Raw genomic sequence first — 54166 nt, forward strand, 5'->3', positions numbered from 1 at the left:
CCTTGGCCAGTGCCTCCTTCGCCGCGAACCTCGCCGCCAACGAGGCCACGCCCCGCCGCTCCCCCGACGGCAACCGCAACTCACCCGGCGTGAACAGCCGCTCCGCCATCCCCGGCGTGCGCTCCAGCGCGGCCCCGAACCGGTCGATGGCGGCCACGTCGATCCCGACTCCGATGATCACCAGCTGTTCCTCCGGCTTTGCGGGACACTTCCGAGTGACAACCACTTCGATCCCCCACCGGTATCGGTCCGTACGCCTGCCGTGTCGCTCGCGAAGGTCGGCACGAGCAAGGACCAGCAGGAGGGAGAAGGGCATGGTCGCCATGCCGGCAGTCGCGGGCCCCCTGGGCCGGGACGGCATCCTCCAGGCGTTCCTGGAGCTGGACACGCCGCCGGGCTTCAAGGCTGAACTGATCGAAGGGGAGATCATCGCGACCCCACCGCCGGACGGTGACCCCACCGCCGGGCGGTGACCACGAAGACGCGGTCGCCAGGTTCGGCCGCGCCGTTGCGCACCGGGCGGCCGGGGAGATCTGCGTCAGCGGGGCCAAGGGGCTGATCACGCCGAAGGGACGGTTCGTCCCGGACGCCACCGTTGCTCCCGTGGGCCATTTCCGTGCGCAGGACTCGTGGTCGTCCACGACCGGCATCGTGCTCGTCCTGGAAGTCCCGTCGACCGGTCCTGTCACGGACCGCGAGGTCAAGCGGCTGGGCTACGCCGCGGCCGGTGTCCCCTGCTACCTCCTGGTCGACCGCAGCGAGAGCAAGGTGACGCTGTTCACCGAACCCGAGGACGGCGACTGCACCGCCCTCACCCAGGTCGACTTCGGCAAGCTCATCGACCTCCCGCCCCCTTCTCCTTCACACTCGACACGGTGCCCCTGCGGTAGGCCGCAGCCACCGCAGGGGCACCGTGGCGGGGTACTACTCGACGGTGACCGACTTCGCCAGGTTGCGCGGCTGGTCGACCTCGTGGCCCTTGGCCGTGGCCAGCTCGCAGGCGAAGACCTGCAGCGGCACGGTGGAGACCAGCGGCTGGAGCAGCGTGGGCGTCACCGGGATGCGGATCAGGTGGTCCGCGTACGGGACGACGGCCTCGTCGCCCTCCTCCGCGATGACGATCGTGCGGGCGCCACGGGCCCGGATCTCCTGGATGTTGGAGACGATCTTGTCGTGCAGGATCGAGCGGCCGCGCGGCGAGGGGACGACCACCACGACCGGCAGCCCCTCCTCGATCAGCGCGATCGGCCCGTGCTTGAGCTCGCCCGCCGCGAAGCCCTCGGCGTGCATGTACGCCAGCTCCTTGAGCTTGAGCGCACCCTCCAGCGCGACCGGGAAGCCGACGTGCCGGCCCAGGAACAGCACCGACCGGGCGTCCGCCAGGGAGCGGGCCAGCTCGCGCACCGGCTCCATGGTCTCCAGCACCTGCTCCACCTGCTTCGGCGCGTCGCCGAGCTCGCGGATGATGGTGAAGATCTCGTCGCCCCACTTGGTGCCGCGCACCTGGCCGAGGTAGAGCGCGACCAGGTAGCAGGCCACCAGCTGGGTCAGGAACGCCTTGGTGGAGGCGACGGCGACCTCGGGCCCGGCGTGCGTGTACAGCACCGCGTCCGACTCGCGCGGGATGGTGGAGCCGTTGGTGTTGCAGATCGCCAGCACCTTGGCGCCCTGCTCGCGCGCGTGCCGCAGCGCCATCAGGGTGTCCATGGTCTCGCCGGACTGCGAGATCGCGATGACCAGCGTGCCCGGGCCCATGATCGGGTCGCGGTAGCGGAACTCGGAGGCGACCTCGACCTCGCAGGGGATGCGGGTCCAGTGCTCGATCGCGTACTTGGCGATCATGCCGGCGTGGAACGCGGTGCCACAGGCGACGATGACGACCTTGTCGACCGAGCGCAGGTCGGCGTCGGAGATCCGCAGCTCGTCCAGGGTGAGCCGGCCGTCGGTGCCGATCCGGCCGAGCAGGGTGTCGGCGACGGCCTTCGGCTGCTCGGCGATCTCCTTGAGCATGAAGTAGTCGTAGCCGCCCTTCTCGGCGGCCGAGGCGTCCCAGTCCACGTGGTACTCGCGGACGTCGGCCGGGGTGCCGTCGAAGTTGGTCACCGTGACGCCCTCGCGGCGCAGCTCGACGACCTGGTCCTGGCCGAGCTCGATCGCCTCGCGGGTGTGCGCGATGAACGCGGCGACGTCGGAGGCGAGGAAGTTCTCGCCCTCGCCGCGCCCGACCACCAGCGGCGAGTTGCGGCGGGCACCGACCACCACGTCCGGCGCGTCGGCGTGCACGGCGACGAGGGTGAAGGCGCCGTCCAGACGGCGGCAGACCACCCGCATGGCCTCCGCCAGGTCGCCCTCGTACACCTCGCCCAGCAGGTGCGCGACGACCTCGGTGTCGGTCTCGGAGCGCAGCGTGTGGCCCCGCTCGGCCAGCTCCGCCCGCAGCTGGGCGAAGTTCTCGATGATGCCGTTGTGCACCACGGCGACCCGGGCGGCGTCGTCCAGGTGGGGGTGGGCATTGGCGTCCGTCGGGCCGCCGTGGGTGGCCCAGCGGGTGTGACCGATGCCGGTGGTGCCGCCGGGAAGAGGCGTCTCGGCGAGCGACTTCTCCAGGTTGGCGAGCTTGCCGGCCCGCTTGTCGGTGGCCAGGCTCCACTGCCCGTCGGAGCCCTTCACCTGCACCGCGACACCGGCCGAGTCGTAGCCCCGGTACTCCAGTCGCTGCAGGCCTGCGATTACTACATCAAGAGCGGGCTGAGCGCCCACGTATCCAACGATTCCGCACATGCGTGCCAGCATAAGGGCGGCCAGGATGCCCTTTTCGCACGCTTCACCCCGTGCGCGTGACCGACACCACAGCCACCGTGAACGCCGCTACGGCCCACAATGGAGCATGTGCTGACCGAACTCTGTACGCGGGGCGCCGCCACGCCCGGCCCGTCCCCGTCCCCCTACGTGGACCTCAGCCGGGCCGAGTGGAGCGCGCTGCGCGAGCGTACGCCGCTGCCGCTGACCGCCGAGGAGGTGGAACGGCTGCGCGGTCTGGGCACCGCCCTCGACCTGGACGAGGTCCGCGACGTCTATCTGCCGTTGTCCCGGCTGCTGAACCTCTACATCCACGCCACGCACGAGCTGCGCGGCGCGGTGGGCACCTTCCTGGACACCCCGGACACCGAGCGCACCCGGACCCCGTTCATCATCGGCGTGGCCGGTTCGGTCGCCGTCGGCAAGTCCACCACCGCCCGTCTGCTCCAGGCGCTGCTGGCCCGCTGGCCCGAGCACCCCCGGGTCGAGCTGGTCACCACCGACGGCTTCCTGCTGCCCAACGCCGAGCTGCGCCGACGCGGTCTGATGGCGCGCAAGGGGTTCCCCGAGTCGTACGACCGGCGCGCGCTGATGCGCTTCGTGGCGGACGTGAAGGCCGGCAAGGAGCGGGTGACCGCCCCGGTCTACTCGCACCTGGTGTACGACATCGTGCAGGGCGAGCGGCTCACCGTGGAGCGCCCGGACATCCTGATCGTCGAGGGCCTGAACGTCCTCCAGCCGGCCCTGCCCGGCACCGACGGCCGGACCAGGCTCGCGGTGGCCGACTACTTCGACTTCTCGATCTACGTCGACGCCCGCACCGACGACATCGAGAGCTGGTACCTCTCCCGCTTCAAGAAGCTGCGGGACACCGCCTTCCAGGACCCGAACTCCTACTTCCGCCGCTTCACCGAAGTGCCGGAGGAGGAGGCGATGGAGTACGGCCGACAGGTCTGGCGCACCATCAACAAGCCCAACCTGCTGGAGAACGTGCTGCCCACCCGCGGCCGCGCCACCCTGATCCTGCAGAAGGGCGCGGACCACAAGGTCCGCCGCGCCCTGCTGCGCAAGCTCTGACCGCAGCCCCAGCCCCGCCCCCGCAATCCGCAATCCGGAGCCCCGCGGCCTGACGGCCCGAAGGATCGACGGCCCGACAGCCTCGGCCCCGGACAAGCCGGAAAGGCCCCCGCCGTACGAACCGGCGGGGGCCTTCGTCACGAACGGGCCGTCAGCCCAGGTGCGTCCGGACCGCCTCGGCCAGCCGCTCGGCGACGGCCTTGGCCTGCACCTGGTCGGCGGCCTCGACCATCACCCGGACCAGCGGCTCGGTGCCGGACGGGCGCAGCAGCACCCGGCCGGTGGTGCCCAGCTCGGCCTCCGCCTCGGCGACCGCGGCCGCCAGCTCCTCGCTGGTCTTGACCCGGCTCTTGTCGACACCCTTGACGTTGATCAGCAGCTGCGGCAGCCGGGTCATCACGGTGGCCAGGTCGGCCAGCGGCTGCTTGGTCGCGGCCAGCCGGGCGCCCAGCATCAGGCCGGTGAGGGTGCCGTCGCCGGTGGTGGCGTGGTCGAGCAGGATGACGTGGCCGGACTGCTCGCCGCCCAGCGCGAAGCCGTGCTCCTTCATGGCCTCCAGCACGTAGCGATCGCCGACGGCGGTCTGCACCAGCTCGATGCCCTCGCGCTCCATCGCCAGCTTGAAGCCCAGGTTGGACATCACGGTGGCGACGGCGGTGTTGCGCCGCAGCGTGCCGGCCTCCTTCATGGCGACGGCCAGGATCGCGATGATCTGGTCGCCGTCGACCTCGTTGCCGTCCGCGTCGGCGGCCAGGCAGCGGTCGGCGTCGCCGTCGAGCGCGATGCCGAGGTCGGCCCGGTACTCCTTCATGGTGGCGCGCAGCCGGTCCAGGTGGGTGGAGCCGACGCCGTCGTTGATGTTGAGGCCCGTGGGCTCCGCCCCCAGGGTGTGGACGACTTCGGCGCCGGCCCGGGCGAACGCCTCGGGGGCGACGTAGGCGGCCGCGCCGTGGGCGCCGTCGATGACGACCCGGACGCCGTCCAGGCGGTTCGGCAGCACGCCGATCAGGTGGGCGACGTACTTGTCGAAGCCCTCGGTGTACTCGCGGACCCGGCCGACGGCGGCGCCGGTCGGGCGCTTCCACTCGTCGCTGCCGACGGAGTACGTCCGGTAGTGGGTCTCGATGGCGTCCTCGATGCGGTCGTCCAGCTTGTGGCCGCCGCGGGCGAGGAACTTGATGCCGTTGTCCGGCATGGCGTTGTGGCTCGCGGAGAGCATCACGCCGAAGTCGGCGCCGAGCGCGCCGGTGAGGTACGCCACCGCCGGGGTGGGCAGCACGCCGACCCGCAGTACGTCGACGCCCGCGCTGGCCAGGCCGGCGATGACCGCGGCCTCCAGGAACTCGCCCGAGGCGCGCGGGTCACGGCCCACCACCGCGACCGGCCGGTGGCCGTCGAAGGCCCCCGCCTCACCGAGTACGTGCGCCGCCGCGACCGACAGCCCGAGCGCCAGCTCGGCCGTCAGCCCCTCGTTGGCGACACCGCGTACGCCGTCCGTACCGAAGAGTCGTCCCACAGTCCCGTCCTCCATCGCCGCTGCCGGCAGTGATCCGGCAGTAAATCCGATCGAACCCCGGCCTTCGCACCGTGGCAGGGGAGCACGACGCCCCGGAGTACACGGGGTACTCCGGGGCGTGAGAGCGCAACCAGGGGTGTGCACCACCAGGGCGGCACACACCCCTCGGGCGCGACTAGCGCTTGCTGTACTGCGGCGCCTTGCGGGCCTTCTTGAGACCGGCCTTCTTGCGCTCGACGGCACGCGCGTCACGCATCAGGAAACCGGCCTTCTTGAGGGCGGCGCGGTTGTTGTCCACGTCGGCCTCGTTCAGGGCACGGGCGACGCCGAGGCGCAGCGCGTAGGCCTGACCGGAGGTGCCGCCACCCGAGATGCGGGCGACGACGTCGTAACGACCGTCGAGCTCCAGCAGCTTGAAGGGCTCGTTCACGGTCTGCTGGTGCACCTTGTTGGGGAAGTAGTTCTCCAGGGTGCGACCGTTGATCTTCCAGACGCCGGTGCCGGGAACGATGCGCACGCGGGCGATCGCCTCCTTGCGACGGCCAAGGCCGGCGCCGGGGACGGCCTCGCCGAAGCGACCGGCCAGCGACTCGGAGGTGTAGCTCTCCTCGGAGGTGTACTCGCCCTCGACGACGGTCTCGTCGAAGTCGACCTCAAGGGTTTCAGTGGTCTCGGCCACGGTGTTCCTCAGCTCTTTTCAGTGTTGGGGGGCTAGGTGGCCGGAGTTACTGCGCGACCTGGGTGATCTCGAACGGCACCGGCTGCTGGGCAGCGTGCGGGTGCTGGTCGCCCGAGTAGACCTTCAGCTTCGAGAGCATCTGGCGGCCCAGGGAGTTCTTGGGGACCATGCCCTTGATGGCCTTCTCGACGGCCTTCTCCGGGTTGTTCGCCAGGAGGTCGTCGTAACGGACCGAGCGGAGACCGCCCGGGAAACCGCTGTGGCGGTACGCCAGCTTCTGGGTCTTCTTGTTACCCGACAGGTGCACCTTGTCCGCGTTGATGATGATGACGAAGTCACCGGTGTCAACGTGCGGCGCGTAGATCGCCTTGTGCTTACCCCGGAGGAGGTTGGCGGCCTGGGAGGCCAGGCGGCCGAGCACGACGTCGGTCGCGTCGATGACGTGCCACTGACGCTGGACGTCGCCGGGCTTGGGGCTGTACGTACGCACGGTCGTAGCCTCTGCTTTTCAGTGAGTGAGTCCTGACAGGAGCACCTGGTCGAGCGCATCAGCCTGGCCGCCTTGGACGCAATTCAAGGGGGGCCGCTGGGTGGTCGACCTGGTATCTCCGGCGTACCGACCTCTCACGTGAGATAGAGCGAGCCAATACGCACAACAAGCACCCAGCCTACCGGGCCGCCCCGGGTGGGTCAAAAACGGTCAGCGATCGCGCTCGACCCGGGTGACGTCCCACACCGGCTCGGAGGACTCGTAGACCCGGCCGTCGGCGCCGAACACCAGGAATCGGTCGAAGGTCCTGGCGAACCAGCGGTCGTGCGTGACGCAGAGCACCGTGCCGTCGAAGGCCTCCAGCCCGGCCTGCAGCGCCTCGGCGCTCTCCAGGTCCAGGTTGTCGGTCGGCTCGTCGAGCAGGAGGGCCGTCACACCGGAGAGTTCGAGCTTGAGGATCATCAGCCGGGCCTGCTGCCCGCCGGACAGCGACTCGAACTTCTGCTCCTCCTGCCGGTCCAGCTCGTAACGGCGCAGCGCGCCCATGGCGGCACCGCGGCTGAGCGCGTGCTCCTCCTCGACGATCGAGCGGACCGTCCGGCCGAACAGCTCGGGATGGGCGTGGGTCTGCCGGAAGTGGCCCGGCACGACCCGGGCGCCGGTCTTCCACGTACCGGTGTGCGCGACCGTCTCGTCCCCGGCGAGCAGCCGCAGGAAGTGCGACTTGCCGGAGCCGTTGGAGCCCAGCACGCCGACCCGCTCGCCGTAGAAGACCTCCAGGTCGAACGGCTTCATCAGCCCGGTGAGCTCCAGCTGCTCCATGGTGAAGGAGCGCACGCCCGTGCGCCCGCCCTTGAGCCGCATGGTGATGCTCTGCTCGCGCGGGGGCTCCTCCGGGCGGCCGGCCTCCTCGAACTTCTTCAGCCGCGTCTGGGCGGCGGCGTAGCGGGTGGCGAGCGCGTGGCTGACGGAGGCCGCCTGGCGCAGCGTGACGACCAGCTTCTTGAGCTTGGCGTGCTCCTCGTCCCAGCGCCGGCCGAGCTCCTCGAACCGCGCGAAGCGGTCCTTGCGGGCCTCGTGGAAGGAGTCGAACCCGCCGCCGTGCACCCAGACGCTGCTGCCGGCCGCGCCGGACTCGACGCTGATGATCTTCTCGGCGGTGTGCGAGAGCAGCTCGCGGTCGTGCGAGATGTAGAGCACGGTCTTCGAGGTGGCCTTGATGGCCTCCTCCAGCCAGCGCTTGCCCGGCACGTCCAGGTAGTTGTCCGGCTCGTCCAGCAGCAGCACCTCTTCGGGGCCGCGCAACAGCGCCTCCAGGACCAGGCGCTTCTGCTCCCCGCCGGAGAGGGTGTTCAGGCCGCGCCACTGGGCCTTGTCGAAGGGCATGCCGAGGGCCGCCATGGTGCAGACGTCCCAGTCGGTCTCGTAGTCGTAGCCGCCGACGTCGGCCCAGTCGGAGAGCGCCTGGGCGTAGGCCATCTGCGTCTTCTCGTCGTCCTGGGCGATCATCGCCAGCTCGGCGGCGTCGACCGCGCGGGCCGCGAGCGCGATCCGCTCGGGGGCGACGGAGACCAGCAGGTCACGGACGGAGGCGTCGGCGGGCAGCGCGCCCGGCGTCTGCGACTGGTCCTCGCGGCCGGTGGTGCCGACGAACTGGCGCATCACGCCGAGTCCGCCGCTGATCGTCACCGTGCCGCCGTGCGGCTGGATGTCGCCCGCGATCATGCGCAGCAGCGTGGTCTTGCCGGCGCCGTTGGCGCCCACCAGGGCGACCGCGGCGCCCTCGCCGACCCGGAAGGACGCGTCGTCGAACAGCACCCGCCCGTCCGGCAGGTAGTACTCCAGGTGCGAAATCTCGACGTGTCCCATGAGGGAGATTGTCCCAAGTCGCGGCCGTGGGCCAAAACGGATTACGGCTGCCCCGGCAGCGTGCGGATCCGGCGGGCCAGCCGGCTGCGCTCGGCGAGCTGGTCGTCGGCCGGGTATCCGACCTCCTCCAGCGTCAGCCCGTACGGCCGGATCACGTTGACGGCGGAGTTGCGCACCCCGCCGGCCAGCACCTCGCCGGGGAACTCCACCGGGCGGTGGCCGTCGCCGACCAGCAGCATCGCGCCGACCAGCGCCCGCACCATGTTGTGGCAGAAGGCGTCGGCCCGGACGGTGGCGACCGCCAGCGAGCCCTCCTGCGAGGCGTAGGCGTCCACCGGGACGCGGTCCCAGTGCAGCTCCAGCAGGGTGCGGATGGTGGTCGCGCCCTCGCGCTTCTTGCAGTAGGCGGCGAAGTCGTGCTCGCCGAGCAGCAGCTTGGCGGCCGCATTCATCTTCTCGACGTCCAGCGGCCGGTCGTGCCAGAGCACGTGCCCGCGCAGCAGCGGGTCCACCCCGCCGGGGTGGTCGGCGACCCGGTAGGCGTACCGGCGCCAGATGGCGGAGAAGCGGGCGTCGAAGCCGGCCGGGGCCTCGCCGAGCCGGTAGATCCGGACGTCCCCGGGCAGCCGCCCTGCCAGCCGCCGCAGCAGCTTCTCCCGGTGTTCGGCCCACAGCCCGGCCGGCAGGTCGACGTGCGCGACCTGGCCGCGGGCGTGCACTCCGGCGTCGGTGCGGCCGGCGACGGTCAGCGGGTACAGCTCGGTGCTGCGGGTCACGATCTGCAGCGCGGTCTCGATCTCCTCCTGCACCGTCCGCCGGCCGCCGCGCTGGCGGGCCCAGCCGGAGAACTCGGCGCCTTGGTAGGCGAGGTCGAGCCGGATCCGGACGTACCCGTCCGCCGGACCGTCCTTCACCGGCGGCCGCTCGGCGCAATCGTTGACCACTGCTTCTCTCCCCGGACTGCTTCTTCTACCCAAAGACGAGGAACGGGCCCGCTCCCCCACGGATGGGAGAACGGGCCCGCAACACCTGGAGGTGTCAGGCCTGCTCGGCGGCCTCGGCCTCGTCGGCCTTGGTCTCGACGGCAGCGGCGGCCTCGTCGGCCTCCTTGACGGCGCGCTTGGTGGCGCCCTCGGCCTCGCCGACGGCGGTCTGCGCGACGGTCAGCGCCTCGACCAGCTCGATCACGGCCATCGGGGCGTTGTCGCCACGACGGGGACCGATCTTGGTGATACGGGTGTAACCACCCGGGCGGTTCTCGTAGCGCGGCGCGATCTCGGTGAAGAGGGTGTGCAGCACGGCGATGTCGGTGATCGTCTTGCGAACCAGGCGACGGTTGTGGATGTCGCCCTTCTTCGCCTTGGTGATCAGCTTCTCCGCCAGCGGGCGCATCCGACGGGCCTTGGCCTCGGTCGTGGTGATGCGGCCGTACTGGAAGAGCTCCCGGCACAGACCGGCGAGCAGCAGCGGCTCGTGGTGCGGGCCGCCGCCGAGGCGGGCACCCTTGGTGGGACGCGGCATGGATTACTCCTTGAATCTCCGACTACGGCCGTATCAGGTACCGCAGCGGGCGTACGGGCACTGTTGCCCGTACGACTTTCGCGACGACGGGGGCGGCTCCGTGGAACCGCCCCCGCGGCCAAATCTCTTAGTACTGCTCGGTCTCCGCGTAACCCGCGTCGTCCAGGTCGTCGGCGCCGAAGGCGTCGGCGGCGGCGGTCGGGTCGAACCCGGGCGGGCTGTCCTTGAGCGCCAGGCCCATGCCGGCCAGCTTCGCCTTGACCTCGTCGATCGACTTCGCACCGAAGTTGCGGATGTCGAGCAGGTCGGCCTCGGAGCGGGCGACGAGCTCACCCACGGTGTGGATGCCCTCGCGCTTGAGGCAGTTGTACGACCGAACGGTGAGCTCCAGCTCCTCGATCGGCAGCGCCAGGTCGGCGGCCAGGGCGGCGTCCGTCGGGGACGGGCCCATGTCGATGCCCTCGGCGTCGATGTTCAGCTCGCGGGCGAGACCGAACAGCTCCACCAGGGTCTTGCCGGCCGAGGCCATGGCGTCACGCGGGCGCATGGCGGGCTTGGTCTCGACGTCGACGATCAGCTTGTCGAAGTCGGTCCGCTGCTCGACACGGGTGGCCTCGACCTTGTAGGTGACCTTCAGCACGGGGCTGTAGATCGAGTCGACCGGGATGCGGCCGATCTCCTGGCCGGAGGCCTTGTTCTGCACGGCGGAGACGTAGCCGCGACCGCGCTCGACGGTCAGCTCCATCTCCAGCTTGCCCTTGCCGTTCAGCGTGGCGAGGACCAGCTCGGGGTTGTGCACCTCGACACCGGCCGGCGGGGCGATGTCGGCGGCGGTGACCACACCCGGGCCCTGCTTGCGCAGGTACATCACGACCGGCTCGTCGTGCTCCGAGGAGACGACCAGCTGCTTGATGTTGAGGATGAGGTCGGTCACGTCCTCCTTGACGCCCGGCACGGTGGTGAACTCGTGCAGGACACCGTCGATGCGGATGCTGGTGACAGCAGCGCCGGGGATCGACGAGAGGAGGGTGCGGCGCAGGGAGTTGCCGAGGGTGTAGCCGAAGCCCGGCTCCAGCGGCTCGATCACGAACCGCGAGCGGAATTCGTCGACGACCTCTTCGGTCAGCGAGGGACGCTGAGCGATCAGCATGTTTTCAGATCCTCCAGTTGTCTTCGGCACCCACTATTTGATGCCGAACAGAACCAGCGTACGGGCTCCCGTCCAAAACGGGAGCCCGTACGAGGTTTAAAGCAGTACCCGCGTGCCCGAAGGCGCTGCGTCAGACGCGGCGGCGCTTCGGCGGACGGCAGCCGTTGTGCGGGGTGGGGGTGACGTCCTGGATCGAGCCGACCTCCAGGCCGGTGGCCTGGAGCGAACGGATCGCGGTCTCGCGGCCGGAGCCCGGACCCTTCACGAAGACGTCAACCTTGCGCATGCCGTGCTCCTGCGCGCGACGGGCAGCGGCCTCGGCGGCCATCTGCGCGGCGAACGGGGTGGACTTGCGCGAGCCCTTGAAGCCGACGTGGCCGGCAGAGGCCCAGGAGATCACGTTGCCCGCGGGGTCGGTGATCGAAACGATGGTGTTGTTGAACGTGCTCTTGATGTGCGCGTGGCCGTGAGCGACGTTCTTCTTTTCCTTGCGGCGGATCTTCTTCGCGCCGGCAGCCTGACGACCCTTGGGGGGCATAAGTCTGTTCTCCTACTGAGGTGGTCGGTCCGCTGACCCGCGGGCCGGAGGGATGTCCGGTTACGGGACGGACTACTTCTTGCCCGGCTTCTTCTTGCCGGCAATCGCGCGACGCGGGCCCTTGCGGGTACGCGCGTTGGTGTGGGTGCGCTGACCGCGGACCGGCAGGCCACGGCGGTGACGCAGACCCTCGTAGCAGCCGATCTCGACCTTGCGGCGGATGTCGGCGGCCACCTCACGGCGGAGGTCACCCTCGACCGTGTAGTTGGCGTCGATGTACTGGCCCAGCTTGACGAGGTCTTCCTCGGAGATGTCGCGAACGCGGACATCCGGGTTGACACCGGTCTCGGCCAGGGTCTGCTGGGCGCGGGTACGGCCGATGCCGTACACGTACGTAAGGGCGATCTCGATCCGCTTCTCACGGGGGAGATCAACGCCGGCGAGGCGTGCCATTCAAGGCTCCTGTGTTTCTTCAGAGGTCTTGCGTGCTACCTACTCCGACACCTCACGGTGAGGGAGCCCCGGCCTCTGACCGGGGGCGGCAGTCCGCCCTGCGAAGGGCGGATCGGGTAGCCCGCTTATGACGTTTTCGCGTCGCGCGAAGTACTACGAGAAATGCTGGGGGGAGAGCAATCAGCCCTGGCGCTGCTTGTGGCGCAGGTTGTCGCAGATCACCATGACCCGGCCGTGACGGCGGATCACCTTGCACTTGTCGCAGATCTTCTTGACGCTCGGCTTGACCTTCATGTCTCAGGTTCTCCGGGTCTAGATCTGACGTTGTTACTTGTAGCGGTAGACGATCCGGCCGCGCGTGAGGTCGTAGGGGCTGAGCTCCACGACGACCCTGTCGTCCGGCAGGATGCGGATGTAGTGCATGCGCATCTTGCCGCTGATGTGCGCGAGGACCTTGTGACCGTTCTGCAGCTCGACCTTGAACATCGCGTTCGGAAGAGACTCGATCACGGTGCCCTCGATCTCAATGGCGCCTTGCTTCTTAGCCATGAACTGCGAGATCCACCTTCCGGGACCGGCTACCGTATGCGGCACGCTCGTGCGAACCTGGGTTCACCCCGACCCGCTAGGGAAGAGGGCGTGCTGAAGCACGCTACGAGTGAGCCGACGGTCCATCCTACGCCAGCCCGTGGGATGCGCCAAAACCGGGGCCGGGTCGTCGGCGCACGGCGTCAGCGCGGGGCGACGACCATCAGCGGCTCGACGTGCGCGGTGCAGGCGGAGCAGCGGCGGGCGGCCTCGGGGATCTCGGTCAGGCACTCGGGGCAGGGGCGCTTCGGGATCTTCGGCTTCTTCGGCATGTACCGGGCGGTGGCCTTGGTGACCGGCAGCACGACGCAGAAGTACAGCACCGCGGCGGTCATGAAGAACGCGATCAGCACGTTGAGGAACTGGCCGTACGGGAACGTGACCCCGGCCACCACGGCCTTGTAGGAGCTGAAGTCGCCGGCCGCGCCGACCACCACGCCCACCAGCGGGGTGAGGAACGCCGACACGAAGCCGGTCACCACCCCGGTGAAGGCGGCACCGATGACGACACCGACCGCCATGTCGACCACGTTGCCGCGCATCATGAAGTCGCGGAATCCCTTGAGCACTGCTCTCTCCTGCCGTTCGAAGCCGCTGAAGCCACTGCCAGCCGATAAAAATAGGACAAAAGCCCTGGAGGTCCAAACCTCCAGGGCTCTGATCCTTTGTCAGACGCGGCAGTCGGCCGCCTCGGCCACTACGCCAACGGGTCCGGAGCTGCGGTGATGCCCAGCTTCGCCAGCTCGGCCCGGCCGCCGTCGAAGGCGGTCAGCACCAGCGGACCCTGCTCCGTCACAGCCACCGAGTGCTCCCAGTGCGAGGCCCAGGTGCCGTCGTTGGTCACGACGGTCCACTCGTCCTCCAGCACCGTGGTGTGCGGGGTGCCGAGCGAGACCATGGGCTCGATCGCCAGCACGGTGCCGGGGACCAGCTTGGGGCCCTTGCCGCGGCCGCGCTCGACGTAGTTCAGCACGTGCGGCTCCATGTGCATCGCGGTGCCGATGCCGTGGCCGCCGTAGCCCTCGGTGATGCCCCACTTGCCCTTGGGAGGAAGCGGCTGGCGGCGGATGAAGCCCTCGATCGCCTTGGAGACGTCGACCAGCCGGTTGCCCTTCTTCATCTGGGCGATGCCGGCCCACATCGAGCCCTCGGTCACCGTGCTCAGCATCTCCACCTCGGGCCGGACCTCGCCGACCGCCACGGTGATCGCCGCGTCGCCGTGCCAGCCGTCCAGGATGGCGCCGCAGTCGATCGAGATGACGTCGCCCTCCTGCAGCACCCGGTCGCCGGGGATGCCGTGGACGACCTCGTTGTTCACCGAGGCGCAGATCACCCCGGGGAACCAGAGCCCGCCGTGGTGGGCGCGGAAGTTCGAGGTGGCGCCGTGGTCGGTGATGACCTTGTCGGCGACGTCGTTGAGCTCCTGGGTGGTCACCCCCGGAGCGACCGCCTCACGGCAGGCCTTGAGCGCCTCGGCGACGACCAGCCCGGCCGCTCGCATCTTCGCGATCTGCTCGGGGGTCTTGATCTCCACCATCTGGTCACGCCTTCCTTGGGTTCCCGCCCGGTCCTTGCCGGGCGGCCGTGCACTCGTTCCACCGTACGACGCCGTACGGCCGCGCTGCCCCGGGGAAGGGGAGCGCGGCCGTACGTACGTGTCCGGAAACTCAGCTGTCCTGCTTCAGCGCCCCGATCGCGCGCTGGGTGACCTCGTCCACCTTGCCGAGGGCCGGGATCGTCGCCACCAGGCCCTGCTGGGCGTAGTAGTCGATGATCGGCTCGGTCTCCGTGTGGTAGACCTCCAGGCGCGTGCGCACCTTCTCCTCGGTGTCGTCCGAGCGCTGGTACAGCTCGCCACCGCACTCGTCGCAGACGCCCGCGGTCTTCGGCGGGTTGTAGTCCACGTGGAACACGTGGCCGCCGTCGTTGCGGCAGAGCCGACGGCCGGCGATGCGCCGGACGACCTCGTCCTCGGGGACCTCGAGGTCCAGCACGCCGTCCAGCGCGATGCCCTGCTCCGCGAGGAACTCGTCCAGCGCCTTGGCCTGGCCGAGGTTGCGGGGGAAGCCGTCGAGCAGGAAGCCCTTGGCGGCGTCGGGCTGGAGCATGCGGTCCTTGGCCATCCCGATGGTGACCTCATCCGGTACCAGGCGACCCGCGTCCATGTAGCTCTTGGCCTCGAGCCCCAGCGGGGTGCCCTGACCGATGTTGGCGCGGAACAGGTCGCCGGTGGAGATGTGGGGGATGGACAGGGTCTTGGCGAGCAGGTGCGCCTGAGTACCCTTCCCGGCCCCGGGAGGCCCGACGAGGACGATACGCATCAGCGGAGGAACCCTTCGTAATTGCGCTGCTGGAGCTGGCTCTCGATCTGCTTCACAGTTTCGAGTCCGACGCCGACGACGATGAGAACACTGGTGCCGCCGAACGGGAAGTTGGTCTGCTGTCCGAAGGCGACCAGGGCGATCATCGGGATCAACGCGATCAGGCCCAGGTAGAGCGAACCCGGCCACGTGATGCGGGTGAGCACGTAGTTCAGGTACTCGGCCGTCGGTCGGCCGGCCCGGATGCCCGGGATGAACCCACCATACTTCTTCATATTGTCGGCAACTTCTTCGGGGTTGAAGGAGATCGCGACGTAGAAGAAGGCGAAGAAGACGATCAGCAGGAAGTAGGTCGCCATGTAGATCGGGTGGTCGCCCTTGACGAAGTTCGTCCTGATCCAGACCGCCCAGCTCGCCTGGCTGTTGGTCAGCTGGACCACCAGCGCGGGGATGTACAGCAGGGACGAGGCGAAGATGACCGGGATGACACCGGCCTGGTTCACCTTGAGCGGGATGTAGGTCGAGGTGCCGCCGAAGGCCCGCCGCCCGATCATCCGCTTCGCGTACTGGACGGGGATCCGGCGCTGGGCCTGCTCCACGAAGATGACCAGCATCACAACGATGACGCCGACCGCGACCACGGAGAGGAACTCGACCCAGCCGCCGCCGATGGTGCCGCCCGTCTTGATCGCCCACATCGAGGACGGGAACTGCGCCGCGATCGAGGTGAAGATCAGCAGCGACATGCCGTTGCCGATGCCGCGGTCGGTGATCAGCTCGCCGAGCCACATGATGAACGTGGTGCCGGCGGTCATCGTGAGAACCATGACGGCGATCCGGAACACCCCGGTGTCCGGCACGACCTGGTTGCCCACGGGGCAGTTCGAGAACAGCGCGCCGCTGGAGGCCGTCGCCACGATGCCGGTGCCCTGGAGCACGGCGAGCGCGATGGTCAGGTACCGGGTGTACTGGGTGATCTTCGCGGTGCCGGCCTGCCCCTCCTTCTTCAGCGCCTCGAGCCGCGGGATCACGACGGTGAGGAGCTGGAGGATGATGCTGGCGGTGATGTACGGCATGATGCCGAGCGCGAAGATCGTCAGCTGGAGGAGCGCGCCACCGCTGAACAGGTTGACGAGCCCGAACAGACCGCTGTTCCTGGACGCCTTCACACAGGCGTTGACGGCCTGGAAGTCCACCCCGGGTACCGGGATGTGCGAACCCAGCCGGAACAGCACCATGATGCCCAGCGTGAACAGCAGCTTCTTGCGCAGGTCGGGCGTCTGGAACGCCCGCGCGAACGCACTGAGCACGGTGCCTCCTGCGCCTCCCGCGCGTCGTCGGCGGGAGGGTCGGTCCTGAATGGGGAGTTTTCGGTTCGGGCCCCCGTACAGACGGCACAGGCGAGCCTACGCGCAGCCTACAAGGGAACTCCACGGACTCTAACAGTGCGCGGCCACTCGAAAGAAGCGCGTACGGCCCCTCCCCCACTCACGGGGTACGGGATGCCCGGGTTTGCCACACAAAAGAACGAGGCCCGCACCTACCGGGGAGCGGGCCGGGCGGCGGCGGGAAAAGCACGAGCCCCGCACCTCCCGGAGGAGGTGCGGGGCTCGTGGGAAGTCAGCGGGCTCAGACGAGCTCGGTGACGGTACCGCCGGCGGCGGTGATCTTCTCGGCGGCGGAGCCGGAGACGGCGTCAACCGTCACCTGCAGGGCAACCGAGATCTCGCCGGTGCCGAGCACCTTGACGAGGGAGTTCTTGCGAACCGCGCCCTTGGCGACCAGGCCCTCGACGGTGACCTCGCCACCCTGCGGGTAGAGCTCGGCCAGCTTGTCGAGGTTGACAACCTGGAACGTGATCTTGAACGGGTTCTTGAAGCCCTTCAGCTTCGGCAGGCGCATGTGGAGCGGCATCTGGCCACCCTCGAAGCGCTGCGGAACCTGGTAGCGGGCCTTGGTGCCCTTGGTACCACGACCGGCGGTCTTACCCTTGGAGCCTTCACCACGACCGACACGGGTCTTGGCGGTCTTGGCACCCGGGGCGGGACGCAGGTTGTGCACCTTGATCGGCGAGTCAGCCATCTCAGTCCACCTCCTCGACCGTGACGAGGTGACGCACGGTCTGGGCCATCCCGCGGATCTCGGGACGGTCCTCCTTGACGACCACATCGTGCATGCGCTTCAGACCCAGCGAGCGCAGCGTCTCGCGGTGGTTCTGCTTGCTGCCGATGTAGGACTTGGTCTGCGTGATCTTCAGGCGAGCCATCAGGCGCTCACCCCTGCAGCACGAGCCCGCAGCAGAGCGGCGGGAGCCACGTCCTCCAGCGGCAGGCCACGACGCGCGGCGATCTCCTCGGGGCGCACGAGGCCCTTCAGAGCGGCCACGGTGGCGTGCACGATGTTGATCGCGTTGTCGGAGCCGAGCGACTTCGACAGGATGTCGTGGATACCGGCGCACTCCAGCACGGCACGCACCGGGCCACCGGCGATAACACCGGTACCGGGGGCAGCCGGCTTCAGGAGCACGACGCCGGCAGCCTTCTCGCCCTGGATCGGGTGCGGGATGGTGCCCTGGATACGGGGGACCTTGAAGAAGTTCTTCTTGGCCTCCTCAACACCCTTGGCGATGGCGGCCGGAACCTCCTTCGCCTTCCCGTAACCGACACCCACGGTGCCGTCACCGTCGCCCACCACGACCAGCGCGGTGAAGCTGAAACGACGACCACCCTTGACAACCTTGGCGACACGGTTGATCGCAACGACACGCTCGACGTAAGCGGTCTTCTCGACGGCGGGGGCGTTACCCCGGTCGTCACGCTTACGGTCGCGCCGCTCGCCACCGCCGGTGCCGCCGCCGGCGCCGCTACCGCGGCGCTGGGGTCCAGCCATTGGAATTACCTCTCTCGATTACGTCCGTCGACTGAGCCGACGAGCGGCTTAGAAGTCGAGCCCGGCCTCACGGGCAGCATCGGCCAGAGCGGCGATGCGGCCTGCGTACCGGTTGCCCGCGCGGTCGAAGACGACCGACTCGATGCCGGCGGCCTTGGCGCGCTCGGCGACCAGGCTCCCGACCTTCTTGGCCAGCTCGGTCTTGTCGCCCTCGACGCCCTTGATGGACACGTCGAGAGTGGACGCCGACGCCAGGGTGTGACCCTTGGCGTCGTCGATGACCTGGGCGACCATGTGACGGTTCGAGCGCGTCACGACGAGGCGCGGACGCACCTCGGTGCCGACGACGCGCTTGCGAACGCGGATCGCGCGGCGCTTGCGAGCGGCGCTCTTGTAGGCGTTGCCCTTGCCGATCTTGACAGAGACGCTCATCGCTTACTTACCACTCTTTCCGACCTTGCGGCGGATGACCTCGCCCGCGTACTTGACGCCCTTGGCCTTGTACGGGTCGGGCTTGCGCAGCTTGCGGATCTTTGCGGCGACCTCGCCGACCTTCTGCTTGTCGATACCGTCCACGTGGAACTTGGTGGCCGACTCGACGACGAAGGTGATGCCCTCAGGGGCCTCGACCAGGATCGGGTGGCTGTAGCCCAGCTGGAACTCCATGTTGGAGCCCTTCGCCAGAACTCGGTAGCCGACGCCGCTGATCTCCAGCGACTTGCGGTAGCCCGCGGTCACGCCGGTGATCATGTTCGCCACCAGCGTGCGGGAAAGGCCGTGCAGGGCCTTCGACAGACGCTCGTCGTTGGGGCGGGTGACGAGCAGCGTGCCGTCCTCGCCCTTGCCGATCTCGATCGGCGCGGCGACATGGTGGGTGAGGGAGCCCTTCGGGCCCTTCACCGAGACCGCCTGGCCATCGATGGTGACGTCCACGCCGGCGGGAACCGGGATGGGCAGCCGTCCAATGCGCGACATTGCTGTACCTCCGTTTCCCGAATTACCAGACGTAGGCGAGAACTTCTCCGCCTACGCCCTTCTTGGCAGCCTGCTTGTCGGTGAGGAGACCGGAGGACGTGGAGATGATCGCCACGCCCAGGCCGCCGAGAACCTTCGGCAGGTTGGTGGACTTTGCGTAGACCCGCAGGCCCGGCTTGCTGATCCGCTTGATGCCAGCGATCGAGCGCTCACGGTTGGGGCCGAACTTGAGCTCGATGGTCAGCTTCTTGCCGACCTCGCCCTCAACGGGCTCCTCAACCTTGTAGGAGGAGATGTACCCCTCCTGCTGCAGGATCTGGGCGACGTGCGCCTTGATCTTGCTGGCCGGCATCGCCACGGTGTCGTGGTACGCCGAGTTCGCGTTACGCAGACGCGTGAGCATGTCTGCGATGGGGTCGGTCATGGTCATGATGGCCTCAGGCCTCTCTCGCCGTGGTTTCTCCGCGCCAGGTCCCCCTGCCGCACTCCGAGGAGTGCGGCAGGGGCACAGACGCAGGGGACCTGCGGCGTCGTAAGACTGGGTGCGAGCCCTCCGAAGAGGGTCGACGGCAGCTATGGAGCTCCCGCGACAGGGGGCCCGACCTCACTACCTTACGGGATTCCGTACGTAGCCCCAAAAAGGGGCGCTGTGGGATCGGGCACACCTGCTTCGCTATGGCGTTACCGCGAGATCCTGATTACCAGGAGCTCTTGGTCACGCCCGGCAGCTCGCCGCGGTGGGCCATCTCACGGAGGCACACACGGCAGAGGCCGAACTTGCGGTACACCGAGTGCGGACGGCCGCAGCGCTGGCACCGGGTGTAGGCCCGGACGCCGAACTTCGGCTTCCGCTCGGCCTTCGCGATGAGGGACTTCTTCGCCATTGGCTCACGCCTCCTTGAACGGGAAGCCCAGAGCACGCAGGAGCGCCCGGCCCTCGTCGTCGGTCTGAGCGGTGGTCACGACGGTGATGTCCATACCGCGCTGACGGTCGACCTTGTCCTGGTCGATCTCGTGGAACATAACCTGCTCGGTCAGACCGAAGGTGTAGTTGCCACGGCCGTCGAACTGCTTGGGGGAGAGACCACGGAAGTCACGGATACGCGGCAGGGCCAGCGTCACCAGACGGTCCAGGAACTCCCACATGCGGTCACCACGGAGGGTGACGTGGGTGCCGATCGGCTGGCCCTCGCGCAGCTTGAACTGCGCGATGGACTTGCGAGCCTTGGTCACGGCCGGCTTCTGACCGGTGATCGCGGTCAGGTCGCGGATCGCGCCCTCGATCAGCTTGCTGTCACGGGCGGCCTCGCCGACACCCATGTTGACGACGACCTTGACCAGGCCGGGCGTCAGCATGACGTTCTCGTACGAGAACTGCTCCTGCAGCTGACCCTTGATCTCGGAGTTGTAACGCTCCTTGAGACGGGGGGTCACCTTCTCAACAGACGTCTCAGACATCAGATGTCCTCACCGGTTCGCTTGGCAACGCGGATCTTGTTGCCCTCGTCATCGAAGCGGTAGCCCACGCGGGTGACGACCTTCTTGCCGTCCTTCTCCACGACCAGCTGGACGTTGGAGACGTGCACCGGGGCCTCGACGGTGACAATGCCACCCTGAGTGCCCGGGCCCGGCTTGGTGTGCTTCTTGACCCGGTTCACACCCTCGACCAGGACCTTGTTCTCGGCGGGCATGGCCTGGATGACCTTGCCCTGCTTGCCGCGGTCCTTGCCGGTGATGACCTGGACCAGGTCACCCTTCTTGATCTTCATGCTGTTCGCCATGAGTTAGAGCACCTCCGGCGCAAGCGAGATGATCTTCATGAACTTCTTGTCGCGCAGCTCGCGGCCCACCGGGCCGAAGATGCGGGTACCACGGGGGTCACCGTCGGTGTTCTTGAGAACGACAGCGGCGTTCTCGTCGAACCGGATGTACGAACCGTCGGGACGACGGCGCGACTTCACGGTGCGGACGACGACGCACTTGACGACGTCACCCTTCTTCACCGAACCGCCGGGGATCGCGTCCTTGACGGTGGCGACGATGACGTCCCCGATACCGGCGTAGCGGCGACCGGAGCCACCGAGAACGCGGATGCAAAGGATTTCCTTCGCGCCCGTGTTGTCGGCGACACGCAGTCGCGACTCCTGCTGGATCACAGCTTTCTCCTGATCGTCAACGAGAGCTGACGGGCCGGCCGCTGCTCACACCAGCGCCCGCAAGGGGCCTGGTGCACATACGGCCGTACCGCATCAACTTCGTTACTTGGCCTTCTCGAGGATCTCGACGACGCGCCAGCGCTTCGTCGCGGACAGCGGGCGGGTCTCCGCGAGGAGGACCCGGTCGCCGATGCCGCAGGCGTTCGCCTCGTCGTGCGCCTTCAGCTTGTTCGTACGGCGGATGACCTTGCCGTACAGCGCGTGCTTGACGCGGTCCTCGACGGCGACGACGACGGTCTTGTCCATCTTGTCGCTGACGACGAGGCCCTCACGGGTCTTGCGGAAACCGCGCGTCTCGTTGGTGTTCTCAGTCATCAGGCGTTCTCCACCGTCTCGATGCCCAGCTCGCGCTCGCGCATCAGGGTGTAGATCCGCGCGATGTCCTTACGGACGAGCTTGAGCCGTCCGTGGTTGTCGAGCTGCCCGGTCGCCGCCTGGAAGCGGAGGTTGAACAGCTCCTCCTTGGCCTCACGGAGCTTGGCAACGAGACCCTCGTTGTCCAGCTCGCGGAGGTCAGCAGCCTTGGTGCCGGCCGACATCAGCTCTCACCTGCCTCGCGCCGGATGATCCGGCACTTCATCGGGAGCTTGTGAGCTGCGCGGGTCAGCGCCTCACGAGCCACCTTCTCGTTGGGGTACGACAGCTCGAACATGACCCGACCCGGGTGCACGTTCGCGATCCACCACTCGGGCGAACCCTTACCGGAACCCATGCGGGTCTCGGCCGGCTTCTTGGTGAGCGGACGGTCCGGGTAGATGTTGATCCAGACCTTGCCGCCACGCTTGATGTGACGGGTGACGGCGATACGAGCGGACTCGATCTGCCGGTTCGTCACGTAGGCCGGGGTGACGGCCTGGATGCCGTACTCGCCGAAGGCGAGCTCGGTGCCACCCTTGGAGGCGCCACGGCGCTTCGGGTGGTGCTGCTTGCGGTGCTTGACCCGACGGGGGATCAGCATTGGGTCAGGCCTCCGTTCCGGTGTTCTCGGCAGCCGGCGTGTCGACCGTCGCCGGGGCCCCCTGAGACGCTGCGGCCTCGGCGGCGGGACGACGGCCACGGCCGCCACGCTCGCCACCACGGCGCTCGCCACCGCGGGCGGGACGACCACCCTCGGGACGGGCCGGACGGTTGCCCGAGCGGGCAGCGGCGTTCTCAGCGCGGACCTCGGCGATGTTCTTGACGTCGCCCTTGTAGATCCAGACCTTCACGCCGATGCGGCCGAAGGTCGTCTTGGCCTCGAAGAAGCCGTAGTCGACGTTCGCGCGCAGGGTGTGCAGCGGCACACGGCCCTCGCGGTAGAACTCCGAACGGCTCATCTCGGCGCCGCCGAGACGACCGGAGCACTGGACCTTGATGCCCTTGGCGCCGGACTTCATGGTGCCCTGCATCGACTTGCGCATGGCACGGCGGAAGGAGACGCGGGAGGACAGCTGCTCCGCGACGCCCTGAGCCACGAGCTGGGCGTCCAGCTCGGGGTTCTTGACCTCGAGGATGTTCAGCTGGACCTGCTTGCCGGTCAGCTTCTCGAGGTCGCCGCGGATGCGGTCGGCCTCGGTGCCACGGCGGCCGATGACGATGCCGGGGCGAGCGGTGTGGATGTCAACGCGGACGCGGTCGCGGGTGCGCTCGATCTCGACCTTGGAGATGCCGGCGCGCTCCATGCCCTTCGTCATCATGCGACGAATGGCGACGTCTTCCTTGACGTAGTCCTTGTACAGCTTGTCGGCGTACCAGCGGGACTTGAAGTCCGTGCTGATGCCGAGGCGGAACCCGTGCGGGTTAACCTTCTGGCCCATTACCGGGTCCCTTCCTTGCTGCTGACGACCACGGTGATGTGGCTGGTCCGCTTGCGGATCCGGTAGGCACGGCCCTGGGCACGCGGACGGAACCGCTTCAGGGTCGGGCCCTCGTCAACGTACGCCTCGCTGATGACGAGGTCGTCCACGTTGGAGTGGTTGTAGTTGTGCGCGGCGTTGGCAATGGCGCTGTCGAGCACCTTGCCGACCGGCACGGTCGCGGCCTGCGGAGCGAAACGCAGGACCGCCTGGGCCTCCGTGGCGTTCAGGCCACGGATGAGGTCCACCACGCGGCGGGCCTTCATGGGCGTGACGCGGATGTACCGCGCCTGGGCCCTGGCTTCCATGGTTGTCCCCTTGCTGGTGTCAGTCATTGAGTCGGTAATCTCGCCGGCGACTAGCGACGCTTCGACTTGCGGTCGTCCTTGACGTGACCGCGGAAGGTACGCGTCGGCGCGAACTCGCCGAGCTTGTGGCCGACCATCGACTCGGTGACGAACACCGGGACGTGCTTACGGCCATCGTGCACCGCGATCGTGTGGCCGAGCATGGCCGGGAAGATCACGGAGCGACGGGACCAGGTCTTGATGACGTTCTGGGTACCCGCCTCGTTCTGCGCGTCCACCTTCTTGAGAAGGTGGCCGTCAATGAAGGGGCCCTTCTTGAGACTGCGCGGCATCTGACCTGCTCCTAGCGCTTCTTGTTGGTCTTGCGGCGGCGCACGATGAGGGCGTTCGAAGCCTTCTTCGGGCTACGAGTGCGACCCTCCTTCTGGCCCCACGGCGAGACCGGGTGGCGACCACCGGAGGTCTTACCCTCACCACCACCGTGCGGGTGGTCGATCGGGTTCATGGCCACACCACGCACGGTCGGGCGGACGCCCTTCCAGCGCATACGGCCGGCCTTGCCCCAGTTGATGTTCGACTGCTCGGCGTTGCCGACCTCGCCGACGGTCGCGCGGCAGCGCGCGTCGACCAGGCGGATCTCACCGGAGGGCATGCGCAGGTGCGCCATCTTGCCCTCACGCGCCAGCAGCTGAATGCCGGCACCGGCGGAGCGGGCCATCTTGGCACCGCCACCGGGACGCAGCTCCACCGCGTGGATGGTCGTACCGACCGGGATGTTGCGAAGCGGCAGGTTGTTACCCGGCTTGATGTCGGCGCCAGCGCCGTTCTCGATCCGGTCACCCTGCGCGATGCCGCGCGGCGCGATGATGTAGCGCTTCTCGCCGTCCGCGTAGTGCAGGAGCGCGATGCGCGCGGTGCGGTTCGGGTCGTACTCGATGTGCGCGACCTTGGCCGGCACGCCGTCCTTGTCGTGACGACGGAAGTCGATCACGCGGTAGGCGCGCTTGTGTCCACCACCCTGGTGGCGAACGGTGATCCGACCGGCGTTGTTACGGCCGCCCTTGCTGTGCAGGGGGCGAACCAGCGACTTCTCCGGCGTGGACCGCGTGATCTCTACGAAGTCGGCCACGCTGGAGCCACGACGGCCCGGCGTAGTCGGCTTGTACTTGCGGATGCCCATTTGGCTCTCTCGTCCTCGTCCTTATCGACGATCACGATCTCCGTTAGGAGACCGGACCACCGAAGATGTCGATGCGGTTGCCCTCGGCCAGCGTCACGATGGCGCGCTTGGTGTCCTTGCGCTTGCCAAAGCCCGTCTTGGAGCGCTTGCGCTTGCCCTGACGGTTGATCGTGTTGACAGCCTCGACCTTGACCGAGAAGACCGCCTCGACGGCCTGCTTGATCTGGGTCTTGTTGGCGCCCGGCGACACGATGAACGTGTACTTGTTCTCGTCGAGAAGGCTGTAGCTCTTCTCGGAGATGACCGGCTTCACCAGGACGTCACGGGGGTCCGTGAACGTCTTGCTCGTAACGTCGCTCATCAGGCGGCGCTCCCTTCGAGCTCGCCCTCAGCGGCAACGGCCTTGGCGGACGCGGCCGGACCGGCCACGAAACGCTCGAAGGCGGCCTGGGTGAAGACCACATCGTCGGAGACGAGCACGTCGTAGGTGTTCAGCTGACCGGCGTCCAGGATGTGCACGTTCGGCAGGTTACGAGCGGACTTGAGGCCCAGCTCGTCCGCACGCTCGACGACCAGGAGGACGTTCTTGCGCTCGGTGATCTTGCCGAACAGGCTCTTGGCGGCCTTGGTCGACGGCGCCTCGGTCGCGGTCACGTCGGTGATGACGTGGATGCGGTTGTGGCGGGCCCGGTCGGTGAGCGCACCGCGCAGGGCGGCGGCGATCATCTTCTTCGGGGTCCGCTGCGAGTAGTCGCGCGGCACGGGACCGTGCACAACGCCACCGCCGGCGAACTGCGGCGCACGGGTCGAGCCCTGACGGGCGCGGCCGGTGCCCTTCTGGCGGTACGGCTTCTTGCCGCCGCCGCGGACCTCGCCACGAGTCTTGGTCTTGTGGGTGCCCTGACGGGCCGCAGCGAGCTGCGCCACGACGACCTGGTGCATCAGCGGAACGCTGACCTTCGCGTCGAAGATCTCGGCCGGCAGCTCGAGGCTGCCGGTCTTGTCGCCCGAGGGCGACAGGATGTCAATGGTGCTCATATCCTCACAGCCCCTTCGCCGCGGTGCGGACGAGGACGAGGCCGCCGTTCGGGCCCGGGATTGCGCCCTTGATCAGGAGCAGCCCCTTCTCCGCGTCAACGGCATGGATGGTCAGGTTCTGGGTGGTCACACGCTCGTGGCCCATCCGGCCGGCCATCCGTACGCCCTTGAACACACGACCCGGGGTGGCGCAGCCACCGATCGAGCCGGGCGAGCGGTGCTTGCGCTGCACACCGTGACCGGCGCCGAGGCCCCGGAAGTTGTGGCGCTTCATGACACCGGCGAAGCCCTTGCCCTTGGAGGTGCCGGTCACGTCGACCTTGACACCCGCCTCGAACAGCTCCGCGGTGATCTCCTGGCCCAGGGTGTACTCGGACGCGTCCGCGGTACGGAGCTCGACCAGGTGGCGACGCGGGGTGACACCGGCCTTGGCGAAGTGACCCGCGAGGGGCTTGTTCACCTTGCGGGGGTCGATCTCGCCGAAGCCGATCTGGACGGCGTCGTAGCCGGCCGGGCTGTCGGCGGTGTGGACCTGGGTCACGACATTGGGCCCAGCCTTGACGACGGTCACCGGAACGATCCGGTTGTTCTCGTCCCAGACCTGGGTCATGCCGAGCTTCTCGCCCAGGATGCCCTTAATCTGCTTAGCCATCTTCGGTGTGCCTCTCAGAGCTTGATCTCGATGTCGACACCAGCCGGCAGGTCGAGACGCATCAGCGAGTCAACCGTCTTCGGCGTGGGGTCGAGGATGTCGATCAGACGCTTGTGAGTGCGCATCTCGAAGTGCTCGCGCGAGTCCTTGTACTTGTGCGGCGAGCGGATGACGCAGTACACGTTCTTCTCAGTGGGCAGCGGCACCGGGCCCGCGACCTGCGCACCAGTGCGAATGACGGTCTCGACGATCTTCTTCGCCGAGGAGTCAATCACCTCGTGGTCGTAGGCCTTGAGCCGGATGCGGATCTTCTGTCCCGCCATGGCTACTCAGTAGTCCTTTGTGTCGTCTGCTGCTTCTACGGCCGGATTCATCCAGGTGGACTGTGTCCGGTGGTGCCCCTGGGTGGTTACCTCCGACCCCCGCGCTCGGGCGTGTCGCCCTGTCGCTTGCAAAAAATCCGGCACGAGGTTTCCCTCTGCGGATTTCCCACGGGATCGGTGAGGTCTTGCACCCACCAGGCGCCGGATCGAGGCCCCGCCCACGCTTCCCGGAAGATTCCCGTACGTCCGCCCCGCAGCTGCCGCGGTGTCGACTTCACACCACTGCATTCACACATTTCACGTGAACACATGAACGGCCATCACGGGAACGACGAGTACTTGGGACTCGCTTCCAGTCCTCCCGGCGGGAGGCGCGCAGCATCGGCACTCAACCGAGCAACTTGGACATACTGCCACATGGAGCAGCAACAAAGCCAATCGGGGCCGGTGAGGTCTCCCTCACCGGCCCCGGTCCCCCACGTGCGGACTACTTCTTCTGTTCCTTCAACCAGGGGGCCTCCCGGCCGCAGACCGCCGGCCAGTCCTCGGTGCTCACGTTGGCGCACCAGATGAAGCCCTTGTCCGTCTCCGGCTTCCAGTCCTTCGTGATGATGTCCGCGCACTTCGCCACCGGGGAGAACTTCGGGCAGGTGCCGTCCTTCTTCTTGATGGTGTGAGCCCGCCAGGCGTCCAGGCCCATGCTGTTGGTGGACTCCGCCTGCGGCATGTAGCGGTCCACCGACCAGGAGGCGCCCATCGTCGCGAACAGCGCCATCGCGCAGATCAGGCCGGCGGCCAGCTGCCGGGTGACCCGGACCGGGATGGCCGGCCCCTCGGCGGTGCGGCCGCTGGAGCGCAGAGTCCGCTCAAGCCAGCCGGCGCCGCGCTCCAGGCCGGTCATCAGGCCCACCACGGCGAGGATCAGCAGGCAGTACATGATGATCCAGGTGGTCCGCGGGTACAGCTGGATCATCTGTGAGTGCGCCATGTGCGAGGCGAACCAGAACCTCAGCAGCCAGGCCCCGGCCAGCACCGCCGCCGCCACCCGGACCACCATGCTGCGCAGGCCCAGGCCCACCCCGATGCCGACCGCCGTGATCAGCATGATCGCGAAGCCGGTCTGGCCGGCCAGCTCGCCCGACTGCGGCCAGTTGTGGTACGTCAGCTGGCCGTTGCGGTCCGACATCCAGCCGAGCACGTACGCCGGGTCGACGTAGTTGACGATGTAGGCGTACCGGTCCGGGGTGTCGGCGCCGAGCTTCACGATCTGGTACAGCAGCGGGGAGCCGATGGCCCCGGCGGTCACCACGGTCGTGGCCAGGAACACCAGGCTCCGGCGGACGGTCTGCCGGCCGCGCCGCCACGGGAAGACGAAGAGGGTCAGCAGGAACACGCCCGGCGCCGACCACAGGTACCAGCCCGAGTACCAGAGGAAGAGCACGCCGAAGACGATGCCGAAGCCCGCGCCGCGCAGCAGCAGCGACCGGGTCGACTGCTCCCCCGCCCGGCGCAGCTCGCGCAGGCAGGCCGCCAGCAGCGGCAGCAGGACGATCATCGTCACGTGGCTGTACGGGCGGATCGGGTCCAGGAACACCAGCGCGGACGGAACGGCGATGGCCAGCGCCCAGAACGGCCGCAGCATGAGCCGCCAGGCCAGGTAGCTCATCGGTCCGACCAGGGCGCTGCAGACGATCTGCAGGTCGTGCAGGGCGAAGCCGGCGCCGCCGACCCCGCCGTAACGGATCTCCGACCAGAGCGCCACCGCGGCCGGGAAGAGCGGCGGGTAGACGCCGGAGATGCCCTTGTCGTGCATCATCGACGTCGCCATGTCGACGAGCACGCTCGGGTCGCCCTCCTGGCCGCCGAGGGGCCAGGGGGTGCCGCGCAGGGCGACGACCACGCCGCCGGCGACGACGCCGGTCGCCAGGCCCGCCAGGGCCGCGCAGACCAGCCGCTGGACCAGCGCGTGCCGGCGCAGTCCGCCCCGGTAGGCGGTGTAGACCAGCACCCCCAGAATCGGCAGGCCGACCATCGCCGCGTACTGCTGGATCTTGGCCAGGCCGCTGACCTGTCCGATCCGGTTCATCGGGTTCACGCTGATGTGCCGGCAGAGAAGGGTGAAGCCCAGGGCCGCCACCACGCTGACCAGGACCTCACCGGCCACCAGCACCCAGCGGCGATCGATCCACCGGTCGCCGGGCGAGCCGGCCGCCGCGCCGTCGGAGCGGGTCGTGCCGCTCCCGTCGGGGGAGAGCTCCGATCCGCTGGGCCGGTCGGTTGCCAGATCGGTCATGTCGCTTCACTTCCATAGGGCTGCGGACGTCTGCTGAGCGGTGCCGGGCGGGGTTCGGCCCCTGTGGACAGTACCGCCCGGTGAAAGCGTGCCGGGACACCACTACCGGAACCGGCGCCCCGGGCGCTTCGGCCGGCGGGGCGCAACACTCCGGAGCCGGGGCCGGTGGGGCGTATCGCACAGGTATACCCCACCTGCCAGCGAAAAGCATATACAGTTCACCGTCATATTGAGCGGGTCGGCCGGGCCGCATCACCGGCCGGGCCGCACCACGGACCCGGGCGACTACGACGCGGCCGGGCCCGACCTGCGGGAGAAGTCGGTACGGATTGTGGACATGTCACCACCATCCCTTCGGATCGCCACCGAAGTCTGCCATGCACCCCTGACCCGGGCCAGCGCGATCAGGCGGCCGCCAGGCCGCATTCTGCGCAGAAATCGCATGCCGGGCAGGGGCCCTGACGGCTTTCCGCCAGTTTGCGCGCACTTTGCCATCGGCCGGTCGCGGACCGCCCGCCCCGCAGCCCGCCCGGCAGCCCAGCCGGCGGAAGGAGGCTTGATCGCCCCCTGGCAGAATCGTTCGAGCACGTGAGCGACCGGCCCCGGATGCTCCTGCCAGTTCGTCCCCGACCGACCCGCCCCGGCCACTAAGGACCCAGCAGTGACGAGCCTCCAGACCACGTCCGTCGCGGCCGATCACCAGCGGAGCCCCCTCCCGCACAGGGGCGGGACGCGAGACGGGCGCGTCGGCGTCCGTCTCCTGGTAGCCGAGGGCCTGGTCGCCGTCGCGGCGTCACTGCTGATCACCTACCTCGCCCGGTTCATCGAACTGGACCCGATGACCCGGATCGGGCAGGTCAGCGGCCTCGCCGCACTGCAGCTCCAGCTGCTGGTGCTGCTCGGCGTCATCCTGCTGCTCTGCATCCCGGCCATGCGCCGGTGGCCCGAACCGCCGCTGCGGTTCGCGGCGGCGGGCGTCGCCGGGCTCGCATCCGGCGCCGCCGCGTCCGGCATCTCGCTCGCGCTGCGCGACACCACCTGGCCGCTCAACGGGCAGGGCGGTGACGCGGGCGCGCTGCAGGCCTGGGCCGGCGCCCTGATGGACGGCAAGCCGCTCGACGGCGCCTACCCCCCGATGTTCCCGCACCTGGTTGCCTGGACGGCCGAGTACTTCACCGGCGGCGACGTCGGCCACGCCATGAAGCTGGTCTGCCTCCTCTTCACGGCCCTGCTCGGCCCGGTCGCCTACCTGTCCTGGCGGCTGTTGCTCCCGCCGCTGTGGGCGCTGGGCATCGGCGTCACCGCGTCGCTGCCGATGATGCAGCCCTACAAGCCGTACACCAACCTCGTCCTGGTCGCCCTCGTACCGCTGCTCGGCAAGCTGATACAGGTGCTCCAGCGTTCCGCCGAACTCCCGCGCAGGCGCGCCGCGTTCCAGGGCGGAGCGCTGGGCCTGGCGATCGGCCTGCTGTTCATCCTCTACTCGGGCTGGTTCGTCTGGTCCGCGCTCGGCATCGTCGTGCTGACGGTCGCGGTGGTGCTCCGGGTCCGGCGGGACGCCGGGACCCAGGCCCTGGTGACGGCGGGCACCACCATCCTCACCACCTCCGCGGTCTTCCTCGCGGTCGCGGGCACCTATCTGGTGCGCCTGCTCTCCTCGGCCGGCTCGACCGTCGACCGGTACTGCTACTTCGACACCTACGTCGAACCCACCTACTTCGCCATGTGGCGCGACGACCTTCCGGGCTCGGAAGCCTGGAGCACCTGGCCGCTGCCGGGCGAGCTCGGCGGGGTCGGGCTCTTCTCGATCGTCCTGCTCGCCGGCCTCGGCATCGCCCTGGCCCTCGGCATCGACCGCCCGTCGGTCCTCGTCGCCGCCGCGTGCGCGGCCAGCGCCCTGGTCATGCGCTACTGGTTCGCCTCCCACATGGAGCGGGACCAGGCGGTCATGCTGTACCCGCGCACCAGCGCCCAGCTGCTCCACTGCACGCTCCTGCTCACCGGCCTCGCCTGTTACCTGGCCGCCCGCCGGTGGGGCGCCGGCCGCGACCGGGCCACGCCGGCCGGTACGGCCCGGGTGCTCCCCCGGTTCACCCCGCGCGCGGTCGCCGTGGGCGCGCTCTGCAGCCTCGGCCTGCTGTTCGGGATGGCCGGCTCGGCCACCGTCGACAAGTTCATGCCGAACCACCGGGGCGGCGAGTCGGCCACCGCCGACGCGGTCGTGCCGCACCCCCAGGGCGGCGACTCGGCCACCGCCGACAAGTCCACGCCGAACCAGCAGGGCAGCTCTCCCAGCGACCTCGCCTGGTACGCCCAGACCACCGCCAGCCCCGACGGACACTGCTCGAAGTACGCGCCGAACAACCACTGCCAGAAGCCGGTCGACCTCTCCTCCCAGCTCGTCAGCCCGCCCGACCAGGGCACGCTGGGCTGCCCCACGTCCAACCCCTTCCCGGCCCGGCCCAAGGCCGCCGGCGTGGTCGGCACCGTGATGACCCTGCTGGCCGACTGACCCGCCACCCGGGAACGCGAAGAGCCCGGCCCCGCTGCCTGAGCAGCGGGGCCGGGCTCTTCTCCGTCCGTCGCCCTGCTCCGGAGGCCGGAGCGGCAGGTTCGGTCCCCGGTCAGCCCTCGTGGCGCTGGCCGCCGGTGAAGGCGTGCCGCGCCAGGACCTTCACGCCGGCGCTCTGGCCCCGGCGCAGGGCGCCCGGGAGCATCGTGATGGCGTGGAACCGCGAGGCACTGCGCACCCGGGCCGCACGCGCCGCCTTGGGCCAGCCACGGGCGTCCATCCGCTCGGCCACCGCGTTGAAGTAGCGCTCCGCCTCGGTGAAGCGGGTACCCGAGAAGGCCTGCACCGACGACTCGCTGACCGCGTGCCGGCGGTACTGGAAGACGGTGGTGGTGTTGTCCACCATCATCGACTCGCCGCGCTCCAGCAGGTCGACCACCAGCGCCAGGTCCTGGATCACCGAGTACTCGTCACGGAAGTTGACCGCGCGCAGGGCCTCGCCCCGCCAGCAGATCGACGGGAAGTACAGCCAGTTGCCGCGCAGCACGCTGGCCGCCAGCTCCTCGCCGCCCATCAGGCGCCGGCCCTTGACGTTCGGGGCGTACAGCTTCCCCTTCACGTTGTCGGCCAGGCCGTAGGTGACCACACCGTCGCCGTCGATCACCTCGACGCCCGGCTGCACCATGCCCAGGTCCGGGTTGTCCTTGAGGATCGCCCGGACGGTCTCCAGGTAGTGCGGGTGCAGCAGGTCGTCGCAGCCCATGATGACCACGTGGTCGGCCGTGGAGAGCTCCACGCACTTCTGGAAGTTCTTGGTGATCCCGAGGTTCTGCTCGTTGCGCAGGTACCGCACCCGGTCGTCACCGAGCTCGGCGAACCAGCCCGGGACGTCCGGCTCCTTGCCGTCGTCGACGACGGTGAGCCGGAGGTCCGGGTCGCTCTGGCCCAGGATGCTGCGTACCGCGGCCTGCATCAGGGCCACGTCGCCGTAGTACGGCAGCATGAACTCGAAGGTGGCCATGACGGTCAGACTCCGCTGCGGTCGGCCGGGGCCGAGACCGGGAGGTCCAGGTCGAACCGCTCCTCGTTCAGCCGGGCGCCCTCGTTGATCGCCACGGTGCGGGCGAGGTCGGTGAGCTTCTTCTCCAGCGAGCGGAAACGCAGGAAGGTGTTCAGCGTCAGGAAGCCCATGGCCAGGACCATCACGTACAGCACCAGGTCGGTGCCGCGGCCGACGCCCATCTTGTGCGCGATCCAGGTCACGTCGCCGGGGCGCAGGATCGCGTAGATGTTCGCGATCACGAAGACGGAGAAGGCGATGCGCTTCCAGGCCCGGGTGTTCGCTGCGTCCCAGCGCCGGATGAACATGAACGCAAGGGAGACCGCGCCCAAGATCAGAACCAGCTGGATCCAGAAGTAGTTCATCGGCGGCCACGCTCCCGAAGCGAAATGTCGAAGATGATGTTGACGCCGTTGATCAGGGACTGACCCTTGGCGCGTGAGTAGTCGGTGTAGAGGATGTCGACCGGGAGCTCCGCCACCCGGAGGTCGGCTCCGGCCAGGAAGCTGACGATCTCCGAGGCGTGGGCCATGCCGTTCATGGTGATCCGCAGCCGGCTGGCCGCCTCACGGTTGAGGACCCGCAGGCCGTTGTGCGAGTCGGTGAGCTTGAGCTTGCGCGCGGTGGGGCTGACCGTCGCGGCGGTCCGCAGGACGACCCGCTTGATCCACGGCACCTGGCCGTTCTGCTCGATGAAGCGCGAGCCGAGGACCACGTCGGCCTCGCCCGCACGGAGCACCGCGACCATCTTCTCGACGTCGGCGGTCTGGTGCTGGCCGTCCGCGTCGAAGGTGGCGAAGTACTTGGCGTCGGGCTGGGCGAGCGCGTAGGCGAGGCCGGTCTGCAGCGCCGCGCCCTGGCCGAGGTTGACCGGGTGCCGCACCAGGTGCGCACCGGTGGTCATGATGTGCTTGGCGGAGTCGTCCGCACTGCCGTCATCGACCACAACGATGTTGGGGAACGTCTTGCGCGCTCCCTCCACAACGTCAGCGATCACCTGGCCTTCGTTGTAGGCCGGGATCACCAGCCAGACATCGTCGTACTGGGACACGGGGGCTCCATGTTCGGGGTGTCGCCCGCGCTCGTGCGCGGCAATCTGTATATCGGGGGCCGATGCGGTCATTCGCCGACCACCCCGGCACTCAGGGTAGGCACAGCCTGACCCGACGTGCTCTGCGCGGAACCGGCCTGGCTCGCCGTCGAACCGGGGAAGCTGCGCCTGAGCGCCGCCAGCATACCGAGCACGGTGGCCACCGATCCGGCCGCGTAGGCCAGGATCACGCGGGTGGACACCTCGCCCGGCAGGAAGGTGACCCCGGCGAGGACCACGGTGCCGACCGCCCAGCAGAGCAGCTGGAGGTTGTGCCGTTTGAATACCATCAGCGCCTGGCCGAGCACCATCGCGAACATGTACGCCACGGTTCCGGCGGACATCCAGAAGAAGTCGAGGCAGCCGAGCACCGGCTTGGCGCCGAACAGCACCTGGATCAGCCAGGGGCCGAGAGCCACCGCCGGGATCCCGCCGAGCAGGCCCAGCAGGCCGACCACCGCGCCGATCCGGCGGAGCATGCCGGTGAAGGCCGCGCGGTCGCCGACCGCGATCGCCGCGGACAGCCCGTTGAGCAGCGAGGCCTGCAGCGAGCCGAACACGAACAGCGGGACCCGGGCCAGCACCAGCGCGTTGAGCAGCGCCGCGATCAGGGCCGAGTCCGACGGGGCGAGCAGCTTGGTGCTCACCACGGCGGCGTTCACCACGACCTGGGAGAGCAGGGTCGAGCAGATCAGCAGGCCGAGCCCGGAGCAGAGCTCGGACCAGGGGATCCGGGGCCCGGGGTTGACCACCCGCAGCAGCGCGGGCAGCGTCACCAGAGTGGCGGCGATCGGCGCGACGGCGAGGATCAGGCTGAACGCCAGGGCGGAGTGCACGCCGGCGAGGCCGCAGGCGAAGGCGAGCCCGATCCGCAGACCGCCGTCGATGCCGAGCTGCGTGCCGTAGGCGCCGAAGCGGCCGAGGCCGGCCAGCACGCCGCGGGTGAGGTAGCAGACCGCCATGCCGGCGAACGCTCCGCCCAGCGCGAGCACCAGCGAGCGGTCGCCGTGGAACATCACGTCGGCGATCTTCCCGGAGCCGGCGCCCAGCGCGAGCAGGACGGTGCCGAGGATCGCCCCCGTCAGCAGGGTGGCCCGGCGCAGGACCGGCGTGGCGCCGTGGCCGAGGGCGGCCCGGGCCGCGACGATCCGGGTGAGCTCCTGCTCGATCGGGAAGAACACGCCGATGCCGACGGACATCACGATCGTCCAGAGCAGTGAGACGTTCGCCATGTCGTCGACCGACAGGCTGTGGCCCGCCACACCGAGGTGGATGTACGAGGCGGCGCCGAGCACGACGGTGCCGCCGGCCACCGCCAGGGTTCCCGGCGGTAGCGCGGCGGCCACCTTCGTCAGCGGATTCTTCACTGAGATCTGTCGCTCTCGGTCGTCCGGGCCGCGGTGGCCAGTTCGGTGAAGACGGGCGTGCCGAGCGCCTCGGCGAGTTGGTCACGCCAGTCGGGCAGCGGGCTCAGGCCCGCGGCCGCCCAGCGCTCGTGGCCCAGCACGCTGAACGCGGGCCGGACGGCCGGGGTGACGAAGGCCGCGGAGGTGGTCGGGCGGATCCGCTCCGGGTCCAGCCCGCTCAGCCGGTACGTCTCACGGGCCAGCCCGAACCAGGTGGTCCGGCCGCTGCCGGTGCCGTGGTAGACCCCGGCCGGGGCCTGCCCGGCGAGCGCGGCCAGGCCGAGCGCGACGAGGTGCCGCGCGAGGGCGAACGACCAGGTCGGCTGGCCCTGCTGGTCCTCGACCACGTCGAGGGTGTCGCGCTGGGTGGCGAGCCTGAGCATGGTGGCGACGAAGTTCTTGCCGTGCTCGCCGTACAGCCACGCGGTGCGCACGACGTAGCCGTGCTCCGGGAGGAGCTCGGCCACGGCCTGCTCCCCCACCAGCTTGCTGCGGCCGTAGGCGTTGACCGGGCCGGTCGGCGCGGTCTCGGCGTACGGCTCGGTGGCGTCGCCGGGCAGCACGTAGTCGGTGGAGACGTGCAGCAGCCGGGCACCGGTCTTGGCGCAGGCGGCGGCCAGGTGGCGCACGCCGGTCCCGTTGACGGCGGTGGCGGCCTCCTCGGCGCTCTCGGCGCCGTCGACGTTGGTCCAGGCCGCGCAGTTGACGACGACGTCGTGGCCCTCGACGGCGGCCAGCACGGCCGCCGCGTCGGTGATGTCGAGGTCGGCCCGGCCCAGGGCGGTGACCTCGGCGGACCCGTCGGCGGCCAGGACCGCGAGCAGGTCCTGGCCGAGCATGCCGCCCGCGCCGGTGACGAGCCAGCGGACCTGGCCGGAGGCGTTGGCGGTCACTTCTCCAGAGCCGCCTTCGTCTTCAGCGGCTCCCACCAGGCGCGGTTCTCGCGGTACCAGGCGATGGTGGCGGCGAGGCCGTCCTCGAAGCGGACCTGCGGCTCGTAGCCGAGCTCCTCGCGGATCTTGCTGATGTCGATCGAGTAGCGCAGGTCGTGGCCCTTGCGGTCGGCGACGTGCTCGACCATGTCCCAGCCGGCGCCGGCGGCCTCGAGCAGCAGGCCGGTGAGCTCCTTGTTGGTCGCCTCGGTGCCGCCGCCGATGTTGTAGACCTCGCCGGCGCGGCCGCCGCGCATGACCAGCTCGATGCCCCGGCAGTGGTCCGAGACGTGCAGCCAGTCGCGGACGTTGCCGCCGTCGCCGTACAGCGGCACCTTCTTGCCGTCGATCAGGTTGGTGGTGAACAGCGGGATGACCTTCTCCGGGAACTGGTAGTGCCCGTAGTTGTTGGAGCAGCGGGTCACCACGACGTCCATGCCGTGCGTGCGGTGGTATGCCAGCGCCAGCAGGTCCGAGGAGGCCTTGGAGGCCGAGTACGGGGAGTTCGGCACCAGCGGCCACTCCTCCGTCCAGGAGCCCTCGTTGATCGAGCCGTACACCTCGTCGGTGGAGATGTGCACGAAGCGGCCGACGCCGTGCTTGCGGGCGGCGTCCAGCAGGACCTGGGTGCCGACGACGTTGGTCAGCACGAAGGGGCCGGCACCCGCGATCGAGCGGTCCACGTGGGACTCGGCCGCGAAGTGGACGACGACGTCATGGCCGGGCATGACCTGGTCGACGGCGTCGACGTCGCAGATGTCACCCCGGACGAAGGAATAGCCGCTGTGGCCCGCCACCGGCGCCAGGTTGGCCTCGACGCCCGAGTACGTGAGCTTGTCGAAGACAGTGATCTGGTCAGTGGTGTCGGCGCCCAGGAGCTGGCGGACGAATTCAGAACCGATGAAGCCGGCACCGCCGGTCACGAGGATGCGCATAGTGCGGCGTAGTCTACCGTCGCGCCGGCGCCCCCACCGACCCGGGCCTCACCCGCCGCTCCGGACTCGAATAAGGTGCACGCATGCGTGGAATCCTTCTGGCCGGCGGCACCGGCTCGCGGCTCTGGCCGCTGACCCGGGCGGTGTCGAAGCAGCTCCTCCCGGTCTTCGACAAGCCGATGATCTACTACCCCCTCTCGACCCTTGTGATGGCGGGGATCAGCGAGATCCTGATCATCACCACCCCGAACGACAGGGAGCAGTTCGAGCGCCTGCTGGGCGACGGCTCCCAGTTCGGTCTCCGCCTGGAGTACGCCGTCCAGGAACGCCCCGAGGGCATCGCCCAGGCGTTCGTGCTGGGCGCGGACTTCATCGGCGACGAGCCCGTCGCGCTGATCCTCGGCGACAACATCTTCCACGGCAGCGGCCTCGGCACGCGACTCGCCGAGCACACCGACGCCAAGGGCGGCCGGGTCTTCGCCTACCCGGTGGCCGACCCGACCGCGTACGGCGTGGTGGAGTTCGACGAGGACGGCCAGGTCATCTCCATCGAGGAGAAGCCGACCGAGCCCAAGTCCCGTTACGCCGTTCCCGGCCTGTACTTCTACGACAACCGCGTGGTCGAGATCGCCCGCGGCCTGAAGCCCAGCGCCCGCGGCGAGCTGGAGATCACCGCCGTCAACGAGGCCTACCTCCAGGCCGGCGACCTCCACGTGACGATCCTCGACCGGGGCACCGCCTGGCTGGACACCGGCACGTTCGTCTCGATGGTGCAGGCCTCGGAGTTCGTCCGGGTCATCGAGGAGCGCCAGGGCTTCAAGATCGGCTGCATCGAGGAGGCGGTCTGGCGGGCCGGCCTGATCGACGACGCGCAGCTGCGTGAGCTCGCCGAGCCGCTGCTCAAGAGCGGCTACGGCCAGTACCTGGTGGCGCTGCTGGACGAGGAGAGCGCGCGGTGAAGTTCAACGAGCTGTCCATCGAGGGCGCCTGGGAGATCACGCCCCAGCTGCACGGCGATCCCCGTGGGCTGTTCACCGAGTGGTTCCGCTTCGACAAGCTGGCCGAGGTGGTCGGCCACCCGCTGCGGCTGGCCCAGGCCAACCTCTCGGTCTCCAGCCGCGGTGTCGTCCGCGGCATCCACTTCGCCGACGTCCCGCCCGGCCAGGCCAAGTACGTGACCTGCGTGCGCGGCGCGGTGCTGGACGTCATCGTGGACCTGCGGGTCGGCTCGCCGACCTTCGGCCGCTGGGAGGGCGTGCGGCTCGACGAGGACGAGCGCAAGGCCGTCTACATCTCCGAGGGCCTGGGCCACGGATTCTGCGCGCTCAGCGACGACGCGACGCTCAGCTACCTGTGCTCCGAGACGTTCAACCCGACCGGTGAGCACGGCGTGCACCCGCTCGACCCGGACCTCGGCATCGAGTGGCCGGCCGACGCCCCGCAGCTCTCCGCGAAGGACGCCCAGGCGCCTTCGCTGGCCGAGGCCCTGGCCGGCGGCCTGCTGCCGGACTACAAGGCCGTCAAGGAGTTCACCGCGGGCCTGAGCAAGGCCTACCAGGCCTGATCCGGGACTGCCGACAAGGGCCCGGCCGCATCGACTGCGGCCGGGCCCTTGGGCTTGGGGCGTCGGACCGGCGCCGCGGCGGGCTCAGCGGCCGCGGAACACCCAGACCTTCAGCAGCAGGAACCTGGCGACCGTGGCGAGCCCGTTGGCCACCACCAGCCCGGCCACCTCGACCGGCCGGGAGGCGTCCGGTACCAGCGCGTCGAGCAGGGCGAGCGCGCCACTGCTGAGCCCGAGCCCGATCAGGAAGGCCACCGCGCCCTGGAGCTGGTGGCGCAGGGCGCCCTCGTTGCCGGTGATCCCGAAGGTGAACCGGCGGTTGGCGGCGGTGTTGGCGACCGCGCTCACGGCGAGCGCGATCAGGTTGGCCGCCTGCGCGCCGGTGAACCAGCGCGCGGCCACGTAGAGCAGCAGGTAGAAGAGGGTGCTCAGAACGCCGATGACCAGGAAGGACGGCAGCTGGCGCCGGGTGGTCCGGCCCGCCTCGGGCGGCCGGACCGGTTCGCCGGTGAAGGTCATCGGGAGTTTCCGTCCCGTTCTTCCTCGGCCGAGTCGTAGCCGATGAAGTACGCCGGGCGGGCCTGGACGGCCGAGTAGATCCGCCCGACGTACTCGCCGAGCATGCCGACGCAGCTGAGCTGGACGGCGCCGATGAAGAGCATCCCGATGAACAGCGAGGACCAGCCGGGCACCGTGGAGCCGATCGCCCACGCGACGGTCGTGTAGATCGCCAGGCAGATGCAGACCAGGAAGCTCAGCAGCCCGAGCCAGGTGGCCAGCCGCAGCGGGGTGGCCGAGAAGTTGGTGATGCTGTCGAGGGCGAGCCGCACCATCTTGGCCAGCGGGTAGTGGGTGGCGCCGGCGACCCGCTCCTCGCGGACGTAGACCACCTCCCCGCTGGGGAAGCCCAGCCACGGCACCAGCAGCCGGTAGACCGGCTGGTGCTCGGGCAGCGCCTTCAGCGCGTCCACCGCCGCCCGGCTGAGCAGCCGGTAGTCGCCGGCCTGGCTTGGCATCCGCTTGCCGACGAGCTTGCGCATCAGCCAGTAGTAGGCGCCGGCCGTGCGCCGCTTGAAGAAGCTGTCCGTCCCGCGGTCCCCGCGCACCCCGTAGACGATGTCGAGGTTCTCCTCGCGGGCGAGCGCGAGCATCTCCGGGATCTTCTCCGGCGGGTCCTGGAGATCCGCGTCGATGCTCACCACGTAGTCGCCGAACGCCCGGTGGAGGCCGGCCTTGAGCGCCGCCTGGTGCCCGGAGTTGCGGGAGAACCGGATGATCCGGAACTCGGGCCAGTCCTGCCGGATCTTCTGCATCAGCACCGGGGTGGCGTCGGTGCTGCCGTCGTCGACACCGACCACCTCGTAGTCGACCCCGAGCCCGTCCAGGATGGGACGCAGGCGCGCAACAGTCAGCGGAAGCGCCTCCTGCTCGTTGTAGATCGGCATGACGACCGACAACTGCGGCGCCCTCGACATGAGTTGGTCCCGCTTTCCACTGGTGGGGCTGGATTACGGCCGACAATAGCAGTTGGTCGTGAGCCCCCTATGAGATCGATGAGCAGGGATTGAGGGCCCTGCGGCCCCCTCGGCGGGGCCCGTCCGCACCGGCCGGGACGACGACGGGGCGCCGCCCGTCGGACGGGCGGCGCCCCGCGCTAGCGGTCATCGGCCCGGCGCTCGCTGGCCGGGCGTCGGGCTCACTGTCAGTCCCCGGGGAAGCTGCGGTTCCACGGGTGGATCCAGTTGTTGCCGGGCTTGACCACCACGGTGATCCGCGGCGCCGAACCGGTGAGGTCCTTGCGCATCCGGTCACCGGTGGCCTGGTCGGCGACCACGACGGTCATCGGCCCGCCCAGCTTCTCGGCGGCCTTCCTCACGTGGACCAGTGCAGCCTGGTACTCCGCCTCCGGACGCTCGGCCGCGCCGATGTTGACCCAGTGGGTCTCGTACAGCGGCAGCATGTCACCGCCGCGGTCCCGCAGCAGCGTGGCGATCCAGGTCGACTTGAGGTTCTTGTAGTCGTCGTTGGAGTACAGGACCATCATCGGCCCGGAGATGCCGTCGAGGTCCTCCATGACGGTGGCACCGTCGCGGGGGCCGATGTCGCTCCAGGCCTCTCCCCGGCTCCAGGCCATCAGCGAGTTGTTGTGCCAGGCCGTGGGCGCGGCCTTGAACGACTCCATTCCCCACTGGACCCCGGCGAAGAGGCTGAACGCGGTCGCCACCGAGAGCACCGAGAGGACGGCGTCGCTCGCCCTGCGCCTCGGCACGCTCACCCGGGCCGGCGGCGTGGTCCGCAGCAGCGGGCCGACCGCGCCGAGCGAGACCAGGGCGATCACCACGCCGGTGCCCGCGAGCTTCTCGAAGTAGTACGACACATGGCCGATCGTGTGCATCTGCCACCAGGCGAAGCCGCCGATGACCAGGCCGGAGCCGAGCACCAGCGCCAGGTGCGCCTGGCCGGTCCCGGTCCGTCGGTTGGTCGGCGCGGCCGCGGCCAGCAGCCCCAGCAGGAGGCCTCCGACCAGGATCGTCCGGTCCGCCCCGACGCTCGGGCCGCCCAGGTTGGAGGTGCTGGCCACGTCGAGCTTGGAGAGCACGGAGACCACGCTGGGCAGGCCGGCCAGGCCCAGCGTGACGACGGCGGCCAGGCCGTAGAGCAGCCAGGCCTTGCGGCGGAACCTCCGGCGGTGGGCGACGAGGGCCGCCAGGACGGCGACGCCCGCGACGGCGCCGAAGAGGTTGTAGACGTAGGTGACGGTGATCAGGCCGAGCGCGGCGACCACCACGAACTCGGGCGTCCGCATGGCGGGCCGCACCAGGAAGGCGACGGTCACGGCCACCATCAGCAGGCCGATGATCGTCGAGTCGAAGCCGTGCGTGACGAGGTCGGTGTAGTTGCTCGAGAACACCAGCGCCGCGACCGACCCGCACACCGCAGCGGTGCGCCAGCCGCGCAGGCGCGGTCCGCCGATCCAGCGGGCCGCCCACACCAGGGCCGTGCCCAGCAGGGCGTAGGCGGCCAGGATGTAGAGCAGGTAGCGGTTCATGGTGTCGAGCGTCGACCCGAGGTCCGTGGACGACCGGACCAGTGCGTCGACCCAGGCCAGCAGGAAGTGCGAACCCTGCGGGTACACCGCCTCGGCCGGCGACATCATGTACGCCTTGGCGGCCTCCTGGTGAAGGAAGTTGTAACCGCCGACGTGCTCGATCCCGACGAAGTAGGAGAAGTGGTTCAGCCGGTCCTCGGCCGTGGTCAGGAATTCGAGGCGCCAGCCCGGGCCCTTGCCGACCAGCGGACGGTGCAGGTAGTGCCAGAGCCCGTAGGCGGTGCCGAGCACCAGGAGGTCCGAGGGCCGCACCCGCAGCGACAGCCGCGGCGCCCGGCGGCTCAGCCAGCCGGTCAGCGTCACGGCGGTGAAGAGGACACCCGAGGTGGGGATCGGGGAGAGGCCCCACGGCCAGAGCGAGAAGAGCAGGCCGGAGACCAGCACCCCGCCGACGACGATCAGGGCCGCCGCCACCAGCCGGTCGAGCAGCACACCGCCCACCCGGATCACGCAGGCGACCGCCACCACGAGCAGCGGCAGCACCAGAATGCCCAGGCCGGTGGCGATCAGCGCGGCCGGAAGGAGCCAGGAGGCCAGCAGGCAGCCGGCCAGAACGGGGAGGCTGCGGGCCGGATCGGCGGAGGGGTCGACGGGCCCGGACGCGCTGCCCTGTTCAGGTTGCTCGGGCAAGGGAACCGTGGCCGCCATGGTACGGAGTCTTTCCATCGAGACCCTGAGTCCCCATCCCTTTATCGGGCACACGCGGGCGCCCATCTTTACTCCGGCTAATCCAAAAGATCATAGAGCAAGAATTTTTGCCCAAAGACAGAGGGCTTGGCGGAGATCAAGTGATCTCCGCCAAGCCCTCCTTGACCAGGGGTCAAGTGTCAGATCGTCAATTACTTGAGGATCTTGGTGACCTGGCCGGCGCCGACGGTGCGACCACCCTCACGGATGGCGAACTTGAGGCCCTCCTCCATGGCGATCGGCTGGATCAGCACGACCGTCATGGCGGTGTTGTCGCCCGGCATGACCATCTCGGTGCCCTCGGGGAGGGTCACGACGCCGGTCACGTCCGTGGTACGGAAGTAGAACTGCGGGCGGTAGTTGTTGAAGAACGGGGTGTGACGACCACCCTCGTCCTTCGACAGGATGTAGGACTGGGCCTCGAACTCGGTGTGCGGGGTGACCGAACCGGGCTTGATGATGACCTGGCCGCGCTCGACGTCCTCGCGCTTGATGCCACGGAGGAGCAGACCGACGTTCTCACCGGCCTGGCCCTCGTCGAGCAGCTTGCGGAACATCTCGATGCCGGTGACCGTGGTGGTGGTCTTGGTCTCCTTGATGCCGATGATGTCGACAGTCTCGTTGACCTTGAGGATGCCACGCTCGATACGACCGGTGACGACGGTGCCACGACCGGTGATCGTGAAGACGTCCTCGATCGGCATCAGGAACGGCTGGTCCACGGCGCGGGCCGGGGTCGGGATGCTCTCGTCGACCGCGTGCATCAGGCCGAGGAGCTTCTCGCCCCACTCCTTGTCGCCCTCCAGCGCCTTCAGCGCGGAGACGCGGACGACCGGCAGGTCGTCGCCCGGGAACTCGTACTCGGAGAGGAGCTCACGGACCTCGAGCTCGACGAGCTCCAGGATCTCCTCGTCGTCCACCATGTCGGCCTTGTTCAGGGCGACGACGATGTAGGGGACGCCGACCTGGCGGGCCAGGAGGACGTGCTCCTTGGTCTGCGGCATCGGGCCGTCGGTGGCGGCGACGACGAGGATCGCACCGTCCATCTGGGCCGCACCGGTGATCATGTTCTTGATGTAGTCCGCGTGACCCGGGCAGTCAACGTGGGCGTAGTGACGCGCCTCGGTCTGGTACTCGACGTGCGCGATCGAGATGGTGATACCGCGCTGCCGCTCCTCCGGCGCCTTGTCGATCTGGTCGAACGGCGTGAAGGGGTTGATCTCCGGGTACGCGTCGTGCAGCACCTTGGTGATGGCCGCGGTAAGGGTCGTCTTACCGTGGTCAATGTGACCGATGGTGCCGATGTTGACGTGGGGCTTCGTCCGCTCGAACTTCGCCTTCGCCACTGCAGTCCTCCTGAGGACAGTTCTGTACGCCGTGCTGACGTCAGTTGGTCTTTGATCGGGTTGGGTACGGGGTGCCGCAGCACTCCATGCCGTCCCGCGGGTGGGGGCCGGAGGCACCCGGGAGAATCCGACCGGATTCTCCCGGGTTGCCTCCTAATAGCCTAAGGGTTCGCAATCGTCCCGAATGTCGGGACGTACTGCGGCCTCGGGTAAGGGGCCGGCTGGCGCCGGTCCTTACTCGCCCTTGGCCTTGGCGATGATGTCGTCCGCCACGTTCCGCGGAACCTCGGCGTACGAGTCGAACTGCATCGAGTAGCTCGCGCGACCGGAGGTCTTGCTGCGCAGGTCACCGACGTAGCCGAACATCTCGGAGAGCGGCACCAGCGCCGAAACGACGCGGGCACCGTAACGCTCGTCCATGGACCGGATCTGGCCACGGCGAGAGTTGATGTCGCCGATCACGTCGCCCATGTAGTCCTCGGGCGTGGTGACCTCGACGGCCATCATCGGCTCCAGCAGAGCCGGGGACGCCTTGCGAGCGCCCTCCTTGAAGGCCATCGAACCAGCGATCTTGAACGCGAGCTCGGAGGAGTCGACGTCGTGCGAGGCACCGTCGAGCAGCGTCACGCGGACACCCTGGAGCGGGTAGCCGGCGAGGACACCGAACTCCATGGCCTCCTGGCAACCGGCGTCGACCGAGGGGATGTACTCCTTCGGAACGCGGCCACCGGTGACCTTGTTCACGAACTCGTAGCCCTCGCCGGACTCGATCGGCTCGATCGCGATCTGGATCTTCGCGAACTGGCCGGAGCCACCGGTCTGCTTCTTGTGCGTGAAGTCGATGCGCTCGACGGCCTTGCGGATCGTCTCGCGGTACGCGACCTGCGGCTTGCCGACGTTGGCCTCGACCTTGAACTCACGCTTCATACGGTCGACCAGCACCTCGAGGTGCAGCTCGCCCATACCCGCGATGATGGTCTGGCCGGTCTCCTCGTCGGTGTTGACCTGGAAGGACGGGTCCTCCTCGGCCAGCCGCTGAATCGCGGTGCCCAGACGCTCCTGGTCACCCTTCGACTTCGGCTCGATCGCGACGCGGATGACCGGGGCCGGGAAGTCCATGGACTCCAGGATGACCGGGTGCTTCTCGTCGCTCAGGGTCTCGCCGGTGGTGGTCTGCTTGAGACCCATGACGGCGACGATGTCGCCGGCGCCCACCGACTCGATCTCCTCACGCTTGTTCGCGTGCATGCGGTAGATCTTGCCGATGCGCTCCTTGCGGCCCTTCACCGCGTTGAGGACGGCGGTGCCGGCCTCAAGGCGCCCGGAGTAGATCCGGACGAAGGTGAGCTTGCCGAGGTGCGGGTCGGACATGATCTTGAACGCCAGAGCCGCGAGCGGCTCGTCGTCCGACGCCTTGCGGGAGATCTTGACCGTGTCGTCGCCGGGCTTGGTGCCCTCGATGGACTCGATGTCCAGCGGCGACGGGAGGTAGTTGACGACCGCGTCGAGCAGGGGCTGGACGCCCTTGTTCTTGAAGGCGGTGCCGCAGAAGATCGGCGTGAAGTCCGAGTTCAGCGTGCCCTTGCGGATCGCGGCGATCAGCAGCTCCTGGGGGACGTCCTCGCCCTCCATGGCGAGCTCCATCACCTCGTCGCTGACGTTCGACACGGTGTCCAGCAGCTTCTCGCGGTACTCCGCGGCCTGGTCGGCCAGCTCGGCCGGGATGTCGACGATGTCGTACATCTCGCCCTTGGCGGCCTCGGCCGTCCAGACCAGCGCCTTCATGCGGACCAGGTCGACAACGCCCTGGAAGTCCGACTCGGCGCCGATCGGGAGCTGCATCACCAGCGGGGTCGCGCCGAGGCGCTCCACGATGGTGTCGACGCAGAAGAAGAAGTTCGCGCCCGTGCGGTCCAGCTTGTTGATGAAGCAGATGCGCGGGACGCCGTAGCGGTCAGCCTGCCGCCACACGGTCTCGGACTGGGGCTCGACACCGGCGACACCGTCGAACACCGTCACGGCACCGTCGAGGACGCGCAGCGAACGCTCCACCTCGACGGTGAAGTCGACGTGACCCGGGGTGTCGATGATGTTGATCGTGTTGTCAACGCCGTCGAGCGTCCAGTGACAGGTCGTCGCGGCCGACGTGATCGTGATGCCGCGCTCCTGCTCCTGCTCCATCCAGTCCATGGTGGCAGCGCCATCGTGGACCTCACCGATCTTGTACGAGACACCGGTGTAGAACAGGATCCGCTCGGTGGTGGTGGTCTTGCCCGCGTCGATGTGCGCCATGATCCCGATGTTGCGGACCCTGGCGAGGTCAAGGGAGGTTGCAGCCATGGTGGCTCGTTCTCTCTCTGTCTAGTGACGGGGTTGGGACTACCAGCGGTAGTGCGCGAAGGCCTTGTTGGACTCGGCCATCTTGTGGGTGTCCTCGCGACGCTTCACGGAAGCGCCCAGGCCGTTGCTGGCGTCGAGGATCTCGTTCATCAGGCGCTCGGTCATGGTCTTCTCGCGACGGGCGCGGGAGTAACCGACCATCCAGCGCAGCGCCAGGGTGCTGGCGCGGCCCGGACGGACCTCGACCGGAACCTGGTAGGTCGCGCCACCGACACGGCGGGACTTGACCTCGAGGGCCGGCTTGACGTTCTCCAGCGCGCGCTTCAGCGTCACGACGGGGTCGGAGCCGGTCTTCTCACGGACGCCCTCGAGGGCGCCGTAGACGATCCGCTCGGCGGTGGAGCGCTTGCCGTGCAGCAGGATCTTGTTGACCAGCTGGGTGACGACCGGGGAGCCGTAAACCGGGTCGATGATGACCGGGCGCTTCGGGGCGGGGCCCTTACGAGGCATTCTTACTTCTCCTTCTTGGCGCCGTAGCGGCTGCGAGCCTGCTTGCGGTTCTTGACACCCTGGGTGTCAAGCGAACCGCGGATGATCTTGTAGCGGACACCAGGAAGGTCCTTCACACGACCACCGCGCACCAGCACGATGGAGTGCTCCTGCAGGTTGTGGCCCTCGCCCGGGATGTAAGCGGTGACCTCGATCCCGCTGGTGAGGCGCACACGGGCGACCTTGCGAAGCGCCGAGTTCGGCTTCTTCGGGGTGGTCGTGTACACACGCGTGCAGACCCCACGACGCTGCGGGGAACCCTTCAGCGCGGGAGTCTTGTTCTTCTCGACCTTGTCCTGCCGGCCCTTTCGGACCAGCTGCTGGATCGTAGGCACCGTTTCTCCGTTTTCTGTGTGCCAAGGCTTGGTGGAACTAACCTGCGGTGTTCCCGTCGCACACGGCCCCGTGGTCGACCCACGCGGTCGGGTGTGTTGGGCTTATTCCGGTACGGAATCCCATGGGCTGCTGTACAGCGACGGCGCTCACGCGCGGCGCGCCGAAAAGGCGCTCCGGCTTGGCGCGGCGACCGGTGTGCATGCACGCACAAGGACCCGGGGACACCCCAGGCACAAGGTCAGAGCGTACCTAGCGCATCGGGCTCGGTCAAAACAAATGCAACGCCGCAGGTCGCGGCCGTCGGGACGGAGGTGCGGCCGGGGTGCCGGGGGCTCCCGTTCCCTCTACCACACATCCGGGACGTCCGCACTCCCGACCCTACGCGTCCGCCGGTATCGCCGCGAGCGGACGGTGCCGCCCGCGCCCGGCCCGGTCACCGCGCGCGCCCGCCCCCGCCGCGGCCTGCTGCGACGGTTCCTCCCGGTCGGTCACCACCACCAGCAGGGCCAGGACCAGGGCCGCCGCCGTGTAGACGACCACCCAGAGCGGCCAGCCGCCGGGCGGCGCCCACATCGCCGGGTGGAGGAAGAACGATCCGGTGGTGCCGACGGTGTTGCGGCGCAGCGCCCAGACGAAGGCCGCCGCGTTCGCGAGCGCGAGGGCGAAGGAGGAGAGCAGCAGCAGCCGGCGCCACGGCATCCCAGGCCGCCACGACTGCCGGGCAAGGATCACGGTGGCCATGATCGGCAGACCCACCGCGAAGGGCAGCAGGTAGCGGCCCTGCCAGATCAGGCCCAGCGTGCTCGCCTGCATGGCCTGGGCGGCCACCGGGATCACGACGATGCCGGCCAGCCCGCCCACGATCGCGAGCGCCTCGCGGAAGCGGGCGAAGCAGAGCGCCAGCAGGCCCAGCATCACCACGATCCCGGTCCAGAGCAGCAGCGTCGCGGCCGGCGACGGGGCGTCCAGCCAGCCGAACAGGCCGATCATCTGGTGGACCCAGATGAGGGTGCTGTCGAAGGTCCACCGGGCCGCCTTCAACGCGGTGAGGCTGTCCGGCGTCTCGATGACGGAGCGGTCGGGATGCTGGGAGGACCAGGCCATCGCGCCGACCGTGGCGGCGGCGATGGCAGTGGCCCAGAGCCAGGCCGAGCGGCGGCGCAGCACCTGGCGCAGGGCTCCGCGCTCCTGCAGCAGCAGGGCGAAGAACAGCGCGCCGGCGAACCAGATCAGGCCCAGCGGCCGGATGCTGATCAGCACGATCGCGCCGATGCCCAGCCGGCCCAGCCTGCGGGTCAGCAGGGCCGGGTCCGGCACCATGAGTATCGGCAGTCCGGCGCTCCAGGCCAGGATGCCGGCCGCGATCTCCGGGCCGCTGGGGTTGACCATGCCGGACATGAACAGGGCCATCGGAGTGGCGGACGCCATCACGCCGAGCAGCGGGACGGAGCGGCGGCGCCACTCCGCGGCCGAGACCACCGCGCTGGCCAGCAGCCCGGCGCAGACCAGCGCCGACATCAGCCGCATCAGGTAGATCCCGCCCTCGCCGGACACCAGGAGGCCGGGCCAGCCGACGGCCAGGTAGTAGGCCGGGTTGTAGCGGCCCGCCGCGGTGGTCACCTGCGTCTCGGTCCCCGTGTCCCTCAGCTTCGGGGCGCAGTCGGCCGGGACTTCCGGCTGGAAGACGTAGCAGGCGTTGACGTCCTTGAGGTCCTGGTAGAACTTCGGGAGGACCACCCCGGTCTCGGCGAACTTGCCCTCGATGCCGGCGACCGCGTGCGGGACCATCACCTCGCGGCCCTCGATCTGGCCGCGGGCGACGGCGGCGGCCCTGATGATGTGCGCGTGCTCGTCCGGCGAGGCCCCGATCGGGGTGGACATCGACCAGGACGCGCCGAGCGCGAAGAACAGGGCGAAGGACACGGCCCAGAGCCGTCTCGGCGTCGTGGCGAGCCGGTCGGCAAGCCGCTTCAGGGCGTTCATCATCGGGTGCTGGGTCTCCGGGAGTTCAGGTCGGTCGGGACAAGCCGGGAGCCGGTCACCGGACCATGGTGGACCAAGACTGGTCGCCGTCCTTCGAGCACGTGCCGCCGGGGGCGAACTTCGGGCAGCTGCCGTCCAGCTTCTGCACGGTATGCGACACCCACGGCAGGATGCGGTAGGAGTTCTCCTTGGCCGGCATGTAGCGGTCCGCCATCGACGAAGAGACGGTACCGAACAGGAACAGCAGGGCGAACAGCGCGCCGACCACTGCGGCGCGCGGGTTCGGCAGAGCGTCACCGGAGGCCGGGCCCCCGACGGGCCCCGCGAGTCCGCCGGCCTGCGCGCGGCGCCCGGCCGTCCTCAGGGACACCAGGTGCGCCACCAGGGCACAGATGACCAGACCGCAGTAGAGCAGCTGGTTGTCGGTGCGGGTGTAGAGCTGGACGGTCTGTGTCTCGTACGTGCGCGAGGCGATGTACATCCGCGTCAGCCAGGCGCTGGCGAACATACAGCAGACGGTGACCACCAGCGGCCTGCCCAGGCCGAGCCAGAGCGCGGCACCCAGGCAGAGGAACATCACCACGGCGAACAGTCCCAGGCCGCCGAACTCGCCCGGCGGCGGCCATTCGCCCACCGTGCCCGGCATGTCGGTGCGCCACATCAGGAAGTACGCCGGGTCGGTGAAGTTGTCGAAGCGGAAGCTGGAGTCCCTGGTGTCCTGCCCCTCCGTCAGCAGGGTGAACAGGTAGCGGCCCGCGACGGCCAGGAAGGCCGCGGCGGTGACACCGACGAAGGCCAGGCCCCTGGCCCGGCCGCTCCGCCACGGGAAGTGGACCAGCGCCGCGACCGCCACGCCCGCCGCGCTCCACAGGAACCAGCCCGAGTAGGTGAGGAACAACACGCCCAGGGCCGCACCGAAGCCGGCCGCCTTGAGCAGTACCGGCCGCCGGGCCGCCGTCCCGCTGCGGTGCAGCTCGACCACCACCGCGACCAGCACCGGGACCAGCAGGACCAGAACGGTCGGGCTGTACGGCTTGTAGGCGTCGATCAGCGCGAAGGCCGGCAACACGCCGAAGGCCAGCGCGCGCACCGGGCTGAGCAGCATCCGCCAGGCCAGGTACACCAGCGGGCCGAACGCGGCCGTGCCCAGGATCTGCAGGTCCTTGAAGGCGTACGCGGTGTTGCCGCCGTGGAACCAGTCGGCGTAGTAGCCCAGGGTGTAGAGCGGCAGCGGCGGATACACCGGCGAGCCGGAGGGCTGCCCGTTCGCGACCGCGTGGGCCCACTCGACGATCCGTCCGCTGTCGCCGTTGAGGCCGAACATCGGCCACGGGGTACCGAGCAGGGCGACGACGGCGCCCGCCGCGACGAAGCCGCTCGCGAGGCCGGCCACCGCGGCGGCGGTGAAGCGGGTGACCAGGTCGAAGTGGCGGCCGGCCCGCAGTCGCAGCGCGAGGACGGTCAGCGCGAGCAGGGCCAGGCCGATCAGGGCGAACCGGAACTGGAGCGCCGCGAGGCCGCTCACCTGGGCGATCCGGTCGAGCGGGTCGAGGTCGAAGCCGCCCGCCATCAGCGGCAGCACCAGCGCCGCCAGGAAGGCGACGGCCGCCTCTGCGGCCGGCAGGAACGGTGACGCGGCCGGCGATAAGCCGTCCGTCCGGTGCCGCCGGGCCGGCACCGCCGTCCGGGCACGCGCAGCGGTCAGGGAGAGCCCGCTGGCGCCCTCGTCACTGACTGTCACTGTACTGGTCTCTCGGCTGGTCGATACCCCGGCCGGCCCTCCTGGCCACCACCTCACCGGCCGACCGCGGAAGGCGGGGGTCCCGGTGCGGGCTCCGAGGCAGTTGCTCCGGGAATCCTATGACCCGACTGCCCAGGGGTTCACGTGTGGATCGTCCATTCGGCCGGTCGCTCCCCCGCCTGCCGGGGGGGCGATCCGGCCGTCGGCGCGGCGGCGGGGAAGGGACCACCTGCCGGGAGCGGCCCGGGATCACGCACTCCCGGTAGCCGGTCCCGGGTCACCCCGCGGCGAGCACGACCAGCATCAGCAGGGTCCAGGCCAGCGATCCGAGATAGCCGAAGATCAGGCCGACCGTGGCCATCCCGTCGCCGTCCTCGTTGCGCTCGCGGATCTGGCTCTTGGCGATGTGGCCGGTGATCACGGCGGGCAGCCCCAGCCCGAGCACGCCGAGCACCAGGGACGTCACGGCCATGCTGTTGGTCGGCCGCGCAGGGGGCAGGACGGGCGGCGGCAGGAAGGTGGGCGGCACCTGGCCGGTGAGCGACATCGGCGTCACCATCGGGCCGGACGGCAGGTCGGCCACCAGCCGGGTGAGCTCGCCGTACGTCTGCGCGGCGCTCGCCGCCTCGAAGCGCTGGCCGTACTCGTCGGCCGTGAGGCGGCCCTCGGCGTACGCGGCCTTCAGCACGTCGACCGTGCGGTCCCGGTCCGTGTGCGCCGCCCGCATCTGGGACTGGTGCATCTGCGGCTGCTGCACCTGAGCGGGCGGCCACGACCTGGCGTACGGGCCGGACGGCGCCTGCGGCGGCGGGCCCCCGTACCCGGGGGTCTTCTCGCCCCACGGCTGAACCGCCATCCGCCACCTCCGACACCCGGCGCACGCTGCGCTCACTGTCTCTCATAGTGCAGGACGAACCGGGGCGCTGAGTAGTTGCCGGTTTCTTCGTTGCCATTTTTCGCGACGCGCTCCGGCCCGCCTCCGTGTTCTCGCGACGGCCTCCGGCCGCCTCCGCGGACTCACCCGTTCGGCCTAGACACGCCGAAGATCACCCGCGGCGCGACAGCCCCGTCCGGGCAGTGGCAGGCTGTCGCCCGGACCACCCCTACCACCGCAGAGAAGGCCATCATGCAGGCGTCAGCGCCGCCACCGTCCCCCGCCCCCGCGTCCGGCGCCCCCGCGGCGGTGAGCATCCAGGGGCTGTGGAAGCGCTTCGGTGACCAGGCCGCGGTGGCCGGGCTGAGCCTGGAGCTGCCGGCCGGCGCGTTCATCGGGCTGGTCGGCCCGAACGGCGCCGGCAAGACCACCACCCTGTCGATGGTCACCGGGCTGCTCCGGCCCGACCAGGGCACCGTGCTGATCCACGGCGCCGACGTCTGGGGCGACCCGGTCGCCGTCAAGGCCCGGATCGGCATCCTGCCCGAGGGCCTGCGGATGTTCGAGCGGCTGAGCGGCCGCGAGCTGCTGCAGTACAACGGACGGTTGCGCGGCCTGCCCGGCGCCGAGGTGGACCGCCGGGCCGAGGAGCTGCTGGCCGTCCTCGACCTGGCCGGCGACGCCGACAAGCTGGTCGCCGACTACTCCACCGGCATGCGCAAGAAGATCGGCCTGGCCGCCGCGCTGCTGCACAACCCGGACGTGCTCTTCCTCGACGAGCCCTTCGAGGGCGTCGACCCGGTGTCCGCCCAGACCATCCGCGGGGTGCTCAAGCGGTACGCCGCGGCCGGCTCCACCGTCGTGTTCTCCAGCCACGTCATGGAGCTGGTCGAGCAGCTCTGCGACTGGGTCGCCGTGGTCAACGCCGGCCGGGTGATCGCCCAGGGTCCGCTGGACGCCGTCCGCGGCGAGCACACCCTGCACGAGGCGTTCCTCGCGCTGATCGGCGTCCGCGAGGACGACGGCCAGGCGCTCGGCTGGCTCGGGGGCGGGCAGTGACCTCCCAGGCCACCGGCCTCCGCGCGGCCCGCACCGCGGTGCCCGACGGGCGGACGGTCGTCCGCGCGCTCGTCGCGCTCAAGCTCCGGCTGCTCCGCAACGGGCTGCGGCGCAGCCGCGGCCGGGCCGCCCTCTACGTCGTCGGCACCGTGGTCGGCCTGCTGTTCGCCACCGGGCTGGCGGTGGCCCTCGCCTTCCTGGGCCGCTTCGACGGCGCCGGTGACGCGGCGGTGATGCTCGCCGGCGTGCTCACCCTCAGCTGGGCCGCACTGCCGCTCTTCCTGTTCGCCAGCGACGAGAGCTCCGACCCCACCCGGCTCACCATGCTGCCGCTGCGCCCCGGACCGCTGCTGCGCGGCTCGGTGCTGGCCGCGCTGATCGGGCCCGGGCCGCTGATCGCGCTGGTGCTGCTCACCGGCGCGGCGATCGCCGGCGCCGACGGGCCCGCCTCGGCCGTGGTCGCCGTGGTCGGGGTCCCGCTGACCGTGCTCAGCCTGGTGACGCTCTCCCGCTCGGTCGCGGCGGGCAACGCCCGGCTGCTCTCCAGCCGGCGCGGCAAGGACTTCGCGATCTTCGGCGGTCTGCTCTTCGCACTGCTGGGCCAGGCCGCCAACGTCGGCTTTCAGAGCGTCTTCGGCCGGCCCGGCGACCGACTCGACCTCAGCCCGCTGAAGCCGATCGCCTCGGTACTGCGCTGGGTGCCGCCGGTCAGCGCACTGGACGCCTCCCGCACCGCCGGCGAGGGCCGCTACGGCCTCGCGGTGCTCCAGCTGGCGGCGGCGGCCGCGCTGCTGACGCTGCTGCTGCGCTGGTGGCGTGGCAGCCTCCAGCAGCTGATGGTCACCGCGGACGCCTCCACGCTGGAGGTGGCGCGCGGTGTGCAGTCCTCGCGCGGCTGGGGCTTCCTGCCCGGGGGCCGGACCGGGGCGGTGATGCAGCGCCACCTCCGGTACGCCTGGCGGGAGCCGCGGGCCAAGGCCGCCGTCTTCACCAGCATCGGGATGACCCTGGTGATCTGCGTGCTGTCGGTGGTCCAGGGCTGGGCGAGCGTCTACCTGGTGTCGGCCACCGGGATGTTCCTCGGCCTGCAGATGCTCAACCTGTTCGGCATGGACGGCTCGGCGTTCTGGATGGTCGCCGCCACCCTGCTCACCCCCGCCGACGCCCGGGAGGAGCTCCGCGGGCGGGCATTCGCGGTGCTCGCGTACGCGGTGCCGGTCACCCTCGGGCTGGGGCTGGTGCTGGCCGTCGTCACCGGCGACTGGGCCGGCCTGCCGGCGGCGCTCGGCCTGGCCTTCGGCCTGCTCGGCAGCGGCATCGCGATCGGCGCGGTGCTCAGCGTGCTGGCGCCGTACACCATGCCGGCCGACAACAACCCGATGCGCAACGCGGCCCCCGGCCAGGGTGGCCTGGTGCTGCTGAACAGCTTCGGCTCGATGTTCGGCGCCGTGCTGGTCAGCGCCCCGGTCGCCGGCTACCTCGGCTGGGCCCTGGCCACCGACGGCCCGGCCTGGCCGGTCGTCCTGCTCGGTCCGCTCTACGGCGCGCTGGTCGCCTTCCTCGGCGTCCGCCTCGCCGCCGGCCGCCTGCTGGAGCGCATCCCGGAGATCCTCGCCAAGACGGTCGAACGCTGACGGCGGCCCGCGCGGGCCGCCACGGAGCGCCCGGCCCCCGTCGCGGGGCCGGGCGCTCCGGCATCATGGGCGGGAGGCTGTCCTGACCGCAGGGCGGGTACGAGGAGAGCGGGCTACACCGTGGGCAAGGGCAGGCAGCAGGGGCAGGCCGGGGCGGACGGGGGCGCCGGACCGCTGCTGGCGCAGGCGGTGGCCGCGGTGCTGACGGCGCCGCAGGAGCGGCTGGACCTCGCGCTGGACACCGGGGCCTCGCTGCTGGCCGCCTCGCCGGACCAGTGGCCGGCGGTGAGCCGGGCGCT

63 protein-coding genes and 1 pseudogene (2 of these 64 running past the window's edge) are annotated in these 54166 nt (G+C 69.5%); 9 read left to right on the plus strand and 55 right to left on the minus strand.

What is annotated here, in order from left to right:
* Nucleotides 1-181, minus strand: partial view of a holo-ACP synthase gene (locus tag ACZ3YO_RS15675; RefSeq protein WP_465569469.1) — the beginning only. 188 nt of this gene lie to the left of the window's left edge; 181 of the gene's 369 nt are visible here — the first part of the coding sequence; it begins with the start codon at nucleotides 179-181; its stop codon lies off the left edge, out of view.
* A 133-nt stretch (nucleotides 182-314) separates the two neighbouring features.
* Between ACZ3YO_RS15675 and ACZ3YO_RS15680 the strand changes: the two genes are divergently transcribed.
* Nucleotides 315-473, plus strand: a complete 159-nt coding sequence (locus ACZ3YO_RS15680; protein WP_465569471.1) for a hypothetical protein — start codon at nucleotides 315-317, stop codon at nucleotides 471-473.
* Nucleotides 451-792, plus strand: a pseudogene (locus ACZ3YO_RS15685) (Uma2 family endonuclease); the annotation flags it as partial. The gene ACZ3YO_RS15680 and the pseudogene ACZ3YO_RS15685, both read left to right, overlap by 23 nt.
* Nucleotides 793-924: 132 nt before the next feature.
* Here the strand turns inward: ACZ3YO_RS15685 and glmS are convergent.
* Nucleotides 925-2781, minus strand: coding sequence for a glutamine--fructose-6-phosphate transaminase (isomerizing) (gene glmS / locus ACZ3YO_RS15690; protein WP_465548863.1), 1857 nt, complete (start codon nucleotides 2779-2781; stop codon nucleotides 925-927).
* 99 nt (nucleotides 2782-2880) lie between these two features.
* Here glmS and coaA point away from each other — a divergent pair, with 99 nt between their 5' ends.
* Nucleotides 2881-3876, plus strand: coding sequence for a type I pantothenate kinase (coaA, locus tag ACZ3YO_RS15695; protein ID WP_405360138.1), 996 nt, complete (start codon nucleotides 2881-2883; stop codon nucleotides 3874-3876).
* Nucleotides 3877-4027: 151 nt separating this feature from the next.
* On the opposite strand, the gene glmM is transcribed toward coaA, so the two are convergent.
* From glmM to ACZ3YO_RS15880, 37 genes are all read right to left on the minus strand, one after another.
* Entirely contained in the window at nucleotides 4028-5392 is a 1365-nt protein-coding gene (glmM, locus tag ACZ3YO_RS15700; RefSeq protein ID WP_465548867.1) for a phosphoglucosamine mutase, read from the minus strand.
* Between the two features lie 175 nt (nucleotides 5393-5567).
* Nucleotides 5568-6071 carry a 30S ribosomal protein S9 gene (rpsI, locus tag ACZ3YO_RS15705; RefSeq protein ID WP_148644401.1) on the minus strand — a complete coding sequence of 168 codons (504 nt, stop codon included), beginning with the start codon at nucleotides 6069-6071 and terminating at the stop codon, nucleotides 5568-5570.
* Nucleotides 6072-6117: 46 nt separating this feature from the next.
* Entirely contained in the window at nucleotides 6118-6561 is a 444-nt protein-coding gene (gene rplM / locus ACZ3YO_RS15710) for a 50S ribosomal protein L13 (RefSeq protein WP_014136251.1), read from the minus strand.
* A 210-nt stretch (nucleotides 6562-6771) separates the two neighbouring features.
* Nucleotides 6772-8430 (minus strand): ABC-F family ATP-binding cassette domain-containing protein, encoded by a 1659-nt coding sequence (locus ACZ3YO_RS15715; RefSeq protein ID WP_396321452.1) that lies wholly within the window; start codon nucleotides 8428-8430, stop codon nucleotides 6772-6774.
* Between the two features lie 41 nt (nucleotides 8431-8471).
* Nucleotides 8472-9374, minus strand: coding sequence for a tRNA pseudouridine(38-40) synthase TruA (gene truA, locus ACZ3YO_RS15720; protein ID WP_465569475.1), 903 nt, complete (start codon nucleotides 9372-9374; stop codon nucleotides 8472-8474).
* A 94-nt stretch (nucleotides 9375-9468) separates the two neighbouring features.
* A complete protein-coding gene (gene rplQ, locus ACZ3YO_RS15725; protein WP_465548872.1) occupies nucleotides 9469-9951 on the minus strand; it encodes a 50S ribosomal protein L17 in 483 nt (160 codons plus the stop codon).
* Between the two features lie 127 nt (nucleotides 9952-10078).
* Nucleotides 10079-11101: a DNA-directed RNA polymerase subunit alpha gene (locus tag ACZ3YO_RS15730; protein WP_030055844.1), complete on the minus strand. Its 1023-nt coding sequence runs from the start codon at nucleotides 11099-11101 to the stop codon at nucleotides 10079-10081.
* Between the two features lie 130 nt (nucleotides 11102-11231).
* Nucleotides 11232-11639, minus strand: coding sequence for a 30S ribosomal protein S11 (rpsK, locus tag ACZ3YO_RS15735; RefSeq protein WP_030232513.1), 408 nt, complete (start codon nucleotides 11637-11639; stop codon nucleotides 11232-11234).
* Between the two features lie 72 nt (nucleotides 11640-11711).
* Nucleotides 11712-12092, minus strand: a complete 381-nt coding sequence (gene rpsM, locus ACZ3YO_RS15740) for a 30S ribosomal protein S13 (protein WP_030232510.1) — start codon at nucleotides 12090-12092, stop codon at nucleotides 11712-11714.
* 180 nt (nucleotides 12093-12272) lie between these two features.
* A complete protein-coding gene (rpmJ, locus tag ACZ3YO_RS15745) occupies nucleotides 12273-12386 on the minus strand; it encodes a 50S ribosomal protein L36 (RefSeq protein WP_003956441.1) in 114 nt (37 codons plus the stop codon).
* Nucleotides 12387-12419: 33 nt separating this feature from the next.
* Nucleotides 12420-12641: a translation initiation factor IF-1 gene (infA, locus tag ACZ3YO_RS15750; RefSeq protein WP_003956442.1), complete on the minus strand. Its 222-nt coding sequence runs from the start codon at nucleotides 12639-12641 to the stop codon at nucleotides 12420-12422.
* A gap of 182 nt (nucleotides 12642-12823) precedes the next feature.
* Entirely contained in the window at nucleotides 12824-13249 is a 426-nt protein-coding gene (mscL, locus tag ACZ3YO_RS15755; RefSeq protein ID WP_465569478.1) for a large conductance mechanosensitive channel protein MscL, read from the minus strand.
* A gap of 128 nt (nucleotides 13250-13377) precedes the next feature.
* A complete protein-coding gene (gene map / locus ACZ3YO_RS15760) occupies nucleotides 13378-14217 on the minus strand; it encodes a type I methionyl aminopeptidase (protein ID WP_465569480.1) in 840 nt (279 codons plus the stop codon).
* Nucleotides 14218-14347: 130 nt separating this feature from the next.
* Nucleotides 14348-15001 (minus strand): adenylate kinase, encoded by a 654-nt coding sequence (locus tag ACZ3YO_RS15765; RefSeq protein ID WP_465548879.1) that lies wholly within the window; start codon nucleotides 14999-15001, stop codon nucleotides 14348-14350.
* On the minus strand, nucleotides 15001-16311 hold the full coding sequence (gene secY, locus ACZ3YO_RS15770) for a preprotein translocase subunit SecY (protein ID WP_465569482.1): 1311 nt from the start codon (nucleotides 16309-16311) through the stop codon (nucleotides 15001-15003). Before secY ends, ACZ3YO_RS15765 begins: the two co-directional genes overlap by 1 nt.
* 319 nt (nucleotides 16312-16630) lie before the next feature.
* Entirely contained in the window at nucleotides 16631-17083 is a 453-nt protein-coding gene (rplO, locus tag ACZ3YO_RS15775) for a 50S ribosomal protein L15 (RefSeq protein ID WP_396321459.1), read from the minus strand.
* Between the two features lies 1 nt (nucleotide 17084).
* Nucleotides 17085-17267 (minus strand): 50S ribosomal protein L30, encoded by a 183-nt coding sequence (gene rpmD / locus ACZ3YO_RS15780; protein ID WP_030300409.1) that lies wholly within the window; start codon nucleotides 17265-17267, stop codon nucleotides 17085-17087.
* Nucleotides 17267-17890 (minus strand): 30S ribosomal protein S5, encoded by a 624-nt coding sequence (gene rpsE / locus ACZ3YO_RS15785; RefSeq protein WP_030055834.1) that lies wholly within the window; start codon nucleotides 17888-17890, stop codon nucleotides 17267-17269. Before rpsE ends, rpmD begins: the two co-directional genes overlap by 1 nt.
* 48 nt (nucleotides 17891-17938) lie before the next feature.
* Nucleotides 17939-18322, minus strand: a complete 384-nt coding sequence (gene rplR, locus ACZ3YO_RS15790; RefSeq protein WP_209414075.1) for a 50S ribosomal protein L18 — start codon at nucleotides 18320-18322, stop codon at nucleotides 17939-17941.
* Nucleotides 18323-18325: 3 nt separating this feature from the next.
* Nucleotides 18326-18865 (minus strand): 50S ribosomal protein L6, encoded by a 540-nt coding sequence (gene rplF, locus ACZ3YO_RS15795; protein WP_329488120.1) that lies wholly within the window; start codon nucleotides 18863-18865, stop codon nucleotides 18326-18328.
* Nucleotides 18866-18887: 22 nt separating this feature from the next.
* The gene (gene rpsH, locus ACZ3YO_RS15800) at nucleotides 18888-19295 is read right to left on the minus strand and encodes a 30S ribosomal protein S8 (protein ID WP_030232489.1); all 408 of its coding nucleotides are present in this window, start codon (nucleotides 19293-19295) and stop codon (nucleotides 18888-18890) included.
* 268 nt (nucleotides 19296-19563) lie between these two features.
* Entirely contained in the window at nucleotides 19564-19749 is a 186-nt protein-coding gene (locus ACZ3YO_RS15805) for a type Z 30S ribosomal protein S14 (RefSeq protein ID WP_030393303.1), read from the minus strand.
* Nucleotides 19750-19753: 4 nt separating this feature from the next.
* Nucleotides 19754-20323: a 50S ribosomal protein L5 gene (rplE, locus tag ACZ3YO_RS15810; protein WP_209414071.1), complete on the minus strand. Its 570-nt coding sequence runs from the start codon at nucleotides 20321-20323 to the stop codon at nucleotides 19754-19756.
* A complete protein-coding gene (rplX, locus tag ACZ3YO_RS15815; RefSeq protein WP_030055828.1) occupies nucleotides 20323-20634 on the minus strand; it encodes a 50S ribosomal protein L24 in 312 nt (103 codons plus the stop codon). The genes rplE and rplX overlap by 1 nt, the downstream gene beginning before the upstream one ends.
* 15 nt (nucleotides 20635-20649) lie before the next feature.
* Nucleotides 20650-21021, minus strand: coding sequence for a 50S ribosomal protein L14 (gene rplN / locus ACZ3YO_RS15820; RefSeq protein ID WP_030393301.1), 372 nt, complete (start codon nucleotides 21019-21021; stop codon nucleotides 20650-20652).
* 102 nt (nucleotides 21022-21123) lie between these two features.
* Complete coding sequence (rpsQ, locus tag ACZ3YO_RS15825) at nucleotides 21124-21396, minus strand: 30S ribosomal protein S17 (protein ID WP_030055826.1); 273 nt, start codon at nucleotides 21394-21396, stop codon at nucleotides 21124-21126.
* Nucleotides 21396-21620, minus strand: coding sequence for a 50S ribosomal protein L29 (gene rpmC / locus ACZ3YO_RS15830; RefSeq protein WP_063348970.1), 225 nt, complete (start codon nucleotides 21618-21620; stop codon nucleotides 21396-21398). The genes rpsQ and rpmC overlap by 1 nt, the downstream gene beginning before the upstream one ends.
* Complete coding sequence (rplP, locus tag ACZ3YO_RS15835) at nucleotides 21620-22039, minus strand: 50S ribosomal protein L16 (RefSeq protein ID WP_030393299.1); 420 nt, start codon at nucleotides 22037-22039, stop codon at nucleotides 21620-21622. Before rplP ends, rpmC begins: the two co-directional genes overlap by 1 nt.
* A 4-nt stretch (nucleotides 22040-22043) precedes the next feature.
* Nucleotides 22044-22877, minus strand: coding sequence for a 30S ribosomal protein S3 (rpsC, locus tag ACZ3YO_RS15840; protein ID WP_396321460.1), 834 nt, complete (start codon nucleotides 22875-22877; stop codon nucleotides 22044-22046).
* On the minus strand, nucleotides 22877-23224 hold the full coding sequence (rplV, locus tag ACZ3YO_RS15845; RefSeq protein ID WP_045304593.1) for a 50S ribosomal protein L22: 348 nt from the start codon (nucleotides 23222-23224) through the stop codon (nucleotides 22877-22879). The genes rpsC and rplV overlap by 1 nt, the downstream gene beginning before the upstream one ends.
* A 50-nt stretch (nucleotides 23225-23274) precedes the next feature.
* Complete coding sequence (rpsS, locus tag ACZ3YO_RS15850; protein WP_030055821.1) at nucleotides 23275-23556, minus strand: 30S ribosomal protein S19; 282 nt, start codon at nucleotides 23554-23556, stop codon at nucleotides 23275-23277.
* 11 nt (nucleotides 23557-23567) lie between these two features.
* Nucleotides 23568-24404, minus strand: a complete 837-nt coding sequence (gene rplB, locus ACZ3YO_RS15855; protein WP_063348968.1) for a 50S ribosomal protein L2 — start codon at nucleotides 24402-24404, stop codon at nucleotides 23568-23570.
* Nucleotides 24405-24447: 43 nt separating this feature from the next.
* Entirely contained in the window at nucleotides 24448-24765 is a 318-nt protein-coding gene (gene rplW / locus ACZ3YO_RS15860; RefSeq protein WP_030280768.1) for a 50S ribosomal protein L23, read from the minus strand.
* Nucleotides 24765-25442 carry a 50S ribosomal protein L4 gene (gene rplD / locus ACZ3YO_RS15865; protein ID WP_396321461.1) on the minus strand — a complete coding sequence of 226 codons (678 nt, stop codon included), beginning with the start codon at nucleotides 25440-25442 and terminating at the stop codon, nucleotides 24765-24767. Before rplD ends, rplW begins: the two co-directional genes overlap by 1 nt.
* 4 nt (nucleotides 25443-25446) lie before the next feature.
* Complete coding sequence (gene rplC, locus ACZ3YO_RS15870) at nucleotides 25447-26094, minus strand: 50S ribosomal protein L3 (RefSeq protein WP_380435912.1); 648 nt, start codon at nucleotides 26092-26094, stop codon at nucleotides 25447-25449.
* Between the two features lie 14 nt (nucleotides 26095-26108).
* Nucleotides 26109-26417: a 30S ribosomal protein S10 gene (rpsJ, locus tag ACZ3YO_RS15875; RefSeq protein ID WP_012785157.1), complete on the minus strand. Its 309-nt coding sequence runs from the start codon at nucleotides 26415-26417 to the stop codon at nucleotides 26109-26111.
* Nucleotides 26418-26904: 487 nt separating this feature from the next.
* Complete coding sequence (locus tag ACZ3YO_RS15880) at nucleotides 26905-28710, minus strand: hypothetical protein (protein ID WP_465569489.1); 1806 nt, start codon at nucleotides 28708-28710, stop codon at nucleotides 26905-26907.
* Between the two features lie 661 nt (nucleotides 28711-29371).
* On the opposite strand from ACZ3YO_RS15880, the gene ACZ3YO_RS15885 reads away from it, so the two are divergent.
* On the plus strand, nucleotides 29372-31222 hold the full coding sequence (locus tag ACZ3YO_RS15885; protein WP_465569491.1) for a hypothetical protein: 1851 nt from the start codon (nucleotides 29372-29374) through the stop codon (nucleotides 31220-31222).
* A 112-nt stretch (nucleotides 31223-31334) separates the two neighbouring features.
* Here the strand turns inward: ACZ3YO_RS15885 and ACZ3YO_RS15890 are convergent, their stop codons facing one another.
* From ACZ3YO_RS15890 to rfbB, 6 genes are all read right to left on the minus strand, one after another.
* Nucleotides 31335-32243, minus strand: a complete 909-nt coding sequence (locus ACZ3YO_RS15890; protein ID WP_465548895.1) for a glycosyltransferase family 2 protein — start codon at nucleotides 32241-32243, stop codon at nucleotides 31335-31337.
* Between the two features lie 5 nt (nucleotides 32244-32248).
* Entirely contained in the window at nucleotides 32249-32647 is a 399-nt protein-coding gene (locus tag ACZ3YO_RS15895; protein WP_396321465.1) for a DUF2304 domain-containing protein, read from the minus strand.
* Nucleotides 32644-33333, minus strand: coding sequence for a glycosyltransferase family 2 protein (locus ACZ3YO_RS15900; RefSeq protein WP_209414059.1), 690 nt, complete (start codon nucleotides 33331-33333; stop codon nucleotides 32644-32646). Before ACZ3YO_RS15900 ends, ACZ3YO_RS15895 begins: the two co-directional genes overlap by 4 nt.
* Before the next feature lie 68 nt (nucleotides 33334-33401).
* Entirely contained in the window at nucleotides 33402-34739 is a 1338-nt protein-coding gene (locus tag ACZ3YO_RS15905) for a lipopolysaccharide biosynthesis protein (RefSeq protein WP_465569494.1), read from the minus strand.
* Nucleotides 34736-35671, minus strand: a complete 936-nt coding sequence (rfbD, locus tag ACZ3YO_RS15910; protein ID WP_465569496.1) for a dTDP-4-dehydrorhamnose reductase — start codon at nucleotides 35669-35671, stop codon at nucleotides 34736-34738. The genes ACZ3YO_RS15905 and rfbD overlap by 4 nt, the downstream gene beginning before the upstream one ends.
* Nucleotides 35668-36645 (minus strand): dTDP-glucose 4,6-dehydratase, encoded by a 978-nt coding sequence (gene rfbB / locus ACZ3YO_RS15915; protein ID WP_396321468.1) that lies wholly within the window; start codon nucleotides 36643-36645, stop codon nucleotides 35668-35670. Before rfbB ends, rfbD begins: the two co-directional genes overlap by 4 nt.
* An 83-nt stretch (nucleotides 36646-36728) precedes the next feature.
* Here rfbB and rfbA point away from each other — a divergent pair, with 83 nt between their 5' ends.
* Both rfbA and rfbC read left to right on the plus strand, forming a co-directional pair.
* On the plus strand, nucleotides 36729-37604 hold the full coding sequence (rfbA, locus tag ACZ3YO_RS15920; RefSeq protein WP_465548902.1) for a glucose-1-phosphate thymidylyltransferase RfbA: 876 nt from the start codon (nucleotides 36729-36731) through the stop codon (nucleotides 37602-37604).
* On the plus strand, nucleotides 37601-38209 hold the full coding sequence (rfbC, locus tag ACZ3YO_RS15925; RefSeq protein ID WP_465548903.1) for a dTDP-4-dehydrorhamnose 3,5-epimerase: 609 nt from the start codon (nucleotides 37601-37603) through the stop codon (nucleotides 38207-38209). Before rfbA ends, rfbC begins: the two co-directional genes overlap by 4 nt.
* An 84-nt stretch (nucleotides 38210-38293) precedes the next feature.
* On the opposite strand, the gene ACZ3YO_RS15930 is transcribed toward rfbC, so the two are convergent.
* The 10 genes from ACZ3YO_RS15930 to ACZ3YO_RS15975 all read right to left on the minus strand — a co-directional run bounded on the left by ACZ3YO_RS15930 (nucleotide 38294) and on the right by ACZ3YO_RS15975 (nucleotide 51156).
* Entirely contained in the window at nucleotides 38294-38728 is a 435-nt protein-coding gene (locus tag ACZ3YO_RS15930) for a GtrA family protein (protein ID WP_465548905.1), read from the minus strand.
* Nucleotides 38725-39684 carry a glycosyltransferase family 2 protein gene (locus ACZ3YO_RS15935; protein WP_465548907.1) on the minus strand — a complete coding sequence of 320 codons (960 nt, stop codon included), beginning with the start codon at nucleotides 39682-39684 and terminating at the stop codon, nucleotides 38725-38727. Before ACZ3YO_RS15935 ends, ACZ3YO_RS15930 begins: the two co-directional genes overlap by 4 nt.
* A gap of 227 nt (nucleotides 39685-39911) precedes the next feature.
* Nucleotides 39912-41966: a hypothetical protein gene (locus ACZ3YO_RS15940; RefSeq protein WP_465569499.1), complete on the minus strand. Its 2055-nt coding sequence runs from the start codon at nucleotides 41964-41966 to the stop codon at nucleotides 39912-39914.
* A 191-nt stretch (nucleotides 41967-42157) separates the two neighbouring features.
* On the minus strand, nucleotides 42158-43351 hold the full coding sequence (gene tuf, locus ACZ3YO_RS15945) for an elongation factor Tu (protein WP_313764195.1): 1194 nt from the start codon (nucleotides 43349-43351) through the stop codon (nucleotides 42158-42160).
* Between the two features lie 234 nt (nucleotides 43352-43585).
* Nucleotides 43586-45691 carry an elongation factor G gene (fusA, locus tag ACZ3YO_RS15950; protein ID WP_396321474.1) on the minus strand — a complete coding sequence of 702 codons (2106 nt, stop codon included), beginning with the start codon at nucleotides 45689-45691 and terminating at the stop codon, nucleotides 43586-43588.
* 39 nt (nucleotides 45692-45730) lie between these two features.
* Nucleotides 45731-46201, minus strand: a complete 471-nt coding sequence (gene rpsG / locus ACZ3YO_RS15955) for a 30S ribosomal protein S7 (RefSeq protein WP_030055803.1) — start codon at nucleotides 46199-46201, stop codon at nucleotides 45731-45733.
* Between the two features lie 2 nt (nucleotides 46202-46203).
* Nucleotides 46204-46575: a 30S ribosomal protein S12 gene (rpsL, locus tag ACZ3YO_RS15960; protein ID WP_014144289.1), complete on the minus strand. Its 372-nt coding sequence runs from the start codon at nucleotides 46573-46575 to the stop codon at nucleotides 46204-46206.
* Nucleotides 46576-46954: 379 nt separating this feature from the next.
* Nucleotides 46955-48562: a DUF2142 domain-containing protein gene (locus ACZ3YO_RS15965; protein ID WP_465569503.1), complete on the minus strand. Its 1608-nt coding sequence runs from the start codon at nucleotides 48560-48562 to the stop codon at nucleotides 46955-46957.
* A gap of 52 nt (nucleotides 48563-48614) precedes the next feature.
* Nucleotides 48615-50300, minus strand: coding sequence for a hypothetical protein (locus ACZ3YO_RS15970; protein ID WP_465569504.1), 1686 nt, complete (start codon nucleotides 50298-50300; stop codon nucleotides 48615-48617).
* A 277-nt stretch (nucleotides 50301-50577) separates the two neighbouring features.
* A complete protein-coding gene (locus ACZ3YO_RS15975) occupies nucleotides 50578-51156 on the minus strand; it encodes a DUF1707 and DUF4190 domain-containing protein (RefSeq protein ID WP_465548916.1) in 579 nt (192 codons plus the stop codon).
* A 270-nt stretch (nucleotides 51157-51426) separates the two neighbouring features.
* Here ACZ3YO_RS15975 and ACZ3YO_RS15980 point away from each other — a divergent pair, with 270 nt between their 5' ends.
* The 3 genes from ACZ3YO_RS15980 to ACZ3YO_RS15990 all read left to right on the plus strand — a co-directional run.
* On the plus strand, nucleotides 51427-52233 hold the full coding sequence (locus ACZ3YO_RS15980; RefSeq protein WP_465569506.1) for an ABC transporter ATP-binding protein: 807 nt from the start codon (nucleotides 51427-51429) through the stop codon (nucleotides 52231-52233).
* Complete coding sequence (locus tag ACZ3YO_RS15985) at nucleotides 52230-53867, plus strand: transporter (RefSeq protein WP_465569508.1); 1638 nt, start codon at nucleotides 52230-52232, stop codon at nucleotides 53865-53867. The genes ACZ3YO_RS15980 and ACZ3YO_RS15985 overlap by 4 nt, the downstream gene beginning before the upstream one ends.
* A gap of 120 nt (nucleotides 53868-53987) precedes the next feature.
* Nucleotides 53988-54166 carry the beginning of a DUF2786 domain-containing protein gene (locus ACZ3YO_RS15990; protein WP_465569510.1) on the plus strand. The gene runs 1135 nt beyond the window's last position, so 179 of the gene's 1314 nt are visible here — the first part of the coding sequence; it begins with the start codon at nucleotides 53988-53990; its stop codon lies off the right edge, out of view.

The organism is Kitasatospora sp. NPDC022785, from assembly GCF_055561295.1.

Bases quoted from the DNA above. Each gene is read 5' to 3' on its own strand.
- rplD (WP_396321461.1), bottom strand. From the start codon at position 25,442: ATGAGCACCATTGACATCCTGTCGCCCTCGGGCGACAAGACCGGCAGC.
- rplF (WP_329488120.1), bottom strand. From the start codon at position 18,865: ATGTCGCGCATTGGACGGCTGCCCATCCCGGTTCCCGCCGGCGTGGAC.
- ACZ3YO_RS15715 (WP_396321452.1), bottom strand. From the start codon at position 8,430: ATGGGACACGTCGAGATTTCGCACCTGGAGTACTACCTGCCGGACGGG.
- rfbA (WP_465548902.1), top strand. From the start codon at position 36,729: ATGCGTGGAATCCTTCTGGCCGGCGGCACCGGCTCGCGGCTCTGGCCG.
- rpsQ (WP_030055826.1), bottom strand. From the start codon at position 21,396: ATGACTGAGAACACCAACGAGACGCGCGGTTTCCGCAAGACCCGTGAG.
- ACZ3YO_RS15730 (WP_030055844.1), bottom strand. From the start codon at position 11,101: ATGCTGATCGCTCAGCGTCCCTCGCTGACCGAAGAGGTCGTCGACGAA.
- rplQ (WP_465548872.1), bottom strand. From the start codon at position 9,951: ATGCCGCGTCCCACCAAGGGTGCCCGCCTCGGCGGCGGCCCGCACCAC.
- ACZ3YO_RS15975 (WP_465548916.1), bottom strand. From the start codon at position 51,156: ATGGCGGTTCAGCCGTGGGGCGAGAAGACCCCCGGGTACGGGGGCCCG.
- ACZ3YO_RS15965 (WP_465569503.1), bottom strand. From the start codon at position 48,562: ATGATGAACGCCCTGAAGCGGCTTGCCGACCGGCTCGCCACGACGCCG.
- rpsJ (WP_012785157.1), bottom strand. From the start codon at position 26,417: ATGGCGGGACAGAAGATCCGCATCCGGCTCAAGGCCTACGACCACGAG.
- rplE (WP_209414071.1), bottom strand. From the start codon at position 20,323: ATGTCTGAGACGTCTGTTGAGAAGGTGACCCCCCGTCTCAAGGAGCGT.
- rpsS (WP_030055821.1), bottom strand. From the start codon at position 23,556: ATGCCGCGCAGTCTCAAGAAGGGCCCCTTCATTGACGGCCACCTTCTC.
- rplW (WP_030280768.1), bottom strand. From the start codon at position 24,765: ATGAGCGACGTTACGAGCAAGACGTTCACGGACCCCCGTGACGTCCTG.
- ACZ3YO_RS15680 (WP_465569471.1), top strand. From the start codon at position 315: ATGGTCGCCATGCCGGCAGTCGCGGGCCCCCTGGGCCGGGACGGCATC.
- map (WP_465569480.1), bottom strand. From the start codon at position 14,217: ATGGTGGAGATCAAGACCCCCGAGCAGATCGCGAAGATGCGAGCGGCC.
- ACZ3YO_RS15890 (WP_465548895.1), bottom strand. From the start codon at position 32,243: ATGGCCACCTTCGAGTTCATGCTGCCGTACTACGGCGACGTGGCCCTG.
- rplV (WP_045304593.1), bottom strand. From the start codon at position 23,224: ATGGAAGCCAGGGCCCAGGCGCGGTACATCCGCGTCACGCCCATGAAG.
- fusA (WP_396321474.1), bottom strand. From the start codon at position 45,691: ATGGCTGCAACCTCCCTTGACCTCGCCAGGGTCCGCAACATCGGGATC.
- rpsH (WP_030232489.1), bottom strand. From the start codon at position 19,295: ATGACCATGACCGACCCCATCGCAGACATGCTCACGCGTCTGCGTAAC.
- rpsE (WP_030055834.1), bottom strand. From the start codon at position 17,890: ATGGCTGGACCCCAGCGCCGCGGTAGCGGCGCCGGCGGCGGCACCGGC.
- infA (WP_003956442.1), bottom strand. From the start codon at position 12,641: ATGGCTAAGAAGCAAGGCGCCATTGAGATCGAGGGCACCGTGATCGAG.
- rplC (WP_380435912.1), bottom strand. From the start codon at position 26,094: ATGGCTAAGCAGATTAAGGGCATCCTGGGCGAGAAGCTCGGCATGACC.
- ACZ3YO_RS15805 (WP_030393303.1), bottom strand. From the start codon at position 19,749: ATGGCGAAGAAGTCCCTCATCGCGAAGGCCGAGCGGAAGCCGAAGTTC.
- rplX (WP_030055828.1), bottom strand. From the start codon at position 20,634: ATGAAGATCAAGAAGGGTGACCTGGTCCAGGTCATCACCGGCAAGGAC.
- ACZ3YO_RS15765 (WP_465548879.1), bottom strand. From the start codon at position 15,001: ATGCGTATCGTCCTCGTCGGGCCTCCCGGGGCCGGGAAGGGTACTCAG.
- rpsC (WP_396321460.1), bottom strand. From the start codon at position 22,877: ATGGGCCAGAAGGTTAACCCGCACGGGTTCCGCCTCGGCATCAGCACG.
- ACZ3YO_RS15930 (WP_465548905.1), bottom strand. From the start codon at position 38,728: ATGACCTTCACCGGCGAACCGGTCCGGCCGCCCGAGGCGGGCCGGACC.
- rplO (WP_396321459.1), bottom strand. From the start codon at position 17,083: ATGGCTGACTCGCCGATCAAGGTGCACAACCTGCGTCCCGCCCCGGGT.
- rplP (WP_030393299.1), bottom strand. From the start codon at position 22,039: ATGCTGATCCCCCGTCGGGTCAAGCACCGCAAGCAGCACCACCCGAAG.
- rpmC (WP_063348970.1), bottom strand. From the start codon at position 21,620: ATGTCGGCCGGCACCAAGGCTGCTGACCTCCGCGAGCTGGACAACGAG.
- rpsM (WP_030232510.1), bottom strand. From the start codon at position 12,092: ATGGCACGCCTCGCCGGCGTTGATCTCCCCCGTGAGAAGCGGATCGAG.
- ACZ3YO_RS15895 (WP_396321465.1), bottom strand. From the start codon at position 32,647: ATGAACTACTTCTGGATCCAGCTGGTTCTGATCTTGGGCGCGGTCTCC.
- rpmJ (WP_003956441.1), bottom strand. From the start codon at position 12,386: ATGAAGGTCAAGCCGAGCGTCAAGAAGATCTGCGACAAGTGCAAGGTG.
- ACZ3YO_RS15980 (WP_465569506.1), top strand. From the start codon at position 51,427: ATGCAGGCGTCAGCGCCGCCACCGTCCCCCGCCCCCGCGTCCGGCGCC.
- rfbB (WP_396321468.1), bottom strand. From the start codon at position 36,645: ATGCGCATCCTCGTGACCGGCGGTGCCGGCTTCATCGGTTCTGAATTC.
- ACZ3YO_RS15880 (WP_465569489.1), bottom strand. From the start codon at position 28,710: ATGACCGATCTGGCAACCGACCGGCCCAGCGGATCGGAGCTCTCCCCC.
- coaA (WP_405360138.1), top strand. From the start codon at position 2,881: ATGGAGCATGTGCTGACCGAACTCTGTACGCGGGGCGCCGCCACGCCC.
- rpsG (WP_030055803.1), bottom strand. From the start codon at position 46,201: ATGCCTCGTAAGGGCCCCGCCCCGAAGCGCCCGGTCATCATCGACCCG.
- rpmD (WP_030300409.1), bottom strand. From the start codon at position 17,267: ATGGCTCGCCTGAAGATCACGCAGACCAAGTCCTACATCGGCAGCAAG.
- ACZ3YO_RS15935 (WP_465548907.1), bottom strand. From the start codon at position 39,684: ATGTCGAGGGCGCCGCAGTTGTCGGTCGTCATGCCGATCTACAACGAG.
- rpsK (WP_030232513.1), bottom strand. From the start codon at position 11,639: ATGCCCCCCAAGGGTCGTCAGGCTGCCGGCGCGAAGAAGATCCGCCGC.
- rplB (WP_063348968.1), bottom strand. From the start codon at position 24,404: ATGGGCATCCGCAAGTACAAGCCGACTACGCCGGGCCGTCGTGGCTCC.
- rplR (WP_209414075.1), bottom strand. From the start codon at position 18,322: ATGAGCGTCTCTGTCAAGATCGGCAAGGGCAACGCCTACAAGAGCGCC.
- glmS (WP_465548863.1), bottom strand. From the start codon at position 2,781: ATGTGCGGAATCGTTGGATACGTGGGCGCTCAGCCCGCTCTTGATGTA.
- ACZ3YO_RS15940 (WP_465569499.1), bottom strand. From the start codon at position 41,966: ATGGCGGCCACGGTTCCCTTGCCCGAGCAACCTGAACAGGGCAGCGCG.